This is a genomic window from Nocardioides jishulii, assembly GCF_006007965.1.
Taxonomy (GTDB): domain Bacteria; phylum Actinomycetota; class Actinomycetes; order Propionibacteriales; family Nocardioidaceae; genus Nocardioides; species Nocardioides jishulii.
The window spans coordinates 2,388,543-2,443,584 of sequence record NZ_CP040748.1; the positions used below are offsets into that span (position 1 = coordinate 2,388,543).

Here is a 55,042-nt window from a genome sequence, read left to right on the forward strand (position 1 = left end):
ACTGCTGACGAGGTGCTGGCCGCGTGCGTCGACGCCCTCGACCTCGACCGCGCTCCCGGAGACTCCCTCCTGGGTTCGCTGCGGCGCGGCCTGGACGACTCCGGCGTCCTGCTCGTGGTCGACGGGCTGGAGATGGACGACGGGTCATTGGGGCCGGTCTTCCAGGAGATCGTCGAGGCCACCACGCAGGCACGCATGGTCGTGACCTCCACCTCGCAGGCTGGCCAGCCCCGTGAGCGGGTGGTCCGTGTCGGGCCGCTCCCCGTCCCGGGGAAGGTCGGCCCCCTGGCGGGGCCGTCGCTGGAGGTCTTCGTCGAACGCGTCAGGGCCGCCGGTGGCCAGGTCGACCTCGTCGCCCACGAGGACGAGGTGCGCCGGCTCCTCCGTGCGACCGGAGGACTGCCCCTGCTCATCGAGCAGGTCGCCGTGCAGTGCGCACTCCTGGGCGTCACGGGGGTCGCGCCCCAGGCGACGTTGATCGAGGCGTTCCGCGGTTCCTACGACGTGCTCCCACCCGACGCCCAGCACTGCCTGCGGCGGCTCGCCCACCTCGACTCCCACGCCAGCATCGACGTGCTGGCGGCGGTCTGCGGCATCGACCTCGCCCAGGCACGCGACCTGGCGGCCCAGCTCGTGCGGCGCAACCTGCTCGAGGTCCACGCCGACGGGCGGTTCGCCCTCCTGGCCCCTGTCCGCGACTTCGTCCTGAGCCGGGCGGAGGAGGGCGACCGCCGCGACAGCCTCGCCGGACTCCACCGCTGGGCAGACGCCGTCGCCCCCGCCGAGGACAACGTCGGGGCGGCGGACGCCGTCTGGCTGACGGACTTCCCCGCGATGCGAGCCGCAGTCCTGACCGCGTGCGCCGATCCGGCCACCCGCGACCTCGGCTACTCGCTCGCCAACAGGATCTTCTCCTCCCTCTACACCTGCATGCGCGCCCGCGACGCCGTGGAGGTGCTCGAGGCTGCCCTGCGCAGCGGCGACGGCCCGGCCGCGATCGGCGCGCAGCTGGCCCGCCGGGCAGGGATCGCCGCCTCGGAGGTGCGGGGCACGTACGAAGGTCTGTGGCTGCTGGACCGGGCCGACGAGCACGCGCAGCAGGCACCCGACCCCACCCTGGAGCTGGCCCGCACGGCCGCGATCCGCGCCGAGATGCACCTCGACGCCGGCGACTTCAGCCGAGCGGAGGCCGAGGCCTGGCGCGCGCTCGACCTGGACGCCCGCGGCCACGGCGCGAACCGTCAGGCCATGCGTACGCTCGTCGACATCCACGTCTCGCGCGCGGAGTTCCCTGCCGCCTCCTCGCTGGCCAACCAGGTGATCCGCTCCCAGGGTGGGGAGAGCGAGCTGTGGATCAGCCTCTCGACGCGCGTGCTGATGGGACGCACCGCGCTGGAGCAGGGGCGGTTGGCCGAGGCGCAGGCCTTCGCCCGGACAGCCGCGGAGGAGTCGCGCCAGCTCGCCGAGGACCGGATCCGGCTGCTCGCCGAGACCCTCCTGCGCCAGATCGACCCGTCAGCCCCGATCACGACCACCGAGCGCACCGCGCTGCCCTGGTCGGTCCGCCTCCCGGTGCTGCTCCAGGACGCCCGTGACCTGCTGGAGAGCGGTGACGCGGCCAAGGCGAAGTGGTTGGCCGCCGACGTGGTCGCGCTGGCGGACAGCTCGCAGCTCGGTCGTGACGCCGTCGACGCACGGCTGATCCTGGCCTTCTCCCTCCTCGAGCTCGGCGACCTCACCCAGGCCGCCCAGACCTTCCGGACGGTACTCGAGCAGGCGGTGGCGATGCCCATGCCGCTGCGGGTCGCCGACGTCCTCGACGGCATGGCGCTGGTCGCCCAGGCCCAGGACCAGCGGGACGGGCGTACGCTCGCCAGCGCCGCCGCCGCGGTGCGCGAGCACCACAACGCCGCCCCGTGGGGCCTGCTCGCGGCACGCCGTCCGCTCTGCGCCCGGGTCGTGCCCCCGGGCTGGCTGGACGCCGGCCACCTGACCCCGCTCGGGCTGCGGTACGCGAAGGTGGCGCACCACCAGGCCGATGCCGAGGACACGGTGCTCGAGGCGCTCACCCGTGCCGAGCGCGAGATCGCCGACCGGGTGGCCGACGGGCTCACGAGTCGCCAGATCGCCGAGGAGCTCTTCGTCTCCCCCAGGACCGTCGACAGCCACCTGACGAACATCTACCGCAAGCTCGACATCAACAGCCGCGCACGCCTCGCTGCCATGGTGGCCGACACCCGCTGAAGCGCGTGAGGGCCCCGGACGGTGGAAGTCCCGCTCCGGGGGCCGCTGGGGCTCCCGGAGCGGGACGACGGTGGGGACTCAGGCGTAGTCGTGGAAGCCGCGCTTGGTCTTGCGACCCAGGCGACCTTCCGCGACGACCTGCTCCAGCATCGCGGCGGGAGCGAACCCGTCGTGCTTGAACTCGGCGTGCAGCTCCTTCTGGATGGCGAGTGAGACGTCGTTGCCCACGACGTCGAGGAGCTCGAACGGTCCGAGCGGCAGGTTGACGTGCTCCTTGACGGCCGCGTCGACGGTCTCCATGTCGGCCCGGCCGGACTCCACGGCCTTGACCGAGTCGTTGAGGTAGGGGAACAGCAGCGCGTTGACGATGAAGCCGGCGCGGTCTCCGCAGGAGACGGCCACCTTGCCGAGCTGGCCGCACAGCGCACGCGTGGTCTCGTCGACCTCGGACGAGGTGGCCTCGGTCGTGACCACCTCGACCAGCTTCATGACCGGGGCGGGGTTGAAGAAGTGCATGCCGATGACCCACTCCGGACGCGACGTGGTCCGGGCAAGGGTGGTGATCGGGAGCGACGAGGTGGTGGTGGCGAGGATCGCGCCCTGCTTGCAGATGCGGTCCAGGTCGGAGAAGAGCTCCGTCTTCACCGCGAGGTCCTCGGCGATCGCCTCGACGACCAGGTCGACGTCGGCGAGCGCCTCGCGCCCCGTGACGCCGGTGAGCCGACCGAGCACCTCGGACTTGGCCTCCTCGGTGCTCCGGCCCTTCGCGATCGCTCGGTCCAGCGACTTGGCGATGCCGGCGACGACGCCGTCGAGCTTCTCCTGGCTGCGGCCGACGAAGACCACGTCGAAGCCCGCCTTGGCGAAGACCTCGACGATGCCAGCAGCCATCGTGCCGGTGCCCACGACGCCGACGCTGCTGATCTCGTGGCGCAGCTGCGGCTCCGCCACGGCCTCGCCCTCGTCAGCGGCGGCCAGCGTGGTCGCCCCGGCCTGGACACGCTGCTCGAGGAGAGGAGCCGGCTTGTGCAGCTCGTCGCCGGTGGCGGCGTACTGGGCGGCCAGGAGATCCCGAGCCCTCTCCAGACCGAGCTCCTCGACCGCGGTCAGCGGGCCCACGGGATAGCCGCAGCCGAAGCGCATGGCGGCGTCGATGTCCTCGCGCGAGGCGTAGCCCTCGGCGTACATGCGGATCGCGTGGTTCAGGTACGGCAGGACCAGGTCGTGGGTCAGCTGCTCGGTGCCGGCTGCGGTCTCAGTCATGCACGCACCATGCCAGCATTACCCGGCGGTAACAAGGGGCGGAGAAACCATATATACGAGACGCACGCCACAATCGGCTGCGCGGCCGGATGCCGCGCCTGGGCCCGCTACGGGTAGATTGCTCGCCCGTGAGACTCGTCGTTGCCACGTGCCAGATCGACTACGCCGGACGCCTGTCGGCGCACCTCCCGATGGCCACCCGCGTCCTGATGCTGAAGTCGGACGGGTCGGTCCTCGTGCACAGCGACGGCGGCTCCTACAAGCCGCTCAACTGGATGTCACCGCCCTGCGTCCTGCGCGAGGGCACGTCCGACGACGGGCGCCCCGAGTGGACCGTGACCTCGAAGACCGACGACACCCTGCGCATCCTGATCGACGAGATCCACCACGACTCCTCGCACGACCTCGGCATCGACCCGGGGCTGCAGAAGGACGGCGTCGAGAAGCACCTCCAGGAGCTGCTGGCCGAGCACCCGGCCACCATCGCCGACGGCCTGACCCTCGTACGCCGCGAGTTCCCCACCGCCATCGGTCCCGTCGACCTGATGTGTCGCGACGCCTCCGGGCTCTCGGTGGCCGTCGAGATCAAGCGACGCGGCGAGATCGACGGGGTCGAGCAGCTCACCCGCTACCTGGAGCTCCTGAACCGCGACCCCCTGCTCACCACGAAGGGACCGGTACGCGGCATCTTCGCCGCCCAGCTCATCAAGCCGCAGGCACGGGTGCTGGCCGAGGACCGCGGGATCCAGTGCAAGGTCGTCGACTACGACGCGCTGCGCGGGATGGACGACGCGGAGCACCGACTCTTCTGAGCACGACACAGGGCACCGGCCAGGCCGGTGCCCTGTGTCGTTGTGTGGGTGAGAGGTCAGCGGATCGGGGCCGCCAGCGGCAGCGAGCGGTCGACCAGCTCCTTCACCTTCGAGCCGCACGTGGAGACCACTGCGGCGTCGGTGCACCAGTACGCAGCGGTGCGGGTGTTGGTGGCGAGGTCACGCGCCCACGACGAGCCGAAGTCACGCAGCCGCGCGGTCTGGGTGGAGTTCGGCGAGCACAGGGCGCCGGCGGTGCCGATGAAGTCGGTGTCCTCCCCCTCGACGTCGGTGTGGCAGCTGCCGCCGGTCGGCACACCCAGCACGTAGGACTTCCAGACCAGCTGGATGCCGACGTACGGGTTGGCGAGGTCCCGCAGGGCACCGAACGAGTTGTTGGCCAGGTTGGTGACGCTCGGGCGAGCGGCCACGGAGAGCACCGGACGCGTACCGCCCGCGGAGATGGCGGCCAGGTCCGCGCTGAATCCCTCGGCCGCGACGGGGTCGAAGAGGATCGCGCCGGCCAGCCGCTGGGGCGCGGTGCGCGAGAGGGCCGCGCCCACGGCACCGGCGAAGTGGCCACCTGCGGAGTGTCCGCCGACGATGATTCGCTGGGGCAGGGCGCGTCCGGGCGGGGTGATCGTCCCGGCGGTCAGGGCAGCAGCGAGGTCGCGACCCAGTACGGGGTTGCCCGCGGTCATGTCACCGTTGACGCAGAGCACCATCACCCCCTTCTCGGCCACGGCCTTCGAGGTGCCGCGCAGGTTGCCGCAGCCACGGGAGAAGCCATGGTTGAGGACCATGAGGGCGCTGGCGGTGCCCTGCGGCAGGTACCAGTCGGTGCTGTACGTCGAGCCGGCGATCGTGCGCTGGGTGTTCACGCACGTGCTGCTCGAGGAGCTGTAGTTCTTGCAGGCCTGGTCGGCTGCCTGGGCTGCCGGGGCCATCGGCACCAAGGCTGCCACCACGGCTGCAGCCGCCCCCGCGATGGCCGCCACTGACTTCTTCACGCTGGAACTGATCACTCGAACGCTCCCTGCTCTCCCCGTTCCGGATGGTGAAGCGAAAGGTAACGAGGCAGGTGACGACGTCCAGAGAGAATCTCAGGAACGCGGCGAGCGTTACCGGATCGAGTCCGGCGTTCCGCACCGCGGAACCCGAGAGGCCCTGGGGAGGGGAAACTGTTCCGCCACCCGGAACGGTGGCGGCTGACCGTTCCGGTCAGGCGGCCTTGTGCTTCTTCTTGCGCGAAGGGTCAGGCAGGTCGGCGACCTTGACCAGCGTGCGCTTGTGGACGGTGTAGCCGTCGGGGAGCGTGCCTTCCTTCAGCATGCGCAGGGGGCAGCGGCCACAGCGAGTCTTCGACTCGCAGCACTTCTTCTTGGGGAGCTTGGCGACGTCGCCCTTGCTCTTCTTCCCCTTGCCCATGTCCGTCACCGTAGCACGGCGTAAGGGTTGCCTAACCTGATTTCCCGGAGCCCGGATGACCGGCAGGGCCGGCGCTCAGCCAGCCCTGCCGCGTACGCGGATCAGTCGAGCCCGTTGGCGGCGCGGATCACGTCGACGACACCGTCCATGATCTCGGTCAGCCCGAAGTCCTTCGGCGTGTAGACCGCCGCGACTCCCTGCTCCACCAGCGCCTTGCCGTCCGAGTCAGGGATGATTCCGCCGACGATGACGGGGACGTCCTCGAGCCCGGCCTCCCGCAGCCCCTGGAGGACAGCGGGCACGAGCTCCATGTGGGAGCCGGAGAGGATCGAGAGGCCCACGCAGTGGACGTCCTCGGCGGCGGCAGCGGCGACGATCTGCTCCGGGGTCAGTCGGATGCCCTGGTAGATGACCTCGAAGCCGGCGTCGCGCGCTCGCACGGCCACCTGCTCGGCACCGTTGCTGTGGCCGTCGAGACCCGGCTTCCCGACGAGGAAGCGGAGACGGCCACCGAGCTCCTCCCCGGTCGCCTTCACACGCTCCCGGACCCGGGTGAGAGCTTCGCCGGCGTCAGCTGCACCCACCGAGCCCGAGACGCCGGTGGGCGCACGGAACTCGCCGAAGACGCCGCGCAGGGTGCCGGCCCACTCCCCCGTCGTCACCCCGGCCCGCGCCGCGGCGAGCGTGGCCTCCATGAGGTTCACGTCGGTCTTGGCGTCGGCGGCGAGACGCTCCAGCGCCTGGTCGACGGCGACCTGGTCACGCTGGGCCTTCCACGCCTCGAGGCCGGCCAGGGCGGACTTCTCGGCCTCCGGGTCCGCGGACTGGATCGCCGCGTCCAGGTCAGCGGTCAGCGGGGACGGCTCGGTGGACTCGAACTTGTTGACGCCGACGACGATCTCCTCGCCGGCCTCGATGCGGGCCCGGCGCGTCGCGTGGGCGGTGACGAGCTCGGACTTCATGTAGCCCGACTCGACCGCCGCGACGGCGCCGCCCATGGCCTGCACCTTGTCCATCTCGGCGCGAGCGGCCTCGACGAGCTCAGCGACCTTCTTCTCGACGACGTGGCTGCCGTCGAAGATGTCCGCGTACTCGAGCAGGTCGGACTCGTAGGCGAGCACCTGCTGGAGACGCAGCGACCACTGCTGGTCCCACGGGCGGGGCAGGCCGAGGGCCTCGTTCCAGGCGGGGAGCTGCACGGCACGGGCACGGGCGTTCTTGGAGAGGGTGACACCGAGCATCTCCAGCACGATGCGCTGCACGTTGTTCTCCGGCTGCGCTTCGGTGAGACCGAGCGAGTTGACCTGCACGCCGTAGCGGAAGCGGCGCATCTTCGGGTCCTGGACACCGTAGCGCTCGCGGGTGATCTCGTCCCACAGCTGGACGAACGCACGCATCTTGCACATCTCCTCGACGAAGCGGACGCCCGCGTTGACGAAGAAGGAGATGCGACCGACGACCTTCTCGAAGTCGTCGTCGGAGACCTGACCCGACGCCTTCACGCGGTCGAGCACCGCGATGGCGGTGGAGAGGGCGTACGCGAGCTCCTGCGCGGGCGTCGCTCCGGCCTCCTGCAGGTGGTAGCTGCAGATGTTGATCGGGTTCCACTTGGGGATCTGGTTGATCGTGTAGGCGATCATGTCGGCGGTCAGCCGCAGCGAGTGCTCGGGGCCGAAGACGTAGGTACCTCGCGAGAGGTACTCCTTGATGATGTCGTTCTGGGTCGTGCCAGCGAGCTGGGCAGCCACGTCGGCCGGGTCGAGGTCGGGGTTCTGCTCCTCGGCGGTGACCTGGTAGAGCGCCAGCAGCCACATGGCCGGAGCGTTGATCGTCATCGAGGTGTTCATCTCCGTCAGCGGGATGTCCTCGAAGAGACGTCGCATCTCGCCCAGGTGCGGCACCGGGACCCCGACCTTCCCGACCTCGCCGCGGCTCAGGGGCGAGTCCGGGTCGTAGCCAGTCTGGGTCGGCAGGTCGAACGCGACCGAGAGTCCGGTCTGCCCCTTGGCGAGGTTGTTGCGGTAGAGCGCGTTGGACGCGGCGGCCGTCGAGTGGCCGGCGTAGGTGCGCATCACCCACGGGCGGTCCTTGGCGGGCTGGGGCTCAGTCATGTGCAGATGCTATGCCGAGGCGGACGGACCGGGAACGAGGTCTCGGAGTGGGATATGCCACTTCGGGCACCGACGTGCGCCGACCTGTCACACGAGCGAGTCACGCAGCCGGGCAGACGGGTCACGCGGAGGCTGCGACACGCTCGACCTCCACGATCCTGGCAAGGCGCGAGAGGTGGAGCATCCGCCGCACGGAGGGACCGCACCCGCGAAGGCGCAGGTGCTCGCCCCGACGCGAGGCATGGTGGGTGGCCACGGCGAGGACGCGCAGGGCCGTGACGTCGACCGTGCGCACCTCGGAGAGGTCGACCACGACGTCCCCCTGCTGGGCGAACGTGTCATAGATGGCGTCGCGCACTGCGCCGGTGCTCCGGACGTCGAAGTCCCCCACCAGTCGCAGCGTGCTCCCGTTCGAGTAGATCTCCATGCCACTCAACTCCTTTTCCGGTGCCCGACCACCGGTTCCGGAGGCGTCCCCCGACGCCCCCAGTCGATCCGTCACCCCACCCCGTCGTGTGGTGCTCTCGACCTCTATGACGTCGTTCGTATCCCAAAGAGTTGCCCGAACCAAACATATATTCGGTACGGCGAGACGCACGCCCCGATTATCGGACGCGACTCCACGTAACCCGTCGGTAAAGAACTCTGCGCGCCCGGGCGACGCGGCTCGCCGACGCAAGGGGCCCATGTGACTGGTGCGACTGCCGCTGGCGCGCCTGTCCTCGTACGACCGCACCGGTCGCGACCGGGCCTCCCCCGCTACCCTCGGAGCCATGGTCAACCTCACCCGCATCTACACCCGCACCGGCGACGCCGGCAGGACCCGACTCGGCGACATGAGCGAGACGGCCAAGACCGACCTTCGCCTCGCCGCGTACGCCGACGTCGACGAGGCCAACGCGGCCATCGGCGTGGCCCTGGCGTGTGGTGGCCTCGAAGGACGCATCGACAAGGTGCTCACCCGCATCCAGAACGACCTCTTCGACGTGGGCGCTGACTTCTGCACCCCCGTGGTCCCCGACCCCGAGTACCCCCCGCTGCGCATCGAGCAGGAGTACGTCGACCGGCTCGAGGCGTGGTGCGACGAGTACAACGAAGAGCTGCCCAACCTGCGCTCGTTCATCCTCAACGGCGGGACCCCCGGCGCAGCCCACCTCCACGTCGCCCGCACGGTCGTACGCCGCGCAGAACGCTCCGCGTGGGCCGCGTGGGCCGAGCACGAGGCCACGATGAACATGCTGGCCATCACCTACCTGAACCGGCTCTCGGACCTGCTCTTCATCCTCGCCAGGATCGCCAACCGCGAGAACGGCGACGTGCTGTGGGTGCCGGGAGGCGAGCGCGACTGAGCGCGACCGCTCCCGGTCAGCGCAGGGGCTTGGCGTCCCAGTTGGTCCCGGGAGGGCCGGACTCCAGCCACGACTGGAACCCCATGAGGGAGGACTCGCTCATGGCGAGCTCGACGTCGCCGTTCGGCGTCTGGCAGACGACGACGACGTGCCCGGCGTAGAGGGAACCCTCCTCGGGCCCCTCGGGCTCACGCCTCGCCACGTAAGCGATCTCGTCACGGTTCCACACGCGCATGGGGCGCGGCGACAGCGAGAAGATCCGGAACCACTCCAGCGACTCGCCGGTGTAGCGGCCCACCCCCAGCACCCACCCTCGGCCCGGACGCTGGTCACGCACCCGGTGGCTGAGCTCGAAGGTCGCTCCGTCGCGCGAGATGGTGCGGCGACGCACGACGAGCCAGACGGCAACCACGACGAGGACGAGCAGGAGAAGGACCAGCAGGACGCCCAGGGCGTCCAGTGCGCCGAGCCACCCGTCGTGCATCCGTCCTCCTCCTAGGGCTCCGTGTTGGCACCGATGGAACCATGCTGCTGCGCACGAGTGTGCACCGGCCCTCAAATGCAGCAGGGTGAGCACCCGGTCACCCGGAGTGCTCACCCTGTGTGAAGCTGCTTCTCAGACGCTCACGAAGCCCGCTCGACGGCGCGGACACGAGCCTCCGCGCGACGAACTGCCTCGTCGGCCGCGTCATCGTTCTCGCCGGCTGCCTTGGCACGCTCGAGCTCGCGACGCGCCTTCTCCAGGTCGATCTCGTGCGACATCTCCGCACGCTCCGACAGGATCGACACGCGGTCGTTGGAGACCGACAGGAAACCGGCGTCGACCGCCGCGATCCAGGTCTCACCCTCAGCGGTCTGGATGTCGACGACACCCTCGATGATGACCGACAGGACCGGGGTGTGACCGGGCAGGACACCCATGTCACCCTCGGTGGTCCTGGCGATGACCATCCTCGCCTCCCCCGACCACACGAGGCGGTCGGCGGCGACGAGCTCCACCTGCAGCGTGCCAGCCATCAGAGGTTCTTCTGGATCTCGGCCCACTTGGCCTCGACGTCGTCGAGCCCGCCGCACATGAAGAAGGCCTGCTCGGCGACGTGGTCGTACTCACCGCTGGCGATCTTGTTGAACGCCTCGATGGTGTCGGCCAGCGGAACGGTCGAACCCTCGATGCCGGTGAACTGCTTGGCGACGTAGGTGTTCTGCGAGAGGAAGCGCTGGATGCGACGAGCGCGGTGAACGATCGTCTTGTCCTCCTCCGACAGCTCGTCGACGCCGAGGATGGCGATGATGTCCTGGAGCTCCTTGTTGCGCTGCAGGATCTGCTTCACGCGGATCGCGCAGTCGTAGTGCGCCTGACCGATGTACTGCGGGTCGAGGATGCGCGACGTCGACGTGAGCGGGTCCACGGCCGGGTAGATACCCAGCGAGGCGATGTCACGCGAGAGCTCCGTGGTGGCGTCCAGGTGCGCGAACGTCGTGGCGGGAGCCGGGTCGGTGTAGTCGTCAGCGGGGACGTAGATCGCCTGCATCGACGTGATCGAGTGACCACGCGTCGAGGTGATGCGCTCCTGGAGCTGACCCATCTCGTCGGCCAGGTTCGGCTGGTAACCCACGGCGGACGGCATGCGGCCGAGCAGCGTGGAGACCTCGGAACCGGCCTGCGTGAAGCGGAAGATGTTGTCGACGAAGAGGAGGACGTCCTGCTTCTGCACGTCACGGAAGTACTCCGCCATGGTCAGCGCGGAGAGGGCGACGCGCAGGCGGGTGCCCGGCGGCTCGTCCATCTGGCCGAAGACGAGGGCGACCTTGTCGAAGACGCCGGCCTCCTGCATCTCGACGATCAGGTCGTTGCCCTCACGGGTGCGCTCACCGACACCGGCGAACACCGACACACCACCGTGGTTCTTCGCCACGCGGGCGATCATCTCCTGGATGAGGACGGTCTTGCCGACGCCCGCACCACCGAAGAGGCCGATCTTTCCACCGGTCACGTAGGGGGTCAGGAGGTCGATGACCTTGATCCCGGTCTCGAACATCTGGGTCTTGGACTCCAGCTGGTCGAAGGCCGGAGCCTTGCGGTGGATGCCCCACCGCTCCTTGACGTCGAGCGTCTCGCCCTCTTCGAGGTTGAGGCACTCGCCGATGACGTTGAACACGCGGCCGAGGGTGGCGTCGCCGACCGGGACGCTGATCGAGGTGCCGGTGTCGCGCACCTGGGCACCGCGGACCATGCCGTCGGTCGAGCGCATCGAGATGGCACGAACCATGCCGTCACCGATGTGCTGGGAAACCTCGAGAACGATCGTCTCGGTCTCGCCGTTCAGCTCACGGTCGATCTCGAGGGCGTTGTAGATGGCCGGCATCGCGTCGGTCGGGAACTCGATGTCCACAACCGCGCCGATGACGCGGGAAATGCGTCCGACCCCACCGGCAGCGCCGGCAGTCTGGGTCTCTTCAACAGTGGCAGTCATTTCTCTCACTCACTCCCGGCGTTCGCGTCGGCAAGGGCATTGACGCCACCGACGATCTCGCTGATTTCCTGGGTAATGCCAGCCTGGCGAGCCTGGTTGGCGATTCGCTTGTACTTCTTGATGAGCTCGTCCGCGTTGTCCGTCGCGGACTTCATCGCCTTCTGGCGGGCAGCGAGCTCGGAAGCGGCTGCCTGCAGCAGGGCGAAGAAGATGCGGCTCTGGACGTACTTCGGAAGCAGTGCGTCGAGGACCTCGCTGGGCGAGGGCTCGAACTCGTAGAGCGGGAGGAGCTCGCCCTCGGCCGGAGCCTCGGTGCCCTCCACGACCTCAAGGGGCAGCAGGCGCACGGCCTGCGGCTCCTGCGACAGCATCGAGCGGAAGCGCGTGAAGACCACGTGCACCTCGTCGACACCCGTCTCGTCATCAGCCAGGAAGGCGTCGATCAGCGTCTCACCGATCTCAGCGGCCACGTCGTACGTGGGCTGGTCGGAGAAGCCGGTCCACGACCTGACCACGGCGCGATCACGGAACTTGAAGTAGGCCTCCGCCTTGCGTCCGGTGACGTAGAGGTCGACCTGCTTGCCCTCCTCCTTGAGCTTCTCGATGAGGCGCTCGGCCTCCTTGAGAGCGTTGGTGGAGTAGGCACCCGCCAGGCCACGGTCGCTGGTCACGACCAGGACCGCGGCACGGTTGGAGTCCGTGGGCTCGGTGGTCAGCGGGTGGTCCACGTTGGAGAACGTGGCCACCGCCGACACCGCTCGCGTCAGCTCACGGGCGTACGGCGCTGCCGCCTGTGCCCGCTGCTGCGCCTTGATGATGCGAGACGCAGCAATGAGCTCCATGGCGCGCGTGATCTTCTTCATCGACTCCGTCGACTTGATCCGCGCGCGGTACTCACGCAGCGATACGGCCATCGTCAGCCCCGCTTCTGCTTGACGATCTGCTCCTGCTCGACGTCCTCGTCCTCGAGGGCGACGTGGTCCTCACGGCCAGCCTTGATCGAGTGACCGTCCGAGGTCTCGAACTGGTCGAGGAAGGAGTCGTACGCCTTCACCAGGTCAGCCTCGGTGGCGTCCTCGAACTTCTGCGAGTCGCGGATGGCGGAGAGGATGCCGGCGTGCGAGCGACGCAGGAAGTCGAGGAACTCGGCCTCGAAGCGCAGCACGTCGTCGGTGGGGACGGCGTCCAGGCGGCCGGTGGTACCGGTCCACAGCGAGACGGTCATCTCCTCGACCGGGTAGGGCGAGTACTGCGGCTGCTTGAGCAGGGCCATCAGCTTCTGGCCACGGTCGAGCTGCTGACGCGACGCGGCGTCGAGGTCCGAGGCGAACATCGCGAACGCCTCCATGGCGCGGAACTGCGCCAGGTCGACCTTGAGCGAACCGGTGACGGCCTTGACGGCCTTCGTCATCGCGGCACCACCGACACGCGACACCGAGACACCCACGTCGATGGCGGGGCGCTGGTTGGCGGCGAACAGGTCGGACTGCAGGAAGATCTGTCCGTCGGTGATCGAGATGACGTTGGTCGGGATGAACGCCGAGACGTCGTTGGCCTTGGTCTCGATGATCGGGAGACCCGTCATCGAGCCAGCACCCATGTCGTCGGAGAGCTTCGCGCAACGCTCGAGCAGGCGGGAGTGCAGGTAGAAGACGTCACCCGGGTAGGCCTCGCGGCCCGGCGGGCGGCGCAGCAGCAGCGACACGGAGCGGTACGCTTCGGCCTGCTTGGTCAGGTCGTCGAACACGATGAGGACGTGCTTGCCGTCGTACATCCAGTGCTGGCCGATGGCCGAACCGGTGTAGGGCGCCAGGTACTTGAAGCCAGCCGAGTCGGACGCCGGGGAGGCGACGATGGTGGTGTACTCCAGGGCGCCGGCCTCGGCGAGGGCGCCACGCACGGAGGCGATGGTCGAGCCCTTCTGGCCGATGGCGACGTAGATGCAGCGGACCTGCTTGGCCGGGTCGCCCGACTCCCAGTTCTGCTTCTGGTTGATGATCGTGTCGATGGCGATGGTGGTCTTGCCGGTCGCACGGTCACCGATGATCAGCTGACGCTGACCCCGGCCGATCGGCGTCATGGCGTCGATGGCCTTGATGCCGGTGGCCAGCGGCTCGTGCACCGACTTGCGCTGCATCACGGTGGGAGCCTGGAGCTCCAGCGGGCGGCGGCCGTCGGTGGCGATCTCGCCGAGACCGTCGATCGGGGTGCCCAGCGGGTCGACCACGCGACCGAGGTAGCCCTCGCCCACGGGGACCGAGAGGATCTCGCCGGTGCGGCGCACGACCTGGCCCTCTTCGATCTTGTCGAAGTCACCCAGGACGACGACACCGATCTCGCGGGTGTCGAGGTTCAGGGCGATGCCCAGCGTGCCGTCCTCGAACTCGAGCAGCTCGTTAGCCATGGCGGACGGGAGTCCGGTGACACGGGCGATGCCGTCCGCGGCCTCGGCAACGGTGCCGACCTCTTCGCGGCTGGCAGTCTCGGGCTTGTAGTCCGACACGAAGCGCTGCAACGCGTCCCGGATCTCCTCCGGACGGATCGAAAGCTCCGTCATTTCCTCATCCTTACTTTCGTGTGCTCGAAGTTCTTGTGGGTTGACCCTGCTGAGCGGAGCTCAGACGGCCAGCTTGCGGCGTACGCCGTCGAGGCGGTTCGCGACGGTGCCGTCGATGACCTCGTGGCCGATCTCGACCTTGACGCCGCCGATGACGGCGGGGTCGATCACGACGTTGGCCTGGATCTCACGGTCGTACTCGCGTCCCAGGGCCGCAGTGATGCGGTCCAGGTCGGCGTCCGAGAGAGGCTTGGCGACGGTGACCGTCGCGACGGTCCTGCCGTTCGCCGCAGCGGCGGTCTGCTGGTAGCTGTCGAGCGCGACCGAGACCGTACGGTGCGTACCGGTCAGGGCCTGGTCGACCAGGGCGATGGTGGCGGGCAGGGTCTTGCCGGCGAGCAGACCGTGGACGAGCTCGCGCTTGTCCTTGGTGGAGCGGGCCGGGTCGGACAACGCCGAACGAAGGTCCGGGTTGGCCTGGAAGACCTGACCCACGGTGAACAGCTCGGCGGAGAGACGCGTGGCGTCGTCACCGGAGGACTTGACCGTGGCGACCACCCCCAGCTCCTCGAGGGCCCGAGGGAGGTCGCGCGGGAGGGTCCAACGGCGGACCACGGCGTCACCGAGCAAAGCGACGACGGGCGCCGACACCTTGCCGGTGAAGAGCTCCTTGACAAGGCCGGCCTTCGCCGCCGCGTCGACCGACACGTCGGTCGCGATTCGGCGAAGGGCCGGCTCGTCGCGAAGCACCTCAGCCACCGAGAACAGGTCAGCACCGACCTGTGCAGCGTCGTCGGCCTGATCCAGCGTGCCGTCGATGGCACGGGTCAGAGCGTCGAACGCCTCGGCAGAAGCACCACGGAAGTTCATCAGTTGGCGCCTTCCAGCTCGGCCAGGAAACGCTCGACGACACGGCTCGAACGAGCGTCGTCGTCGAGGCTCTCGCCGACGATGGAACCGGCCAGACCGGCGGCCAGGCCACCGACCTCGGCACGGAGCGAGGTGATCGCCTGCTGGCGCTCCGCCTCGATCTGGGCCTTGCCGGTCTCCAGGATGCGGTTGGCCTCCGCGGTGGCCTGCTCGCGCATCTCGACGACGATCGCGGCACCCTGCTCACGCGCTTCCTCGCGGATGCGAGCAGCCTCGTGACGGGCCTCGGAGAGCTGGCGGTCGAGCTCGGCGAGCTTGGCGTCGGCCTCGGCCTGCTTCGTCTCCGCAGCGGCCAGACCACCTTCGATGGCAGCCGTGCGCTCAGCGTACGTCTGCTCGAAGGCAGGCACGATGAACTTCTTCACCAGGATCACGAGGATCGTGAAGAAGAGCGCCGCGAGGAGGATCTCGATCGGGTGCGGGATGAGGGGGTTGAGTCCCTCGTCGCCCGCGGCCCGGATGACCTCAGTCTGCATGGGCAGGTCCTTCAGTTCGGATCAGTCGGATGTGGCAGCGTGACAGCGTCAGGCGCCGAGCACGAAGGCCAGGGCGATGCCGATGATGGCGAGCGCCTCGGCGAGGGCGAAGCCCAGGATCGCGATGGGCTGGAGGCGACCCTGCGACTCCGGCTGGCGAGCCACACCGTTGATGTAGGCCGCGAAGATCAGGCCGACGGCGAGGCCGGGGCCGATCGTCGCGACACCGTAACCGAGCATGTTGAGAGAGCCTTCCACGGCTTCTTCCTTTCGTAGTTCCCAAGGGCCTGGGAATGGGTGGTGTTCGGTTGGTTCAAGCAGGTCCGGTCAAGCCGGACCAGGTCTGTGGATCAGTGCTCGTCGGCGATGGCGCCGGCGATGTACATGGCGGTCAGCAGGACGAAGACGTAGGCCTGCAGGAACATGACCAGCATCTCGAGGACGCAGATCAGCATGAACATCACGAAGGAGACGAGGCCGGCGCCGATGTAGACGCCACCCATCTCGGCGATGAGGTACTCGCCACCGAGCGCGAAGAGCAGCAGCAGGATGTGACCCGCGAACATGTTGGCGAAGAGACGCAGCGCCAGCGTGACCGGACGGACCACGATGTTGGAGAAGAACTCCAGCGGGATCAGCAGGGCCAGGACGGGGCCGTGCACGCCTGCCGGCACGGTCTGGTGCTTCAGGTAGCCGATGAAGCCGTGCTTGGTGATGCCGACCCAGTTGTAGACGGCCCAGGCGATGATCGCGAGGGCGTACGCCACGCCGGAGCGTGACGTCGACGGCAGCTGGACCATGGGGATCAGCCCGAAGTAGTTGTTGACCAGGATGAAGAAGAACATCGAGACCAGGAACGGCACGAACCGCATGAAGTCGTGGCTGCCGATGTTGTCCCGGGCCAGGCTGTTACGCACCATGCCGTAGCCGGCCTCACCCATGTACTGCAGCTTCCCGGGGACCATGGCTCGCTTGCGCGAGGCGTAGTAGAAGAAGGCGAAGATCAGGACGACCGAGAGGGCCAGCTGAATCATCGGCTTCGTCACGCCCAGGTACATCGTCTGCCCGAGGAACTCGAACGTCGGGGCGGTCTCCTGGGTGTAGCCGACCGGGGGGAGGTTGAAGTCGCCCGGACCAGGAGGGGTGAACCCCTCGGTCGGAATCGCGGTCATCGCGATCGCACTCACGCTGTCTCCTGTGTCTGCCGCACTGTCAGGTCTTGTTCTCGTCGCTGTTCTCGTCGCTCGGCGGTGGCGTCACACTGAACGCCTTGTGGGTCATGTAGATGCCCAGCCCCGCTCCCGCGACGATGCCGATGGCCACCATGAAGTTGGTGCCCCACCACTGGTCGAGGCCCCATCCCGCCAGTCCGTAGACCGCCACGCCGGAGACCAGGTATCCGAACGCGCTCCAGGGGTCCTGGCGCGGCTTGTCGGACGGGGGTTCCTCGGCGCGACCGTGGGGTGAGTTCTTCTTGGCCATCGCGGGGCCGAGAATAGCAGTCCCGGATCCTCATCCCTCACTCACCTCCCGGGCTTGGGACTCCGAGGAGCGCGGGAGGTCGTACAGCGGGATGCGGGCACGGCTGGAGAGCCAGATCTGGGCGGCACTCCAGGTCATGCTGGCGATCACGACGCCCACGATGAGCCACACGGCGTCGGCCGCGCCGTCGCCGGAGCCGTCGAGCGCACCCGACCGGACGAGGAGCAGGAAGAAGGCGCCCATCAGCACGATCTGGAGCACGTAGGTCATCAGGGCGACCAGGAGCGACAGGGACGGCACGGCCCGCGCGGCAACGTGCACCACGTAGGTGCCGAAGGCCATCACCACCACCACCGGGAAGGCCCCAGCGGCGGCACCAGCCGCCGCGTCCGAGCCGCCGAGGAGGGCCCCCAGACCCGTCACGACGACGGCCACGCCCAGCGCCAGTGCCGTCACCCCAGCGAGGACACGCGCTCCCGGGTCACGGGGGCGTTCAGTCGACTCGGTCGTCATGGGGGCGGCCGTTCTGTGCAGGTCAGCGGGCGGTACGACGCCGGGGCGTCGCGCTCGTGAAAACTATCACAAAGTCGGTGCGGCGTCGGAATCCTCGGGCTCCCCCGGCAGGGGCGCACCCATGAGGTGGGGCGTGGGCATGCGTGGGAGCAGGAAGGTGAGGGCGATCACCAACGCCGTGGCGAGGACCATGACGACTGCGATCACCACGCCGCTGTAGAGGCTCACCAGGACGGCACCGAAGCTGATCAGCGCGGCCCACAACCACATGATGAAGACGGCACGCCGCTGGGAGTGCCCGATCTCCAGGAGCCGGTGGTGCAGGTGTTCCTTGTCGGGGGCGAAGGGCGAGCGACCGGCACGCGTGCGTCGTACGACGGCGAGCAGCAGGTCGGTCATCGGGACGATGAGCAGCGAGACGGGGAGCAGGAGCGGCAGCAGGACCGCCCACCCCGGACTGCTGCCCTCGGCGCCGAAGCTGATCTCGGAGCCGTCGAACTGTCCGGTGAGGGTCAGGGCGCTGGCCGACATGACGAGGCCGATCAGCATCGACCCCGAGTCACCCATGAAGAGCCTGGCCGGATGGAAGTTGTGCGGCAGGAACCCGGCGCAGGCACCCGCGAGCGCGGCACTGAGCAGGGCGCCGGTCGTCGCCAGCGTGACGCCGTTGAAGTCGGAGAGCTGGTAGCAGAAGAGGAAGAAGGCCGCGGCTCCGATGCCGACGACCCCGGAGGCGAGCCCGTCCAGTCCGTCGACCATGTTGACCGCGTTGACGGTCGTCACCACCAGCAGGACGGTCAGCAGGGCGCCCTCCTCGTTGGTCAGGATGAACTGCGAGTCCGCTCCGCCGGGGAAGAAGTAGAACTTCACCTCGAAGACGACCAGGAGACCGGCCGCGAGCACCTGTCCCCCGAGCTTCGTCAACGCGTTGATGTCGAAGATGTCGTCGAGCACCCCGACCGCGCAGATGAGCGCCCCGGCGATGAGCACGGAGCCGGCGTCACGGAAGACGAAGGGATCGCTCTGCGAGAGGAACGGCAGGTGCTGCGCCACGACGTACGCCGCGACGAGGCCCCCGAGCATGGCCACGCCACCCAGGTAGGGGATCGGTTCGGCGTGGACGTCGCGGTCGCGCACCGCCGCCACCGCACCGGTGCGGATCGCCAGCTCCCGCGCGATGACGGTCAGCAGGTAGGTGGTGGCCGCCGCGACGAGGAAGACCAGGAGGAACTCACGCATCAGGCCTGACCGTCGCCCTCGGCCTCTCCAGCGTCAGCAACAGGTCCAGCGTCAGCAACGGGTCCAGCGTCAGCGGCCGACTCGGCGTCGTCGAAGACGCCCTCGCCCGTCAGCGCCACCCCGAGCGGCTCGAGCACGGCGCGCAGCTGCTCCTGCGAGACGGCACCCATCCGCAGGACGCGGCACTCGTCGCCGGTGAGGTCGACGATCGTGGAGGGCACCATGCCAGGGGCGAGTCCGGCGTCGACGAAGACGGCGACGCTGTCACCGAGCATCTCCACGGCCTCGTCGACGTTGAGCGCCGCAGCGTCACCGGTGGTGTTCGCGGAGCTGACGGCCAGCGGGCCGGTCCGCTCGAGCACCGCGAGGGCGACCTCGTGGTCGGGCATGCGGACCGCGACCGTTCCGCGGGTCTCCCCCAGGTCCCACTTCAGGGAGGACTGCTGGTGGCACACGATCGTCAGCGGCCCGGGCCAGAACTCGGCCACGAGGGCCCGTCCCCACTCAGGGAGGTCGGTCGCCAGCGCGTCGAGGGTGACCGCGCTGCTGACCAGGACGGGCGGCGGCATGTCGCGGCCACGTCCCTTGGCGGCGAGCAACGCCTGCACGGCCTGGGGCTCGAAGGCGTCGGCCGCCAGGCCGTAGACGGTGTCAGTCGGGATGACGACGAGCTCGCCGCGATTCACGGCCAGGCTCGCTGCCTCGACGGCGGCATCACGCTCGGTCTCGGTGGTGGTGCTCAGTCGCATGGTGCTCATCGTGCCAGCCTCGCCGTCAGGAAGCGCGCGCGACCAGCCAAATCTTTGTGGTCCCGCACGTCGCTCCACCGTCCGGTGGCGACGAACACGCCCGGAGCGCTCTCCCCCTGCACGTCGGCGTGCTCGGCCCCGAGGACCCCGCCGGTGCGCAGCAGGCGCGCGCCGCGCTCCTCCAGGACGCGCATTGCCTCGAGCCCGTCCTCCCCGGAGAAGAGAGCCAGGTGCGGGTCGTGGTCGCGTGCCTCCACGGCGACCGACTCCCACGCCTCCAGCGGGATGTAGGGCGGGTTGCACACCAGGACGTCGACCGTCCCGGCCAGGTCGTCGAACGCGTGCGCCATGTCACCGCGTCGGAGGTCGACGCCGGTGCCGGCCAGGTTGCGCTCCGCCCAGGCGTGGGCGTGGGGGTCCATCTCGACGGCGTGCACCCGCGCGCCCGGGACCTCGTCTGCGACGGCCTTGGCGATCGCTCCTGACCCGGTGCACAGGTCGACCACGACGGGCTCCTCGATTCCCGCGCAGGACTCGATGGCCCAGCCGGCGAGGAGCTCGGTCTCGGGCCGGGGGACGAAGACGCCGGGACCGACGGCCAGCTCGACGTGGCGGAACCACGCGCGGCCCGTCAGGTGCTGCAACGGGATCCGCTGCGCCCTGCGCTCCACCAGGGCCTCGATCGCCGCGGCGTCTGCCTCGCTGACGTCGTCGACCAGGTCGAGGCGGCCCAGTCCGACCCCCAGGACGTGGGAGACCAAGAGGCTCACGTCGGCCTCCGGAGAGGCGACGCCGGCGTCGTCCAGCCGCGCCGCCCAGGCGCGACGACGTGTCTGCAGGGACACGGCTCAGTCCTCCAGCTCGGCCAGTCGGGCCTCGAGGTCGGCTGCGACGCAGGAGTCGATGACCGGCCCCAGGTCGCCGTCGAGGACCTGGTCGAGGTTGTAGGACTTGTAGCCCGTGCGGTGGTCGGAGATCCGGTTCTCGGGGTAGTTGTAGGTGCGGATCCGCTCCGACCTGTCGACCGTACGCACCTGGGATCGGCGCGCCTCGGAGGCCTCGGCGTCCGCGGCGTCCTGGGCCGCGGTGAGCAGCCGGGCCCGCAGGATGCGCATCGCCTGCTCCTTGTTCTGGAGCTGCGACTTCTCGTTCTGGCAGCTGACCACGATCCCTGTGGGGAGATGGGTGATCCGGACAGCTGAGTCGGTGGTGTTGACGCTCTGCCCGCCGGGGCCGGAGCTGCGGAACACGTCGATGCGCAGGTCGTTGTCGTCCACCGACACGTCGACCTGCTCGGCCTCGGGCATCACCAGGACGCCGGCTGCGGAGGTGTGCACGCGGCCCTGCGACTCGGTCACGGGGACCCGCTGCACGCGGTGCACGCCGCCCTCGAACTTGAGCAGGGCGTACGGCGCTCCCCCGGGCTCCACGGTGCCGCGCGCCTTCACGGCGACGGTGACCGACTTGAAGCCGCCGAGGTCGGAGACGTTGGAGTCGAGGATCTCCACCGACCACCCGGCGCGCTCGGCGTAGCGGGTGTACATGCGCAGGAGGTCGGCAGCGAAGAGCGCCGACTCCTCGCCGCCCTCCCCCGACTTGATCTCGAGCAGGGCGTCCTTGCGGTCGGCGGGGTCGCGCGGGACGAGGAGGTGTCGCAACCGCTCCTCGGCGACGGGGATGCGCGCCGCGAGGGCCTCCGCCTCCTCGGCGAAGTCGGGGTCGTCGGAGGCCAGCTCACGGGCGGCGGTCAGGTCGTCCTGGAGACCGGTCCACTCGCGCCACGCGACGATCACGGCCGACAGCTCGGCGTAGCGCTGGTTGAGCTGCTTGGCGAGCCGCTGGTCGGCGTGCGTCTCCGGGGCGGCCAGACGCTGCTCGAGATCGGCGTGCTCGGCGACCATGCCTTCGACGGCCTCGAACAAGGTTCAACTCCTGCTGTGACGAGCGACCCGAGGCGCGGCGTACGCCCCGGGGAAATGACCGACGCCGGCCACCCACCGAAGTGGGGACCGGCGTCGACGAGGCACTTACTTCTTGCCGTACCGGGCCTCGAAGCGGGCCACGCGGCCGCCGGTGTCGAGGATCTTCTGCTTGCCGGTGTAGAACGGGTGGCAGTTCGAGCAGACGTCGGCGTGGAGCTTGCCGGACGGCGCCGTGCTGCGGGTGGTGAACGAGGCGCCGCAGGTGCAGGTGACCGCGGTCTCCACGTACTCGGGGTGAATGTTCTTCTGCATGTCTTCCTCTCCTGGTCGCCGGGTCGCGCGTGCCTGGTGCAACGCGCGTGAGCCGGTACCAAGGATCGATTCTGCCACTGTGGTGGTCGGAGCCAGAAATCCGGACCGCACCGGGGCGGTCGACGGGTTCAGCGGTTGAGCAGCGTCTCGACGCGAGCGGCGAGCTCACGAGGGCTGAACGGCTTCGTGATGTAGTCGTCGGCGCCGGAGTCGAAGCCGGTCTCACGGTCGGACTCCTGCGCCCGCGCCGTCAGCAGGATGATGGGCAGGTCGGCGAGGCCGGGCTCCTCCCGGATGATCCGCACGGCCTCCAGCCCGGACATGCCGGGCATCATCACGTCGAGGACGGCCAGGTCCGGACGACGCCGGCGTGCCTCCTCGACGGCAGAGGTGCCGTCGGCCACCGCCACGACCTCGTGCCCGAGGGTGGAGAGCTTGAACTCGACCAGTTCGCGGATGTCCACGTCGTCGTCGGCAACGAGGATGTGCGCCATGAGTGTGAGTGACCCCTTCATCGTGGTGACGTGCCGTGAGCCTAGGTGCAGCGGGGCACTCCGGAGAGCGATTGAGGGAAGCGGGAGCCGTGAGGCTCCCGCTTTCCCCCAATTCAGGTACTGATCTGAGGCAGACCGAGGTCAGCCCTTGAGCAGAGCCTCAGGAGTGGACTGCTGGACCCGGTTGAGGAACTCGACGTTGTTCTGCGTCTTCCCCATCCGAGCGAGCACGGCCTCCAGCGCAACCAACGGTTCCACGTCCATCAGCGCCGTACGCAGCTTGAGCAGGATCTGCTGCTCCTGCTCGCCGAGCAGGTGCTCCTCGCGGCGGGTGGACGAGGCCACCACGTCGACCGGCGGGAAGATCCGCCGGCGGGCGAGCTCGCCGCGCAGCACCAGCTCCATGTTGGCCGTGCCGGCGAACTCCTCGAAGATCGCGTCGTCGGAGGACGACCCGGTCTCGACGATGGCCGTGGCCAAGATCGTCAGGGAGCCGCCGTCCTCGACGTTGCGGGCAGCCCCGAAGAGCTGCTTGGCGGGGTGCAGCGCCGCGGCGTCCACTCCCCCGTGCACGACCTTGCCGCTGGCCGGCGCGACCGTCTGGTAGGCGCGACCGAGGCTGGTCAGCGAGTCCATCAGCACCACCACGTCGTGCCCCAGCTCGACCAGGCGCTTGGCCCGCTCGACCGCGAGCTCGGCAATCAGGATGTGGTCACCGGCCGGGCGGTCGAACGTGGAGGCGATGACCTCACCCCGGATCGAGCGCTGGTAGTCGGTCACCTCCTCGGGCCGCTCGTCGATGAGCACGACCATGAGGTGGCACTCAGGGTTGTTGCGGCTCACCGAGCTCGCGATGGCCCCGACCACCTCGGTCTTGCCGGAGCGCGGCGGCGCGACGACCAGGCCGCGCTGGCCCTTGCCGATCGGCGCGGCGACGTCGACCACCCGACCGAGGAGGTTGGTGTCGTCGGTCTCCAGCCGGAGCCGCTCCTCCGGGTGGATCGGGGTGAACTCGCTGAACTCCGGGCGCTCCTTGGCGTTCTCGGGGTCCATCCCGTTGACGGAGTCGATGCGAACCATCGGGTTGAACTTCTCCCGACGCTCGCCCTCACGCGGGTGGCGGACCTGACCGACGAGGGCGTCTCCGCGACGCAGTCCGTACTTGCGGACCATCGAGAGCGACAGGTAGACGTCGTCGGGCCCCGGCAGGTAGCCGCTGGTGCGGACGAAGGCGTAGTTGTCGAGCACGTCGAGGATGCCCGCCGCCGGGACGAGCACGTCGTCCTCGAGGATCGTCGTGTCCGGCTCGGCGCGGCCCGGACGCCCGGTGCTGCGCTCGCGGCCCCGGCGACGGCGGCTGCGACGGCCCGTGCCGTCGTCGTCGTAGTCGTCGTCGTCGCGGTTCTGGTTCTGGTCCTGCTTGCCCTGCTGCTGACCCTTGGCCGGGCTCTGGCCGCCCTGGTCCTGCTTGCCCTGGTTCTGGTCCTGCTGGCCGGACCTGTCCTGGCCCTTGTCCTGGGTGCGCTCCTGGCTGCGGTCCTGACCCTTGCCCTGCTTGCCCGACTTGTCCTTCTTGGGCTGGTCCTGCTTCGCCTGGTCCTGCTTCGGCTGGTCCTGCTTCGGCTGGTCCTGCTTGGCCTGCTGCCCCTTGGCCGACTGGTCGGCCTTCTGGGCACGGGGCTGGTCACCCTGCTGGTCCTGCTGCTGACCCTGGCGGCTGCGCTCGCGCCGTCGCTCCCCACCCTGCGAGGGCTGCGCGCCGGCCTCGGCGGTCGCCTCGGCAGCGGCCTCCGGGGCTGCGTCACCCTGCGGCGACACCGACGCGTCGGCGGCACTGCGGGAGGCACGCGTGGCGCGCTCACCCCGCGTACGCTGCGTGGTGCGCACGGCCGGAGCCTGCGCCCCCTCGCCAGCGGCGGCGTCCGGCGACGTCTCCGGCTGGGCACTCCTCTGGGCGTGCGCGTCCTGGGTCGCCTTGATGGCCTCGATCAGCTGCGCCTTCTTCATGGAGGCGGCACCCTGGATGCCGATCCCCTGCGCGACTGCCTTCAGGTCGGCCAGCAGCATGGAGTTGATGCTGGTGGCCTTCTTCTTCGGCGCAGCAGCGCCGGTTTCGCCTGTCTCGCTCACGTGAGCCCTTCCCACGTTCGGTGCTGGCTCGAGGAGGCCAGCACGACTCTTGAACTTGCTCGCTTCGGCGGGCTGCTAACGCCCTGGATCCTGGCGAGAAGGTCACCCTCGATGGCAGACGCCAGAGTCGGGTGGATGCGCCGAGTGGCGCGTCGCCCACGCTACCACCAGGGATGGGCCTGCGCGTGAGACCGCGCTCACGGCCAAAGCACCACACCCGACGCGGTGCCGGCAGGCATCCACGTCGGGTGGGGGGCGTCGATCGTGAGTCGTTGATCAGTGCTGGAGGTGAGTGCTCGCTGCGATCACTCGACGCGGGCGCCGTGGCTGTCCACCGGCAGGTGGCGAGCCGTCCACCCCTGCGGGCAACGCTCCAGCAGCGCCGGCACCGAGGAGACGTCCGTCAGGGCGAGCACGGTGGGGCCGGCACCAGAGACCACGGCGGGGACGCCGGCGGCGCGCAGCTCGCGTACGAGCACGAGCGAGTCCGGCATCGCGGGCTCGCGGTAGTCCTGGTGCAGCTTGTCCTCGGTGGCCGTCAGCAACCACTCGGGGCGGGAGGTCAGGGCGGCGACCAGCAGGGCGGCACGACCGGCGTTGGCGGCGGCCTCGGCGTGCGGGACCGTCGCCGGCAGCAGGCCGCGGGCCACCTTCGTGGCCACCGGCTCGGTGGGCACGAACGCCACGGTGGTGACGCGGGGGTCGACCGGCACCTTGACCGAGAACCACCGCTCCCCGTCGTGACCGGCGATGGTGAAGCCGCCGTACATCGCCGGAGCGACGTTGTCGGGGTGGCCCTCCAGCCCGGCCGCGAGCCGGAAGATGGCGTCGTCGTCGAGGAGCAGCTGACCTCCGGCGACCATCGCCCGGGCCAGGACGAGGCCACCGACGATGGCGGCCGAGGACGACCCCATGCCGCGCGTGTGCGGGATGACGTTCTTGCAGACCAGTGAGAAGCCGGGCGGCTCCGACCCCATCGCACGGAAGCCCATCCGCATCGCGCGGACGACCAGGTGGGACTCGTCGCGCGGGACGTCGGCCGCGCCCTGGCCGCGTACGTCCACCTCGATGCCGCCCGAGGTCACCTCGGCGACGAGCTCGTCACGCGTGCCCAGCGCCAGGCCGAGCGCGTCGAACCCGGGCCCCAGGTTGGCGGACGTGGCGGGGACGGTGACGCGCACCGGCCCCTCGACGAACGTCGCCACCCTCAGGCCAGTCCGGCGGCCCGCGCGGCCTCGTCGACGTCGGCGTCGACCACGACGTCGACGAGCTGACCGAAGCCCTCGAGCGCGGTGGCGGTGTCCTTGAGACCGTGACCGGTGACCGTGATGACGATCTGCTTGCCGGAGAAGTCCTCACCCGCAGCCACAGCCTTGAGCAGGCCTGCGACACCAGCGGCGGAGGCCGGCTCGACGAAGACCCCGTCCTTCGACGCGAGCTGGGTCTGGGCGGCGAGGATCTCGTCGTCGCTGAGCGCGGTGAACGAGCCACCGGACTCCTCCTTCGCGGCGACCGCGAGGTCCCACGAAGCCGGGTTGCCGATGCGGATCGCGGTGGCCTTGGTCTCCGGGTCGGCGACCGGCGCACCGTTGACGAGCGGGGCGGCACCCTCGGCCTGGAAGCCGCGCATCACCGGGCGGCGGGTGGACTTGCCGAGCTTCGCGTACTCGCTGTAGCCCATCCAGTAGGCGGAGATGTTGCCCGCGTTGCCGACCGGGAGGAAGTGCAGCTCGGGGGCGTCGCCGAGGAAGTCGACGATCTCGAACGCCGCGGTCTTCTGACCCTGGAGGCGAGCCGGGTTGACCGAGTTGACCAGCGCGACCGGGTACTTCTCGCTCAGCTCGCGCGCCATGCGCAGGCAGTCGTCGAAGTTGCCGCGGACCATGATCACCTGACCGCCGTGCAGGATGGCCTGGGCCATCTTGCCCGCGGCGATCTTGCCCTCGGGGACGAGGACGAGGGGCTTGAGGCCGGCCTTGGCGGCGTACGCGGCCATGGACGCGGAGGTGTTGCCCGTCGAGGCGCAGACGCACGCCTTGGCGCCCTCGTGGACGGCGACCGACATCGCGGTCGTCATGCCGCGGTCCTTGAAGGAGCCGGTGGGGTTGTTGCCCTCGACCTTGAGCCACACCTCTGCGCCGGTCAGGCCGGAGAGCCAGCCCGAGTCGACGAGCGGGGTGCCGCCCTCGCGCAGCGTCACCGCCGGGGTGCCCTCGGGGATGTCGAGGAGGTGGCGGTACTCCTCGATCACGCCTCGCCACTGGTGCACGGTCATTCCGACTCTCCTTCCACGCGCATCACCGAGGTGACCTCGCGGACGATCTCCATGCCCCGCAACTGCTCGACGGTGGCACTCAGCTGGGCGTCCGTGGCCTGGTGCGAGACGACGACGAGCTGTGCGTCGGCGCCACGACCCTCCTGACGGACGATCTGGATCGAGACACCGTTGTCTGCGAACGCTTGGGCGACCGCCGCGAGCACGCCCGCGCGGTCCTGCACGTCGATGGCGACGTGGTAGCGGGTGACGGTCTCCCCCATCGGACGCACCGCGCGGTCCGCGTAGGCGGACTCACCGACACCAGTGGTGTCGTTCAGGCGGTTGCGGCCCACGGTGACGAGGTCGCCGAGGACGGCCGACGCGGTGGGCGAACCACCGGCGCCGGGACCGTAGAACATGAGCTGGCCGGCCGCCTCGGACTCCACGAAGACCGCGTTGTAGGCCTCGCGAACGCTCGCGAGGGGGTGGGAACGCGGGATCATCGCCGGGTGCACGCGCACCGCGACCTGGTCGTCGCGCAGCTCGGCGATGGCCAGCAGCTTGACCACGGCACCCATGTCTCGCGCGGACGCCACGTCGGCGGCCGAGACCTCGGAGATGCCCTCGCGGTACACGTCCTGCGCGGTCACCCGGGTGTGGAAGGCGAGGCTGGCCAGGATGGCGGCCTTGGCCGCGGCGTCGAAGCCCTCGACGTCGGCCGTCGGGTCGGCCTCGGCGTAGCCCAGGTCCTGGGCCTCCTCCAGCGCCTCGGCGAAGCCCGCGCCGGAGGTGTCCATCTTGTCGAGGATGAAGTTCGTGGTGCCGTTGACGATGCCGAGCACGCGGGTGACGCGGTCACCGGCGAGCGACTCGCGCAGCGGGCGCAGGATCGGGATCGCTCCCGCGACGGCGGCCTCGTAGTAGAGGTCGCGACCGGCCTTCGAGGCGGCCTCGAAGAGCGTCGGGCCGTCCTCGGCGAGCAGCGCCTTGTTGGCGGTCACGACGGAGGCGCCCGACTCCAGCGCCTTGAGGATCAGGGTGCGGGCGGGCTCGATGCCACCGATGACCTCGACCACGACGTCGACGTCCTCGCGGGTCACCAACGCCTCGGCGTCGGTCGTCAGGAGTCCGGCCGGCACATCCACCTCGCGCGGGGCGTCGAGGCGGCGCACGGAGACGCCGACCAGCTCCACCGGAGCCCCCACCCGTGCCTCGAGGTCGCCCGCCTGCTCGGTCAGGAGCCGGACCACCTGGGAGCCCACCGAGCCGCAGCCCAGGAGCGCCACCTTCAACGGCTTGTTGCTCATGATTCACCCATGTCGGTTGCCAACAGATCTTCCTCGGTCTCGCGGCGCACGATCACTCGTGACGCCCCGTTGCGCACGGCGACCACCGGGGGCCGCAGCGCGTGGTTGTAGTTCGACGCCATCGAGCGGCAGTACGCGCCCGTCGCCGGCACCGCGAGCAGGTCGCCGGCGGTCACGTCGGAGGGCAGGAACTCGTCCTTGACGACGACGTCGCCCGCCTCGCAGTGCTTGCCGACGACGCGCGCCAGCCGAGGCGGCGCCTCGGAGCTGCGGTTGGCGAGCGTGCAGGAGTAGTCGGCGTCGTAGAGCGCGGTGCGGATGTTGTCGCTCATCCCGCCGTCGACGCTGACGTAGAGCCGGGTGGCGCCGCCGTCGAGGGCCACGTCCTTGACGGTGCCCACCTCGTAGACCGTGCACATCGACGGTCCCACGATCGCGCGGCCCGGCTCGATGGAGAGGCGCGGGGCGGAGATGCCCAGCCCGCGGCACTCGTGGGCGACGATCGCGGCCATCTCCGCGGCGAGCCTCGCCGGGGTCGAGGGGTCGTCCTGGGTGGTGTAGGCGATGCCGAACCCTCCGCCGAGGTCCATCTCCGGCATCGTCACGCCCAGCTCACTCGCCACTCGGGCGTGCAGGGCCAGGACGCGGCGTGCCGCCACCTCGAAGCCTGAGGAGTCGAAGATCTGGCTGCCGATGTGGGAGTGGAGACCCAGCAGGGTGACGCCCGGGGCCTCGGAGAGACGGCGTACGGCCTCGAAGGCGTCGCCCGACGTGATCGAGAAGCCGAACTTCTGGTCCTCGTGGGCGGTCGCGATGTATTCGTGGGTGTGCGCCTCGACGCCCGCGGTGACGCGGACCATCACGCGTACGTCGGGCTCGCCGGCGCCGCTGCGGCGCTCGCCGAGCGCGGTGACGCGGGCGACCTCGTCGAAGGAGTCGACGATGATCCGCCCGACCCCCAGCTCGACGGCGCGCGCGATCTCCGCAGGCGTCTTGTTGTTGCCGTGGTAGCCCACCCGCGCCATGTCGACACCGGCACGCTGCGCGACGAGCAGCTCTCCGGAGCTGCACACGTCGAGGCAGAGGCCCTCCTCGGCGATCCACTTGGCGACGGCCACGCTCAGGAACGCCTTGCCCGCGTAGTAGACGTCGAAGTCGGCGAACGCGTCGCGGAAGGCGCGAGCGCGCGCCCGGAAGTCGTCCTCGTCCAGGACGTACGCCGGGGAGCCGTGCTCCGCGACGAGGTCCGTCAGCTTCACGCCGGCGACCTCGAGCACGCCGTCGACCTTGCGAGCGTGGTCCGACCACAGCTGCGGCACGAGCGCGTTGGGGTCGAGGGGCTCACGGAGCCATGTGGGTCCGCGCAGCGCGCCGGAGGCGTGGGCCCAGCCGGCCTCGTGGGTCGTGCTCACATCCGCTCCGGGGCGGAGACACCGAGCAGGTCGAGGCCGTTGGCCAGGACCGTACGGGTCGCGGCCACGAGCAGCAGGCGCGCTGCGTGCAGGGCGCCCGGCTCCTCGTCACCCATCGGCAGGACGCGGCAGCTGTCGTAGAACCGGTGGTAGGTGCCGGCGAGGTCCTCGAGGTAGCGGGCCACGCGGTGCGGCTCGCGGAGCTCGGCGGCGCTGGCGACGACGCGCGGGAACTCGGCCAGCGCGCGCAGGAGGTCGCCCTCCTTCTCGTGGGAGAGCAGGGAGGGGTCGAACTCCTCGCCGGCCGGGGCCAGCCCCAGGTCGGCGCCGTTGCGCAGGATCGAGCAGACGCGCGCGTGGGCGTACTGCACGTAGTAGACCGGGTTGTCGTTGCTCGCCTTGGCCCACAGGTCGAGGTCGAGGTCGATGTTGGAGTCGGAGCTGTAACGGGCCAGGGCGTAGCGCGCGGCGTCGACGCCGATCGCGCCCACGAGGTCGTCGATGGTGACGACGGTGCCGGCCCGCTTGGACATGCGCATCGGCTGGCCCTCACGCAGCAGGTTGACCATCTGGCCGATGAGGATCTCGAGGTTGGTGCCGGGGGTGTCGCCGAACGCGGCGCACATGGCCATCATCCGACCGACGTAGCCGTGGTGGTCGGCCCCGAGCATGATCAGGCACCGGTCGAAGCCACGCTCGCGCTTGTCGAGGTAGTAGGCGAGGTCGCCGGAGAGGTAGGCGCCCTGACCGTCGGACTTGATGATCACCCGGTCCTTGTCGTCACCGAACTTCTCGGTGGCCAGCCAGATGGCGCCGTCCTTCTCGTAGGTGTTGCCGAGCTCGGTGAGACGCGCGACCGCACGGTCGACGGCACCGGACTTGTGCAGCGCGTCCTCGTGGAAGTAGACGTCGAAGTCGACCCCGAAGTCGTGCAGGCTCTTCTTGATCTCGGCGAACATCATGTCGACGCCGACCGATCGGAAGATCTCCTGCGCGGTCTCCTCGTCGGCCTCGAGGGCGTCCGGGCGCTCGGCGACCACGGCGGCGGCGATGTCGTGGATGTACTGCCCGCCGTAGCCGTCCTCGGGCGTCGGCAGGCCCTTCGCGGCCGCCAGCAACGAGCCGCTGAACCGGTCGATCTGGCCACCGTGGTCGTTGAAGTAGTACTCCCGGGTGACGACGGCGCCGGTCTTGGTGAAGATCCGGCCCAGCGCGTCACCGACCGCGGCCCAGCGCACGCCACCGATGTGGATGGGGCCGGTCGGGTTGGCGGAGACGAACTCGAGGTTGATCTTCTCGCCGGCGAACGCGTCGGAGGCGCCGTACGCCTGACCCGCGGCGACGATGTCGGCGGCGACGCGGCCCTGGGCGCCGGCGGCCACCGTGATGTTGAGGAAGCCGGGTCCGGCGACCTCGACGGCGGCGATGCCCTCGGTGGCCTCCAGCCGCGCCTTCACGAGCTCGGCGAAGGCCCGCGGGTTGCTGCCGGCCTTCTTGGCGAGCTGGAGCGCGACGTTGGTGGCGTAGTCGCCGTGGCCCTTCTGTCGGGGTCGCTCCACCGTCACGTCGCTGGGCACGCCGTCGGGCAGCGTGATCGATCCGTCGGCCACCAGGCCGTTGAGGACGTCGACGATCAGGGAGGAGAGATGCTCGGGGGTCACCCGCCCAGCCTATCCGCGCCGCGAGGCGAACCCGTCATCGGTTTCATCCCTCGCGACGTGGGAGCGCTGGAGGGCGCGGGACACCTGCCCACGGGGTGGTTTCACAGGTCCCCCGCAACAGCGGTAGTGTTCGTCGCGCTACGGGCCCCCGTAGCTCAGGGGATAGAGCGCCGCCCTCCGGAGGCGGAAGCGTAGGTTCGAATCCTACCGGGGGTACTGACCACGCAGTGGTCGCAGAAGTCACGAAGGGCAGCGCCGCAGCGCTGCCCTTCGTCTCATTCCAAGCCGCCTTGGCGACCACCTCAGCACCGCGAGATCGTGGCGTCCTTGCGGGCGTCGTCGCCGTAGCGGCGGGCGGTCGCGACGTCGGGGAAGACCACGCTCGCGGCACCGGCCTGGCCGATGCTGCCCTTGATGACGCAGGTCGTGATCTTGTTGCTCTTCACCTGGGTGATGGCCTGCGCGATCCGGTAGAGCTCGGCCGGCGAGGCGTCGGTGTGGGTGTGCTTCAGCACGGCGGCGACGCCGCCCTCGATGAAGCCCGGCTCACGCTGCTTCTCCACGATCTTGGCGTGGATGCCGCGGATCACCCGCTGCTGGTTGGCGGAGCGTCCGAAGTCACCGTCGCGCAGGCCCTTGCGGATCCGTGAGAAGGCCATGGCGTCGTACCAGCTGAGCTTGATCTTGCCCGGCTGGAAGCCCTCCTTCTTCAGGTTCGCGTCGGCGAAGTAGTACGGGTTGTTGACGGTGATGGGACCGATCTCACGCACCATGCCCTCGACCCCCTCGAAGCGCGCGACCATGACGTAGTCGGGCTCGATCCCGATCAGCGCAGCCATGGTCCTGGCCTGGAGCTGGGGGCCACCGAAGGTCATGGCGGCATTGATCCGGTTGCGACCGTGACCGGGGATGTCGACGTAGGAGTCGCGGGCCACGCCGATCGCGGTCGCGGCTCCGGTCTTCGTGTTGATGCCGACCATCTGCAACGCGTCGGCCCGGGTGGCGATCTTGTTCTCCCACGGACGGGCGTCCGAGCCGATGGCGAGGATCCAGACGACGTCGGGGCTGAGGTCGACCCCCTTGGCACGCTCCACCTTCACGAAGGTGACCTCGGTGGGCGCGACCGTCGAGTCGGGCACCACGACGGCGAAGGTGGCGAGGACGGCCGTGAGTGCCGTCGTACGCGTCACCCGGCGCACCCAGCGACGGGTCCGGGTCGTGGGACGTTCGGTCGTGCTCATCGCTCACTCTCCGTCAGGTCGAAGCCGAAGATCTTCCAGCCGTTCTTGGTCGGGGTCAGGCTGAGCCGTCCCCGGACCTTGACGCGCTTCTCCACCTCGCCGGTGGTGTCGTAGTCGAGGACGACGCGGGCGGTCACGCCCTGCGGCTTCCCACCGGCCGCGAAGACGTCGTAGCGCACGACCCGACGGGTGGCGGTCACGGACTCGACGTCCTCACTGATCTCGGCGGCGGAGGTGAGGGCGCTCTGCTTCGTGGCCAGCGCGGCCGCCCCGGGCGTGAACCCGGACCAGGCCTCGTCGCCGATCACTCGGGGCCACTCCCCCGCCACGTGGGCCGCGTCGATCCAGCCGTCGACGACGGGACCGACCTCGGCCAGCAGCGCCCGGCGCTGCGGTGGGCGCAGGCGCCCGCGGACCTGGCCGACCCTGGCGGTCGTCTCGATGGCGGCGGCCCTGGCGTCGTCCCCGGTCGGCTCGTCCTGACCCTTGTCGTCCCCACCTCCCGAGCAGGCCGCGAGGCTACCCAGGAGTAGGGTCAAGCTCGTTGCGACAGCGCCTCGTCGCATCCAGTTCGACATTCGGTGCGCTCCTTCCGCTGGTGGCACGCGTGTGTCTCGCCACAGCCTGCCTGAAACCGACCCTGGAGCCCGCATTTGTCAACGGGTGGGTCTAGCCTTGACCGAGACTTACTTGCACATTCAGCGCGCATACCCGGAAGAGGCGAACCAAGCCGTGCCGCAGTCCCCCAGCTCTGACCAGCCTGCATCGACCAGCCCCAGCGCCGACTTCGGCGCCAATGAGTGGCTCGTCGAGGACATGTTCGAGCAGTACCAGAAGGACCCCAAGAGCGTCGACCCCGAGTGGGCCGAGTACTTCGCCGGACGTTCGGCCGAGAAGTCGGCCCAGAAGTCGGCGCAGGGGACCCCTGCTGCTGCAGCCGCTCCGACCAAGCCCCAGGCGGCCCCGGCCAAGGCTCCGGCCGCCCCCGCGAAGGCTCCGGCCCCGGTCGCCACCTCGCCGGCGACGGGCCCGACCCCGGTCGCCAAGCCGCGTCCGACCGCCGCGGCCGCCGAGCCGGCCAAGGGCACCGCCTCCCCGGTGGCCAAGGACCCGGCCCCGGCCGCCAAGTCGGAGGCGAAGGACGAGCCGACGTACACGACGCTGCGTGGCATCCCCGCCGCCACCGCCAAGAACATGGACCTGTCGCTGTCCGTGCCGACGGCGACCTCGGTGCGCAACGTGCCCGTCAAGCTGCTGTGGGACAACCGCACGGTCATCAACAACCACCTCAAGCGCGCCCGCGGCGGCAAGGTGAGCTTCACGCACCTCATCGGCTACGCGATCATCCGCGCCGTCCGTGAGTTCCCGGCGATGAACAACACCTACGCCGAGGTCAACGGCAAGCCGACCCTCGTCACCCCGGCGCACGTCAACTTCGGCCTCGCCATCGACCAGGTCAAGGCCGACGGCACGCGTCAGCTCGTCGCCCCGTCGATCAAGGGCTGCGAGACGATGGACTTCGCCGGCTTCTGGACGGCGTACGAGGAGATCGTCAAGAAGGCCCGCGACAACAAGCTGGGCATGGACGACTACTCCGGCACCACCATCTCCCTGACCAACGTGGGTGGCCTCGGCACGAGCCACTCCGTGCCGCGCCTCATGGCTGGTCAGGCCGCGATCTTCGGCGTCGGCTCGATGGAGTACCCGCCGGAGTTCCAGGGCGCCTCCGAGGAGACGCTGACCCGCAACGCGGTCAGCAAGATCCTGACGATCACCTCGACCTACGACCACCGCGTCATCCAGGGTGCCCAGTCGGGCGAGTTCCTGCGCCGGGTGCACCAGCTGCTCAACGGCGAGGACGGCTTCTACGACGAGATCTTCGCCTCGCTGCGCATCCCCTACCAGCCCATCCGCTGGAGCAAGGACATCGCGACCTCGCACGACGAGGACATCAGCAAGCAGGCCCGCATCCTGGAGCTGATCCACGCCTACCGCGTCCGCGGTCACCTGATGGCCGACACCGACCCGCTGGAGTACCGCCAGCGCACGCACCCCGACCTCGAGATCGAGTCGCACGGCCTGACGCTGTGGGACCTCGACCGCGAGTTCGCGACGGGTTCGTTCGGTGGCGAGGGCAAGCGCTTCATGAAGCTGCGCGACATCCTCGGCATCCTGCGCGACTCGTACTGCCGCACCATCGGCGTCGAGTACATGCACATCATGGACCCCGAGCAGCGCCGCTGGATCCAGGAGCGCATCGAGGTCCCCCACGAGAAGACCCCCCGTGAGGAGCAGCTGCGCATCCTGCTCAAGCTCAACCAGGCGGAGGCCTTCGAGACCTTCCTGCAGACGAAGTTCGTCGGCCAGAAGCGCTTCTCCCTCGAGGGTGGCGAGACCACCATCCCGCTGGTCGACGAGATCTGCGAGGCGGCCGCCGAGGGCGACCTCGACGAGGTCACCATCGGCATGGCGCACCGCGGTCGCCTGAACGTGCTCGCCAACATCGTGGGCAAGTCGTACTCGCAGATCTTCCGCGAGTTCGAGGGCAACATCGACCCGCGCACCGTCCAGGGCTCCGGCGACGTGAAGTACCACCTCGGCGCCGAGGGCGAGTTCGTCGCCGGCTCCGGCGACAAGATCAACGTCTCCGTGGCGGCGAACCCCTCGCACCTCGAAGCCGTCGACCCGGTCCTCGAGGGCATCGCCCGCGCCAAGCAGGACGTCCTCGACCGCGGCTCGGACTTCTTCCCGGTTCTCCCGCTCCTCATCCACGGTGACGCCGCCTTCGCGGGTCAGGGCGTGGTGGCCGAGACGCTCAACCTGTCCCAGCTGCGTGGCTACCGCACCGGCGGCACGATCCACGTGGTCGTCAACAACCAGGTCGGCTTCACCACCTCCCCCGGATCGTCGCGCTCGTCGCTCTACTGCACCGACGTGGCCCGCATGGTCCAGGCGCCGATCTTCCACGTGAACGGCGACGACCCCGAAGCCTGCATCCGCGTGGCTCGCCTGGCCTTCGAGTTCCGCCAGGAGTTCAACAAGGACGTCGTGATCGACCTCGTCTGCTACCGCCGCCGCGGTCACAACGAGGGCGACGACCCCAGCTACACCCAGCCGCTGATGTACGACCTCATCGAGCAGAAGCGCTCCGTGCGCAAGCTCTACACCGAGTCGCTCATCGGTCGCGGTGACATCACCGTGGAGGAGGCCGAGCAGGTGCTGCGCGACTACCAGCAGCAGCTGGAGCGTGTCTTCACCGAGGTGCGCGAGGCGTCCTCAACCCCGTCGGAGTGGACGACCGTCCCGGACTACCCGGAGAAGTCGGCCGGCGCCGCCACCACCGCGGTCAGCCCCGAGGTCATGAAGCGCATCTCGGACGCCTACCTGACCCCGCCGGAGGGCTTCACGGTCCACCCGAAGGTCATGCCGCAGCTGCAGCGTCGCGCCGCCGCGATCATCGACGGTCCGATCGACTGGGGCACCGGCGAGATCCTCGCCTTCGGTTCGCTGCTCATGGAGGGCCGCCCGGTCCGCCTGGCCGGCCAGGACTCGCGTCGCGGCACCTTCGTGCAGCGCTTCGCGACGATCATCGACCGCAAGAACGCCGACGAGTGGACCCCGCTGACCACCCTCAGCGAGGACCAGGCCAAGTTCTACGCCTACGACTCGCTCCTGAGCGAGTACGCAGCCCTCGGCTTCGAGTACGGCTACTCCGTCGCACGTCCCGACGCCCTGGTCCTGTGGGAGGCGCAGTTCGGTGACTTCGTCAACGGCGCGCAGACCGTCATCGACGAGTTCATCTCCTCGGGCGAGACCAAGTGGCGCCAGCAGTCCGGCGTCGTCCTCCTCCTGCCCCACGGCTACGAGGGTCAGGGACCGGACCACTCGTCCGCCCGCATCGAACGCTTCCTGGCGATGTGTGCCGAGGACGCCATGGTCGTGGCCCAGCCGTCGACCCCGGCCTCGCACTTCCACCTCCTGCGTACGCACTCGCTCGGCGAGGAGCACCGCCCACTGGTGGTCTTCACCCCGAAGTCGATGCTGAAGCGCAAGGAGGCTGCCTCGCAGCCCTCCGACTTCACCGAGGGCGTCTACCGCCCGTTCATCGGGGACGACGAGGCCGACGCGAGCAAGGTCGAGACCCTGCTCATGTGCTCGGGTCGCGTGACCTGGGACCTGGTCGTGGAGCGCAAGAAGCGCGAGAACGGCGAGACCTTCGCGATCGGCCGGGTGGAGCAGCTCTACCCGAACCCGGTCGAGGAGATCAAGGCCGAGCTCGCCAAGTACCCCAACCTCAAGACCGTGCGCTGGGTGCAGGACGAGCCCGAGAACAACGGTCCGTGGCCGCACTACGCCCTCAACGTGTGGAAGCAGCTGGGCATCGAGGTCGAGCCGGTCACGCGACCGGCCTCCGCCTCGCCGTCCGTCGGCACGCTGAAGCGCCACGTCGAGGAGCAGAAGTCGCTGATGGAGAAGGCCTTCGGTCCGCACCGAGGCTGAGACCTGACGAAGGATCGCACCATGTACTACACCGACCGCGGCATCGAGGAGCTCGAGAAGCGCCGGGGCGACGAGGAGGTCACTCTGGCCTGGCTCGCCGACCGGCTCCAGGAGTTCACCGATCTCCACCCCGAGTTCGAGGTGGCGGTCGAGCGGCTGGCCACGTGGTTGGCTCGTGAGGACGATCCCGAGGACTGAGCACCACCCCCCAGGGGCCGGACACCGCAAGGTGTCCGGCCCCTGTGGCTTTTCCACGCAACGGTGGGGCGTCGCAGGGCGGCACCATCTCGACGACGCCCCTTCCCGGCGGGGTGCCGAGCCGCTACCTTCGAGTAACTTCACGCCCAGACCAGGAGCAGGACACATGCCGAAGTTCCGTGCCCTTCCCGTGCTCAGCAGCCTCACCGCCGCCAGCCTCGCCCTCAGCGGCCGCCGCCTGCGCGAGCGGGCCTCACTGCTCCCCGTGCTCAACAGCCTCCCCGCCGCGGCCGACCCGGTGGGCACGGTGGACACCACCGGCTGGCGGGTGGTCTCCGCCACCGGGGTGGAACTGCACCCCGACACCCTCGCCGCTGCCGTCGCGTGGGCGCAGGAGCAGGGGCTCGACGCGGTGGACCTGGTCCCCGTCGACCTGACGGTCGCCCGCGCGCTCGACCTGTTGAGGCTGGTCGACCCCGCTTCCTACCGCAGCACCGCCACGGCCCAGGGACGCACCGCCGGACACGCTGTCGTGGTGCGCGCCGAGCTGGCCGAGCGCGCCGAGCTGCCCACCGGCCCGGTGCCCCCGCCCGCCATGGTCGAGGTCGCGCGACAGGTCAAGCGCTACGCTCCCCGCACCTGCGATCTCGTGGTGGCGCCGCGTGAGCGTGCGGTGGACCTCACGCCTGACGAGGAGCTGGCCGTGCAGCGCGCGGTCTTCGACCGCTACGGCACCGCGAACCTCGCCGCCCTGGGACTCCAGCTCGCGGTGCTGGGCAGCGGGCTGCTGGCCTCACGCCCGACCGGACTGGCGGCCCTGGCAGCGTACGAGGCTCAGCCGGCGGCGGTCTTCGCCGGGCAGCGCGGTCCGCTGGCACCGCGCGACCTCACCCGCACGGCCGGCACCCGCTGGGCACGTGAGACCGGCCGGCTCACCGCGCTGCTGCGCGCCGAGGCGCCACGGCCCACGTCGCTGGTGCAGAGCGACGCGTTGCGACCGGAGTACGCGGCAGAGATCGCCCTGGGGACCGAGCGCTTCCTCGAGCCTCGGGTCGACAAGTGCCGATGGTGTGGCTCGACCGAGCTCAGCACGCTGCTCACCACGCCTGACCTGATCCAGAACAAGCCCGGCACGTTCTCGCTCGACGAGTGCGGCTCCTGCGGGCACGTCTTCCAGAACCCGCGCCTCTCCCCCGAAGGCCTCGACTTCTACTACAAGGACTGTTACGACGGCTTCGGTGGCGAGGAGATGGAGCGCATCTTTGCCACCCAGTCGACCGACTACGAGGGTCGGGCCGCCATGGTCCGCGAGCACGACCCCGCCCCCGCCCGCTGGCTCGACGTCGGCAGCGGCCACGCGCACTTCTGCCTCGTGGCTCGAGAGCTGTTCCCCGACACCTCCTTCGAAGGCCTGGACCTGGGCGCGGCCATCGACGACGCCGCGCACCGGGGCTGGATCGACCGCTCATTTCGTGGGATGTTCCCCGACGTGGCCCCGGAGCTGGCCGGCCAGTTCGACGTGGTCAGCATGCACCACTACCTGGAGCACACCCGTGAGCCCGCCGAGGAGCTCGACGCCGCGGTCACGGCGTTGAAGCCCGGTGGACTGCTGATGATCGAGGTGCCCAACCCCGACTGCGCCCACGGCCGGGCCCTGGGCCGCTACTGGATGCCCTGGCTCCAGCCGCAGCACCAGCACTTCGTCTCGATGGACCGGCTCCAGGAGGCCCTCGAGGAACGCGGGTTCACCGTGCTGGAGCGCGAGACCACCCAGCCCACCCGCGGTCTCGACACGGTGGCCGCAGCGTGGCTCCTCGCCGGACACCTCGCGCCACGTCTCTGGATGCCCTGGCATCGTCGCCCCACGCACGCCGACCGCGCGGCGCGTCTGGCGGCCGTGACCACGGCCCTCGGCGCGGGAGTCGTCGCCGCCATCGGCACGGAGGTGGCAGGGGCGATCTCCGGCGACGTCACGGGCAGCGCGTTCCGCATGCTGGCCCGCCTCGACGGACCCGAGCGTCCCGTGCGGACGGCGTGACGACTGCGTCCACTCCACGGACGCCGTGCCCGGAGGGGTTTCGACCCGCTCCGGGCGAGTCATGCTCGTGGCACGAACGCTGCCGACGAAACCGGAGACCTGATGGGGACTCACGACTCCGACATGACCTTGGAGGGCCTGGCCGTGCCCGAGGGGCTCAGCTCCCTGCACGACTTGATCAAGCGCGGTCGGGCCGCCCATCCTCACGTGGACCCGGAGGCCTTCATGATGCTGGAGACCGCCGTCATCGAGATCGCCGGCAACGTCGTCGAGCACGGTCGCCCGCCCGGCGAGATCTGGTGGTCGGTCAGCCTGCGGGTGCACGACGACGCCCTCGAGGGGGTGCTGGCCGACGACGGTCAGCGCTACGAGGGAGACCTGAGCACAGTCATGCCCGACCCCCTGGCGGAGTCCGGACGCGGCCTTCCGCTCGCGCATGCCGTCCTCGACGAGCTGGACTACACACGCCAGCACGGCAAGAACGTCTGGACCATGCGGCGCCGGGTACGGACCTGAGGCGCGGGCACCGACCGCGGTGAATCGCTAGCGTGCCAGGCATGGCGACCAAGCTGGAGAACGTAGGCATCGCGGTGCGGGACATCGAGGAGACCATCGCGTTCTTCACCGACCTCGGGCTCACGGTCGTCGGGCGCGCCACCGTCAGCGGTGGGTGGGCGGACACGGCCGTGGGCCTCGACGACAACCATGCCAAGATCGCCATGCTGCCGACACCGCCCTCCATCAACCATGCCCTGAGCACCCGTCACCGCTTCGGCGGCTTCGGCGACCTCGCGATCGCCCGTTCGACGGCGGGGCGCACCCAGGCGTCGAGGCTCGCGGCGTCGGGCAGGTCCTCGGCCGCGACGAGCACGATGCCACCCATCGTCCGCGCCCCCATCGTGGCCAGCCGAGCACCTTGGGCCAGCGCGGACTCGACGCCCTCCTTGCCGACGTGGACCATGAGGTCGACGTCGCCGGTGCCGACGGCCATGTGGGTGTTGACGGTCCAGCACAACCCGCCGAACATGCTGATCTCGCGATAGCCGTCCTCGCCGGCCGCGGACACGACCGCCTCGCGGATGCGGCCGGCCAGCTCCTCGTCGTACGCCATCGGACGCCCTCTCCTCGTGCCCACCTGACGAGCGCCGCCCGAGGGGCTGGGCAGACCCGCACAGCACTGTTACGTTGCGATCATGCCCGGATTCCCGGCCGCCCGCGACCCCCGCGCCGGCCTGACGGGGAGCCCCAGTGCCCGGAACGCCAGGGCCCAGACCTGACGACCCGGAGGACGACGATGCGCACCGTCTCCTACTCGATGAACGCGTCGCTCGACGGCTTCGTGGAGGATGCCACTGGGGGCTTCGACTGGTCGATGCCGGACCCCGACGTCTTCCGGGCGCACATCGAGGAGATCCGCGGCGTCGGCGTCCACCTGCTCGGACGGCGCCTCCACGAGACGATGCTCTACTGGGAGACGGCCGACGCGAGCACCTTCGACTCCGACGAGCGGGAGTGGGCGACGTGGTGGAACGCGCTGCCGAAGGTCGTCTTCTCCCGCACGCTCACCGAGGTGCAGGGCATCAACACCCGGCTCGCGACTGGCACGCTGGCCGAGGAGGTCGCCCGCTGGCGCGACACACCGGGCGACGGCGACATCGCCATCGGTGGCGCCATCCTGGCGGCCGAGGCCGCCGACCTCGGGCTGATCGACGAGTACCGGGTGATGGTGCACCCCGTCCTGGTCGGTGGCGGGAAGCCCTACTTCGCGCGGAACCAGAGGCAGGTCGAGCTCGAGCTGCTCGACACCCGCACCTTCGCCAACGGGGTGGTCCGCCTTCGCCACCGCGTCCGGCGCTGAGGCGCCTCTCCCCCGGCCCGTCCCGGCAGCTCGAGTGACCCTCCCGAGGCGGCCCTGCCTGCGTCCGGCAGGCTGTGACCGTGACCGACGCTCGTGTACGTCCCTGGCTCCTCGAGGCACTCGCCCACGGCAGCGCCAGTCCGCTGGACGTGGCGCGGCTGACGTGGCAACGCCACGAGGCCGAGATCCGTTCCGCCGGCGACCTGCTCTACACGTGGCAGCTGGACCTGCAGGAGTGTGCCGCGGCGATGGCACGTGACGGCTCCCTCCTCGTGGACCCTGACGGACGGTGGGCCCTCACCGGCGTCACACCCTCGCCGGGACGCGACGCGTGGCGTGAGGACGAGATCGTGGTGGCCGTGGCGGCGTACGTCGCCCTGCTGCGCGCCGAGCACACCGGCCAGCCCCTGCGCACGAGCAGCGTCATCGCCGACGTGCTCGCCCGCACCGGTCGTACGTCGTCGCAGCTCGACGCCCTGATGGCCAACATCTCCGCGGTGGTGCAGGAGCACGGCTACGCACCCCTGTCGTCGTACCCGCCCCGGTCCAACGTGCCGCGCGGCGTACGTCCGGCAGTCGCTGCAGCGCTCGAGGCCTGACCTCAGACCGGTCGCAGCGGTTCGTGGGGGCCTTCCGGGAGGGTGACGGTGATCGGGGCTCCGGGCACGACCTCACCGCCGCGCTCGACCACCGACATCACTCCGGACTTGCGGATCACCCCAGGCGTGGCCGCGCCCGCGCTCCCCGTGGGTGGCGCGGGGTCACCCATGGGTGTCCCGTCAGCGCGAGCGAGCACGACCTTCAGCAACCCCGGCCGAAAGGTGTTGATCTGCGCGCACGGATTGCGCAGGCCGGTCAACCGCACCACGGGGCCGCCCAGGTCGAGCAGCGTCCCGGTCGGCAGCGCCAGCAGGTCGATCCCTGCCGTGGTGACGTTCTCGCCCAGGTCGCCGGGCGCGAGGTCGTGGCCGGCGGTGCGTGCCTCGTCGAAGAGCTCGGCGTGGATCAGGTGGACCTGGCGCAGGTTGGGCTGGTGGGGATCGCGCCGCACCCGCGAACGGTGCTGGACGAGCATCCCAGCGTGTGCGTCACCGAGCACGCCCATCCCCGCGACCAGGGTGATCGTCTCGACAGGTCTCTTGCTGAAGCGGTGGAGCCGGTCCCGGCAGACGGCGACGACTTGAGGGGTGACCACCTCGGCATCCTCTCGCACCACGGGTCGGTTGGCGAGGTCAGACCGGCTCCATCGGCGCGTGCGGGCCCTCCGGGAGGGTGACCCGGATCGGCGCCCCGGGCAGCACGTCCCCGCCCCGCTCGACCACCGACATCACGCCCGCCTTGCGGATCACCGGTGGCACTTCAGGCCGCGGTTCGTCGGGCACGGCCCGCCCCATCGGGGTCCCGTCCGCGCGTGCCAGCACCACCTTGAGCAGGCCCGGCTTGAAACGGTTGATCAGCACGCACGGGTTGCGCAGGCCGGTCAGCCGCAGCACCGGCCCTCCGAGGTCCAGCAGCGTGCTGACGGGCAACGTCAACAGGCCGATCCCTGCCGTGGTGACGTTCTCGCCCAGGTCGCCGGGGCCGATCTCGAAGCCCCGCTCCCGGGCCTCCTCGAAGAGCTCGGACTGGATCAGGTGGACCTGGCGCAGGTTGGGCTGGTTGGGGTCCTTGCGGGCGGCGTAGCGGTGCTGCACCAACGTCCCCGCGTGGGCGTCGCCCAGCACGCCGATCCCCGCGACGAGGGTGATCGAGTCGACGGGCACCTTGGAGAAACGGTGGGCCTGGTCGCGGCTGACGGCGACCACGTACGGGGCGGGCATGCTGACATCGTGCCGCCTGGGCTCAAGCGGCCCGCAGCCACGTACGACGCAGGGCGCCGCTCCCCGAGGGGAACGACGCCCTGCGTGACGCAGTTGTCCGGACTCAGATGACGCCCATGGCGAGCATCGCGTCAGCCACCTGGGTGAAGCCGGCGATGTTGGCGCCGGTCACGTAGTCACCGGGCACGTCGTACTCGTCGGCCGTGGTGAGCACCAGCTCGTGGATGCCCGACATGATGGCGTCGAGGCGCTCCTCGGTGTGCTCGAAGGACCAGCGGTCACGCGAGGCGTTCTGCTGCATCTCCAGGGCGCTGGTCGCCACACCACCGGCGTTGGCGGCCTTGCCGGGCGCGAAGAGCACGCCCGCGGACTGGAAGGCGGCCACGGCGGTCGGGGTGCACGGCATGTTGGCGCCCTCGGCCACCAGCTTGACGCCGTTGCCGATCAGGCCCTTCGCGCCGACCTCGTCGAGCTCGTTCTGGGTGGCGCAGGGAAGCGCGACGTCGCACGGCACGTCCCAGATCGAGCCACCGGAGACGAGGTTGACGTGGGCGCCGCGCGCGGCCGCGTAGTCGCCGACCCGGCCGCGGTCGACCTCCTTGACCTGACGCAGGAGCGCGAGGTCGATGCCCTGCTCGTCGACGACGTAGCCGGAGGAGTCGGAGACCGCGATGACGGTGCCGCCGAGCTGGTGGACCTTCTCCACGGCGTAGGTGGCGACGTTGCCGGAGCCCGACACGACGACCCGCTTGCCGTCGAACGAGTCGCCCTTGGCAGCGAGCATCTCGCGGGCGAAGAAGACGGTGCCGTAGCCAGTGGCCTCGGTACGCGCCTGCGAACCGCCCCAGCTCAGGCCCTTGCCGGTGAGCACGCCGGACTCGTAGCGGTTGGTGATGCGCTTGTACTGGCCGAAGAGGTAGCCGATCTCGCGACCGCCCACACCGATGTCACCGGCGGGGACGTCGGTGTACTCACCCAGGTGGCGGTAGAGCTCGGTCATGAACGACTGGCAGAAGCGCATGATCTCGGCGTCCGAGCGACCCTTGGGGTCGAAGTCGGAGCCACCCTTGCCGCCGCCGATCGGCATCCCGGTGAGGGCGTTCTTGAAGATCTGCTCGAAACCGAGGAACTTCACGATGCCGAGGTAGACGCTGGGGTGGAAGCGCAGCCCGCCCTTGTAGGGGCCGAGGGCGGAGTTGAACTCGACGCGGAAGCCACGGTTGATGTGCACGTGGTTGTTGTCGTCGGTCCACGGCACCCGGAAGATGATCTGGCGCTCGGGCTCGCAGATGCGCTCGATGATCGACGCCTCGACGAACTCGGGGCGCTTGGTGACGACGGGGCTCAGGCTCTCGAGGACCTCGTAGACGGCCTGGTGGAACTCCAGCTCCCCCTGGTTGCGACGAAGGACGTCGTCGTAGACGGGGGCCAGAGCGGGGTGCAAGGACTTCATGGGGATCTCTTTTGATGTGTCGCGCAGGGGGCTCCACGCGGAGGGCGGGATGGACAACTCAGGTCGGCGACGGTGACGTCCTGAGGGTGAGATCGGTCAGGGTGGTGTCGGCCGGAAGGTCGAGCACGTGGACGATGGATGAGGCGACGGACTCCGCGCTCATCCAGGCCTCGGGGCGGTACTCCTTGCCCTCCTGCGTGTGCACACGGGCTTGCATTGCGGTCCCCGTGCGGGAGGGGAAGACACTGGTGACGCGCAGGCCGTGGGGGGCCTCCTCGGTGCGCAGGGACTCGGCGAGCGCGCGCAGGCCGTGCTTGGAGGCTGCGTACGCCGACCAGTCCGGGTTGGCGGCCAGGCCCGAGGTGGAGTTCACGAAGACCACCGTGGACCCTCCCCCGCGCAACGCCGGGAGGAGACCGGCGGTCAGCATCGCGGGAGCGGTCAGGTTCACGTCCAGCTGGTGGCGCCACGCGTCGGGCTCGAGGTCCGCGACCCGGGCGAGGTCGACCACGCCGGCGCAGTGCACCAGCGAGTCCACGGAGCCCAGCTCGACGGCGAGTCGACGTCCGGTCTCCAGCACGGCAGGGGCGTCCGCCAGGTCGACGACCTCGTACCGGTGCTCGGCACCGAGCACTGCGCTGACCTCGTCGGCCCGTTGCGAGGAACGGACGAGCAGGACCAGCCTGTCTCCACGGTCGCTGAGGTGCTGCGCGAGTGCGGCTCCGATGCCAGCACCCGCGCCCGTCAGGACGTGGGTGCGAGTCATCGAGTGAAGACGATCTTTCCGAAGAGGTCACCCTCGGCCATGGCGGCGAAGCCCTCGCGGGCGTCCTCCATGGGAAGGGTGCGATCGACCAACGGACGGGTGCCGGTCGCGTCGAGCAGGCGTACGAGGGCGGCGAGCTCGTCACGCGTGCCCATCGTGGAACCGATGACCTGCAGCTGGAGGAAGAAGATGCGGGTGAGCTCGGCGTCGTCGAGCTGCGGTCCGGACGTGGTGCCCGAGATGACGATCTTGCCTCCGGGGCGCAGGGAGCGCACCGAGTGCGACCAGGTGGCGCGACCGACGGTCTCCATCACCGCGTCGACCTTGACGGGCAGCCTGGCGCCGGACTCGAACGCCTCGTGGGCACCGATCTCCAGCGCCCGAGCCCGCTTGGCCTCGTCACGCGAGGTGACCAGGACGGTCAGCCCGCCGGCGCGGGCGAGGGTGATGAGCGCAGTGGCGACGCCGCCGCCGGCGCCCTGCACGAGCACGGTGTCGCCAGGCTTGAGGTTGCCCTGGGTGAAGAGCATCCGGTAGGCGGTCAGCCACGCCGTCGGCAGGCAGGCCGCCTCGGCGAAGCTCATCGATGCCGGCTTCGCCACCACGTTGCGCGTGGGGACGACGACCTTGTCGGCGAACGTGCCCTGGTGGCGCTCGGAGAGCAGGGAGCGCTTCGGGTCCAGCGTCTCGTCGCCGGTCCAGTCAGGGCTGGAGACCACGGCGTGGACGACGACCTCGTTGCCGTCCTCGTCGAGGCCCGCCGCGTCGCACCCGAGGATCATCGGGAGCGCTTCCTCGCGCAGACCGACGCCCTGCAGCGACCACAGGTCGTGGTGGTTGAGCGAGGCCGCCTTCACCGTCACCGTCGTCCAGCCCTCGGGAGCGACCGGGTCAGGTCGCTCCCCGACCACCAGTCCGGCCAAGGGGTCGGCGGCGTCACGGGGCGCGAAGGACGAGGCGTAGACGGCGAACATGCGGTCAACCTTACTTGCGGGCAACCCCGTCACGCCGTGCAGCGTCCGCGACGGCCCGGGAGACGGCCGGGCCGACCCGCGGGTCGAAGGGGGACGGGATGATCATGTCCTCGGCCAGGGCGTCGCCCACGAGCTCGGCGAGCGCCTCGGCGGCGGCCAGCTTCATGCCCTCGGTGATCTTCGTGGCGTGCACGTCGAAGGCGCCGCGGAAGATGCCCGGGAAGCAGAGCACGTTGTTGATCTGGTTCGGGAAGTCCGACCGACCCGTCGCGACCACGCGGGCGTACTTGTGCGCCACGTCGGGGTGGACCTCGGGCGTGGGGTTGGCCAGGCCGAAGATGATCGCGTCGGGCGCCATGGTCGCCACGATCTCCTCGGGCACGGTGCCGCCCGAGACGCCGATGTAGACGTCGGCGCCGTCCATCGCGTCGGCGAGGGTGCCGCTGCGTCCGAAGTTGTCGGCGGTCTCACGAGCCAGCGCAGCCTTCACGTCGGTGAGGTCGCTGCGCTCGGAGTTGAGCACCCCACGGCGGTCGAGGACCGCGATGTCGCGGATGCCGGCGCCCAGCAGGATCCGGGCGACGGCCACGCCTGCGGCGCCGGCGCCCGAGACGACGACCCGGGTGGAGGACGGCGTACGTCCGGTGAGCTTGAGGGCGTTCTTCAGCGCGGCGAGCGCGACCACGGCGGTGCCGTGCTGGTCGTCGTGGAAGACCGGGATGTCGAGGCGTTCCTTGAGACGGTTCTCGATCTCGAAGCAGCGCGGTGCGGAGATGTCCTCGAGGTTGATCCCACCGAAGCTGGGCGCCAGGCGCGCCACCGTCTCGATGATCTCCTCGGTGTCGGTCGTGTCGAGGCAGATCGGCACGGCGTCGACGCCGCCGAACTGCTTGAAGAGCACGGCCTTGCCCTCCATCACCGGCATGGCGGCGGCAGGGCCGATGTCACCCAGGCCGAGGACCGCGGTGCCGTCGGTGATGACCGCGACCACGTTCGGGACCCACGTGTACTCCTGGGTCATCGAGGGGTCCGCGGCGATCGCCTCACAGACCCGGGCGACGCCCGGCGTGTAGGCGAGGGAGAGCTCCTCGGCCCCCTTGAGCGCTACGCGCGACACCGTCTCCAACTTGCCGCCTACGTGAAGGTCGAAGACCGGGTCACCGTGGAAGGGGTGGGGAGCGTTGTCGGGAGCGTGTGACATGCGTCGGATTCTGGCACGGCAAGGTGTCATGGCCTCACGTGGATCCCGCGCCGAGGCACGGGGTGACGCACCTCACTGTCATATATTCTCTACACTTTGTCAGTGGCTGCGGAAACGCGAGCGCGCAGTCGCCCGGGACGGGGCCACAGGCGCGCGACCGCCACGCCGAGCACGTCCTCGTGGGCCACCACGCCGCGGTGGCGCGAGTCGACGCCGACCTCGGGGGCGTCGCTCAACAACCACCATCCCGGGGCGCCGGTCCTCGTGGCGCGCGCCTCGACGGCTCGCTTCACCACCAACGTCCCGTCCGGGAACCTCGCCACCACGACGTCGCCGGGCCGCACCTCGCCCCCGTGGTGCACGAGGAGCCGGTCCCCCGGATCCAGGGCCGGACGCATGGATTCGCCCTCTACGCGCGCGAGCCCGACGCGCGAGGCACCCCTGAAAGCAAGTCGGCCCATGCGGGTAGTGTCGCATTCACCAGTTCAGGCTTGACGTACGACCGAGAGGAACGCCGATGTTCTCCCGCTTCATCGCCCCGACCGTCACCGTGTCCGCGCACTGCGACCTGCCGTGCGGCGTCTACGACCCCGCCCAGGCCCGCATCGAGGCCGAGTCGATCAAGGCGATCATCGCCAAGGTCGCCGACAACGACGACCCCGACTTCCGCACCCGCGCCGTCCTGATCAAGGAGGAGCGCTCGGAGCTCGTCAAGCACCACCTCTGGGTGCTGTGGACCGACTACTTCAAGGCTCCGCACTTCGAGAAGTACCCGCAGCTGCACACCCTCTTCAACGAGGCCACCAAGCTGGCCGGTGCCGGCGGCACGAAGGGCACGCTCGACGCGGCCGCTGCCGACGACCTGCTCTCGAAGATCGACCAGATCGCCGAGATCTTCTGGGAGACCAAGAAGGCCTGAGGCATCCAGCAGGTCTCTGACCTGCAAAGACGTCAGCTAGACGCCGCTCCAGTCCGCAGCCAGTCCGCGGAGCTGAGGGCGGCGTCTAGCGCATTTCGGGTGCGGTCCTCATCGCCCGGCACCAGGTGCGCATAGGTCCGCAGCGTGATGTTCGCGGACCCGTGGCCGAGGAGCTTCTGCACCTGAACGATGGACGCTCCCCCGGACAACGCCACCGATGCGCAATAGTGCCGCAGGTCGTGGCTTGTGAAGTCGACGCCAGCTCTGCTGGTTGCGTCCTTGAGAATCTGCTTCCACCGTCGGTACGACAAAGGCTTTCCGAACTCATCGAGGAGCAGGGGGCCGTCGCCGTTGTGCTCGAGTCGTGCGATCGCGTCCAGGACGACCTGACCGATGGGTACCACCCGGCTCACACTCGACTTGGTGGGGGCGATCTCGTTGGATTGGAGGCGTTGCTTGCTGACGTCGATGGTCCGGCGCAGATAGTCCACGTCGAACACGTTGAGCCCGAGCAGTTCCCCGATTCGCAGTCCAGAGCCCGCCAGGATCACCACGATGGGGCGCCATCGCTCATCCAGTTCGTCACAGACGGCCTGAATCTCATCCAGGGTGGGCGGGACCACCTCGGTGCGCGTTCCGGGCGGGAGAGCGACGTCTATGCACGGCGAGAAGGCAATGAGCCGGTCTCGCACGGCCGACGAGAACACGCGAGCAAGCACGTCATAGATGTTGCGGATGGTGCCGGGCGCTAGACCCTTGTCGACCAGACGCTTGACGAACGCCTCAACGTGCATCGGGCGGACGGCCTTGATGGGGTACTCCCCCAGTTCCGGCAGGACATGGACGCGTAGCGCGTTGTCGATGATCTGGAGCGTGCCGGCTCTGTTGACGCGGTTGCTCTCCCACGCGGCGGCGTAGTCAGCGACCTTGACGAGGCCCGCCCGAGGGTCGACATAGGTTCCCGCTACCTGCGATGCGGTGACCTCGTCGAGCCATCGTTGGGCGTCGACCTTCCGCGGGAAATGACGCGCATGCTCCTTGCCGGCCTCATCGCGGTAGCGGGCGCGCCACTTGCCGTTGTCACGCTTCTGGATGCTAGCCATCGGTCGGATCCGCATCCGCATTGTGGATGACGTAATCCACGCTGCGCTCGATAAGCGCCTTGTCTGTGCGACGTTCGGCTTCTATCTCTCCGAGTGCGCCCTGGACGACCTTCACGGGGTCGACCTGAAGCAGTGTGGCAGCGTCGTTGAGAAGGGAGTCTTCGACGTGAACTTCAGTCCTCTCAATCCCGTCGAGCGTGAACTGCAACGCCATCTTCTTCCTAATGAGGGACAGCGCCGCCTCATGGAGCACTTCCCAAGCCGCCTCGACGTCGCCCGTGTGTCGCATCAACACCGCCGACCAGTCCATCACCGACTCCTCGGCGACCAACGTTTCGACTCCGACCTCCAAAGCGTTTGCGACAGCCTTCACCTCTCGCAACTTGAGGGAACGCTGACCCTTCTCGATCTTCACGACGGTCTGCTGTCGGAATGGAACCCCCCGTTCGGCCACCCTGGCTGCGAGGTCCGTTTGCGTTAGGTCTCGCGCCTTGCGCAACTTCTCCAAGTTTTTCCCCACTTGGGCATCGAAGCGGTCGACGGACCCTGCGGATTTCGGTTGATCAGTCATGGTGGGCACGGTACACCGTTTAGGAGTGCTTGCCAAACCCCAAACGGGTGTGTACAGTGGTGTAGACCGACTACACCAGATTGAGGTAATCATGAATCCGCACCTACTGCGTCTGCCCGAAGTGTCCGAAATGACCGGCATTCCCGCGGCCACGCTCCGCTTCTGGCGACACCAAGGAACCGGCCCTAGGTCCACGAAGCTCGGGCGGCGCGTTGTCTACCGAGAAGCCGATGTCATCGCCTGGATCGACGAACAGTTCGAGAAGGCCAGTGCCTAGAACGGCCACCCCTCCCCCGGCGATCCCGCTCGCCCGCAACGCCTCACCGCCGCACGCCCTCCGATGGCCCGTCGAAGACGTGCGATTCGCCCGAAGCCGCCTGCATGCCCACGGCTTCGACGACCAGCAGGCCACCGACTACCTCGACTACCTCGCGATGGTGCGCGGAGTCCGCAGCATCAAGCGCTATCTGTCCGCGGCCAGCGCCACAAACCTTGAGTTGATCCGGGCACGACCCGACGAGGTTCTGGGCGAACTTCGCGCCCACGCACGACATGAAAACAAGTGAGCCGTCCGGTGCTGGAACACCGAACGGCTCTTCGAAGCCCCGCCCAGCCGTTGAAGCACGGAAGGAGTCTCCATGAGGAGAGTACCCCCCATCCCACCTAACCCACGCGCATCCACCAAGGAACGCCCCGAGGCCCCATGGCCCGGGGCGTTCCCCATTTCTCACCGCCGCCTTACAGCTTGTCCGTGCGGCCACTCCCCCGGCGAAGAACCATGCCTGGCAGAGCGGCCCGCGCCCAGCGACACGCAAATGTGCTGTGGCGCCTTCGACCTTGCGGCCCTGCGTCAGGGTCGCGGGTGCCCGCGTCACGATCGGCGGGTGGTCGCGTGATCGACCAGACCCCCGCCGAGAAGGCGGCTGAGGATGCCGAGTTCGCGCGTCGCGTCGCGTCGTGGCGTGACGAGTGGAAACACCTGGCTGACGGCTGGGTACATCCCGCGAACCGACGCAGGGAGGCCGCATGAGCGCCCCCGTCATCACGGTCACCTTCGAAGGCCCGCATGCCGCCACCGTGGCCGGCTGGCGTGGCCGTGAGCTCCTCGAGCACATGACCGGCCGCATCCCACTCTGGATGCCCCTGAGGCGCGGTTGGTACACGCGACCCCGGACCGCGCGTGACCTCATCGCAGAGGCAGAGCGGAGAGGCTGGCGAGTCGAGATCGGGCAACCCGACGAGCACGCCGCAGCGCACGCCAGAGGTGTGCTGTGGTGAGGCGACGGGAGGAAGGGTCCTGGGCGAGGCACCATCAAGGCCCCTATCTCGACCACGCCGCCAACCCGAAGTTCTCATACGCCCTACGGGTGGCGTTCCTGGCCTACGCCACCCACAAGGCAAACGGTCACGCCACGTTCAAGCAAGGCGAAATCGGCACGGCACTAGGCCGATTCGATGAGGACGGCACATTCGTGCCCCTCGACCGTCGAGCGGTCTGGCGAGCGATCCAGGAAGCCATCGACTTCGACCTCCTTGCCCCAGACAGCAAGACCCTGTGCCTTGTGGTGCCGGGGCACCGCATCTCCGGCGGGTTGGGTGACGAGCACGCCCCGTGCAGACGCCATCCCAAGCGGCAGTCAGCTACTCGCTCACTGCGAGCCGTGTCCTGACGAAACGACTACGCCGCACGTAGTCACTTCGCCCGAAACGTCTGCGCCAAACGTAGTCGTTTCGCACCAAACGACTACGCCCAACGTAGTCGTTTCAGGCTCACGCCCTCTCTTCTTCTCCCTCTACCCGCACCCGACAGACCACCCCAACCAAAGGCAACCCAATGACCACACCAACCCTGCTGATCTGCCCCGCGCACGACTGCCCCGCCTACATCACCCCCGACCCCCGCCACGTCGCCAACCTCACCGCCTGCGGCACCTGGCACTGCAACGACCACCGACCGAACGAGGCCCCGTGAGCCCTGACATCAACCGACGCGCCACGACCAAGAATCTCGACTCCGACAACGCAGCCGAAATGGCCGTCGACCTCGTGATCGGGCTGTCCAAAGTGATCGCCGACCCAGCAGGCGTCCACCGAATCCTGCACCGCTGGCGCGATCGACTCGGCAACGACTTCAACACCATCGCAGTCATTGCCCTGCGCGACGTCTTCGCGGAGTACCTACACCCCACCCCCACAGACCAGGTGCCCGCCGACTCCTGGCACTTCGACAACCAAGGGACAACCGACCGTGAGTGACCACGAAGAGCGTCGCCAGTTCATCAGAAATCTGCTGGGACGTCAGCGCTCCGCCCCCGAGACCGACACGACCGTCGCGCCCCCAAACGAGGCAAACGGCAACGTAGCGGCCCGCGAGGGACACCACCCCAATGCCGGTCCAGACCCTGCCGAAGAGCGCCGGCGGTTCCTGCACACCCTCCTCAACCTCGACCACTGAACGACCCCACCCCTCTAACAAGGAGACCAACCATGACCTTCACCGCCACAGCCGCAACCCAGCAGATTCGCCAGACCTTCCGACTGATGAACCTCGACCTCCCCAAGCGACTCGCCGCCGACCTCACCGAGGCGGAAGAAAGCACGCGCATCACCCTCGCCCCCGGCGACGCGGGGGAAGTCGCCCGCGCTGCCCTAGCCGCGCAGGCTGAAGGGCGCGATCCGGCTGAAGATACCGACGTCCGGACCGCCATCACGCGAGTGCACCTCACCCAACTCAGCGTCGCGATCGACCACACACTCCAGACGGCACGCGACAAGGCAATGCGCGACGCCCTGACCAAGCACGCCCCCGCGATCATCGAAGCGATGCGCCCCCTTGTGGAGGCCGCCGACGCCTCCCTCAACAAGGCGCGCGAAGCACTCGGACGTGACGACCTGCAACTGACCCGCACCACCGTCGCCTCCACCCTGTCCGCCCAGCAGCTGACGCCCTGGGCCATGGCCCGCGACGCACGCGCTGACATCGAGCGTGTGGAGCAGGCATGGACCCAGCTCGCCGCGGTCATGGGGGTTGCGAACGTCAACGATCACACGAGGGTGCTCATCGTGGCCGACACCCTTAACCCCAGTGCCGTCGCAACGTACGACCGCCACACGTTCGGCGTCCCCGCCCACATCTCTAGCGCCACTGGCGCCGTCGACGCTGGGTTGCCCTTGTCGCTGGCGACCTTCGAGCAGTTCGCGGAGCGAGTAGCCGAAGCCGAGGAGAACCGACAGGCGGACGCCGAGCGAGCGCAAGGTGCCTTCGAGCGGGCACGCTCACACGTCTTCAACGTCAGCTAGACGAAGCGGCGCCGATCGCACAGTCGCTGGGGCACCCCACCCCACCCCACCCACCCCCACGCCGCCACTCGTCGTCCTAGGCGGCCCTCTATCTACGCCGAATTTCCACACGCCCCAGGAGGCCCCCGTGGACGTACTACAAGCCGCTCAGAGCGGCGATCGACGTGCTCTGCTTGAAGCGTTACGTGACCACGTAGCGACCGTCATCGCAGAAGGTTGCGCGCCCCGTGACCTTGCTGCGCTCTCTAAGCGCCTCTTGGACATTGATGCCGAGCTTGAGGCCGCGAAGGCGGTTGATGACAGGGACGCACCGGACCCCTACGCAACGGAGCCGTTTGACCCCAACGACATCTGACCCAACTTCACAAATCCGCGCACCAGACCTCGCACATCCGTGTGGGGTCTTTCTGATCTCAGGTCGAAGGAGCAACGAATGACCACGATGACGGCCTTGCAGATCGAACGGCTCGCCCCAAAAAGGGCGATTCCTAGCCTCTACGCCCGTCGCAGCGGATGGCGCCTGACGGGGGGCCTTTGGCACGACACTCTCGGGGTGAAACTGGCCCATGTCGACCTCGTGCCGGGCTCGCCCACGTTCGGCCACTACGACCCCGCCGAGTGCCGCCCGGACCGTTATCCGACCCCGCATGCCGCCCACGGCATGCATGCGCCTGACCCACGTTGCAGCTGTGGCTACCACGTTGTGCCGGAACTGCCCGACCTGCTGGCCTGGCCTGACTACCCGCACCGTGACACCGCAGCGAGCACGTTGGCCCGCGGTCTCGCAGGCTACGCCGATGAGGTGGTCCCGTTCTGGTGCGTAGTGACAGTTACCGCCTGGGGACGCATGGAACCTGCTGCTCCGGGCGCCGGTGACCCACCGGGCACCTTCCGCGCTGAGTTCTTGGCGTTGACCGGGGCATTGATCCTCGACGAGACCGCCCCGCCCGGCGTTGCACCGCTCTTGACCAGTGCGGGCCTGTCTGTGGAGCGTGCCGATCTTGACGCGTTGGCAGGGGCCGCGTGATGTTCACCTACTGCACAGAGGGGCACCGGCATTGGGGGCGTCTCGGGGCCGCAGGGCTACTGCTGGCTGATCGGGGCCGTGTCCTGCTCCAGCTGCGTTCCCGTGGTGTCCACCAGGGCGGTACCTGGTCTATCCCGTGCGGCGCCCGCGAGCGCGGTGAGACGTTCGACGAGGCGGCGCTACGCGAAGCCCGCGAGGAGTGCGGAATAGACCCCACGGGGCTGCGGCCCCTGAACTCTCACGTTTCAGTGTGCGGGGGCTGGCCGTTCGTCACTTTCGTCGCCGCACCGATCCGCCCGCTCGACCTGCGAGCCAACCAGGAGACCGCCCGGGTGGCATGGGTGCCCCTCGACGACGTGGCGGGACTCGACCTACATCCCGGGTTCGCCCGGACCTGGCATGACCGACTAGAGGAGTTGACCCGATGACTGTTGAGTGGACGGCGAGTGAGCGACAAATAGCCCTGGCGGCTGAGGAGTTCGAGGGGGAGGAACGGCGCCTCATCGACACATTTCTGCACAATCGGCGCCGGGCGCGGTTCGAGGCAGAGCCGGTCACCGTCGATGACCTGCGGCGGCTGACCGAGATCCCAGAGGAGGACCGCAAGCCCTACGGCACCGTTAGGGAAGGCTGGCGGTTCGGTCATCTGTCCAGGTCTGGTGCCATCGTCTCCCCGTGGTCCCCCTCGCTGGAGTGGCCCCGAGAGGGAGTGCGCGCCGTGTGCACCCCTACGTCAGAGAGGGCCGCCCCAGATGATGGGCGCGTGTTCCACGGGCACCACGACGCCGCGCCCGTACAACTGTGCTCGTGCGGGGTCTACTACGCCAAGTCCCTTGCCTACCTTGTGCACCACTACGGCGGGATGTGGCCCGACGTGTTCTACCAGGTGCAGGCGTGGGGCGGGGATGAGCTCTCGCCCGAGGACCGGCACGAGACTGCCGGGGAACGGCG

61 protein-coding genes, 1 tRNA gene and 1 pseudogene (2 of these 63 only partly in view) are annotated in these 55,042 nt (G+C 69.3%); 23 read left to right on the forward strand and 40 right to left on the reverse strand.

All coding sequences use genetic code 11. The features are described from left to right. Positions 1 to 2,244, forward strand: the 3' portion of a protein-coding gene (locus tag FCL41_RS11280) for a LuxR family transcriptional regulator (RefSeq protein ID WP_138868061.1). The gene continues 57 nt to the left of window position 1, outside the view; 2,244 of the gene's 2,301 nt are visible here — the last part of the coding sequence; the start codon falls outside the window, past its left edge; its stop codon occupies positions 2,242 to 2,244. A gap of 78 nt (positions 2,245 to 2,322) precedes the next feature. Here the strand turns inward: FCL41_RS11280 and FCL41_RS11285 are convergent, their stop codons facing one another. After that, positions 2,323 to 3,507, reverse strand: a complete 1,185-nt coding sequence (locus FCL41_RS11285) for a 3-hydroxyacyl-CoA dehydrogenase NAD-binding domain-containing protein (protein ID WP_137067006.1) — start codon at positions 3,505 to 3,507, stop codon at positions 2,323 to 2,325. Between the two features lie 128 nt (positions 3,508 to 3,635). Here FCL41_RS11285 and nucS point away from each other — a divergent pair, with 128 nt between their 5' ends. Then, positions 3,636 to 4,319, forward strand: coding sequence for an endonuclease NucS (gene nucS, locus FCL41_RS11290; RefSeq protein ID WP_175422350.1), 684 nt, complete (start codon positions 3,636 to 3,638; stop codon positions 4,317 to 4,319). A gap of 56 nt (positions 4,320 to 4,375) precedes the next feature. Here the strand turns inward: nucS and FCL41_RS11295 are convergent, their stop codons facing one another. The 4 genes from FCL41_RS11295 to FCL41_RS11310 form a co-directional block, all read right to left on the reverse strand. Further along, on the reverse strand, positions 4,376 to 5,329 hold the full coding sequence (locus FCL41_RS11295) for an alpha/beta hydrolase fold domain-containing protein (protein ID WP_137067008.1): 954 nt from the start codon (positions 5,327 to 5,329) through the stop codon (positions 4,376 to 4,378). A 211-nt stretch (positions 5,330 to 5,540) separates the two neighbouring features. After that, the gene (locus tag FCL41_RS11300; protein ID WP_137067009.1) at positions 5,541 to 5,747 is read right to left on the reverse strand and encodes a hypothetical protein; all 207 of its coding nucleotides are present in this window, start codon (positions 5,745 to 5,747) and stop codon (positions 5,541 to 5,543) included. A 101-nt stretch (positions 5,748 to 5,848) separates the two neighbouring features. After that, on the reverse strand, positions 5,849 to 7,858 hold the full coding sequence (locus FCL41_RS11305; RefSeq protein WP_137067010.1) for a protein meaA: 2,010 nt from the start codon (positions 7,856 to 7,858) through the stop codon (positions 5,849 to 5,851). Positions 7,859 to 7,979: 121 nt separating this feature from the next. Continuing rightward, a complete protein-coding gene (locus tag FCL41_RS11310; protein ID WP_137067011.1) occupies positions 7,980 to 8,285 on the reverse strand; it encodes an STAS domain-containing protein in 306 nt (101 codons plus the stop codon). 346 nt (positions 8,286 to 8,631) lie between these two features. Between FCL41_RS11310 and FCL41_RS11315 the strand changes: the two genes are divergently transcribed. Continuing rightward, positions 8,632 to 9,207, forward strand: a complete 576-nt coding sequence (locus FCL41_RS11315) for a cob(I)yrinic acid a,c-diamide adenosyltransferase (protein WP_137067254.1) — start codon at positions 8,632 to 8,634, stop codon at positions 9,205 to 9,207. 16 nt (positions 9,208 to 9,223) lie between these two features. On the opposite strand, the gene FCL41_RS11320 is transcribed toward FCL41_RS11315, so the two are convergent. The 23 genes from FCL41_RS11320 to argS form a co-directional block, all read right to left on the reverse strand. Further along, positions 9,224 to 9,691, reverse strand: coding sequence for a DUF2550 domain-containing protein (locus FCL41_RS11320; protein ID WP_170970332.1), 468 nt, complete (start codon positions 9,689 to 9,691; stop codon positions 9,224 to 9,226). A 140-nt stretch (positions 9,692 to 9,831) separates the two neighbouring features. After that, positions 9,832 to 10,224: a F0F1 ATP synthase subunit epsilon gene (locus FCL41_RS11325; RefSeq protein ID WP_137067012.1), complete on the reverse strand. Its 393-nt coding sequence runs from the start codon at positions 10,222 to 10,224 to the stop codon at positions 9,832 to 9,834. Continuing rightward, positions 10,224 to 11,681, reverse strand: a complete 1,458-nt coding sequence (gene atpD / locus FCL41_RS11330; protein WP_137067013.1) for a F0F1 ATP synthase subunit beta — start codon at positions 11,679 to 11,681, stop codon at positions 10,224 to 10,226. Before atpD ends, FCL41_RS11325 begins: the two co-directional genes overlap by 1 nt. A gap of 5 nt (positions 11,682 to 11,686) precedes the next feature. Beyond that, the gene (locus tag FCL41_RS11335; RefSeq protein WP_137067014.1) at positions 11,687 to 12,595 is read right to left on the reverse strand and encodes a F0F1 ATP synthase subunit gamma; all 909 of its coding nucleotides are present in this window, start codon (positions 12,593 to 12,595) and stop codon (positions 11,687 to 11,689) included. Positions 12,596 to 12,597: 2 nt separating this feature from the next. Further along, positions 12,598 to 14,238, reverse strand: a complete 1,641-nt coding sequence (gene atpA / locus FCL41_RS11340) for a F0F1 ATP synthase subunit alpha (protein ID WP_137067015.1) — start codon at positions 14,236 to 14,238, stop codon at positions 12,598 to 12,600. Positions 14,239 to 14,298: 60 nt separating this feature from the next. Further along, positions 14,299 to 15,108, reverse strand: a complete 810-nt coding sequence (locus FCL41_RS11345) for a F0F1 ATP synthase subunit delta (RefSeq protein WP_137067016.1) — start codon at positions 15,106 to 15,108, stop codon at positions 14,299 to 14,301. After that, complete coding sequence (locus FCL41_RS11350) at positions 15,108 to 15,644, reverse strand: F0F1 ATP synthase subunit B (RefSeq protein ID WP_137067017.1); 537 nt, start codon at positions 15,642 to 15,644, stop codon at positions 15,108 to 15,110. Before FCL41_RS11350 ends, FCL41_RS11345 begins: the two co-directional genes overlap by 1 nt. 48 nt (positions 15,645 to 15,692) lie before the next feature. Then, positions 15,693 to 15,902 (reverse strand): ATP synthase F0 subunit C, encoded by a 210-nt coding sequence (locus tag FCL41_RS11355; RefSeq protein WP_275106499.1) that lies wholly within the window; start codon positions 15,900 to 15,902, stop codon positions 15,693 to 15,695. A gap of 92 nt (positions 15,903 to 15,994) precedes the next feature. Next, positions 15,995 to 16,831 carry a F0F1 ATP synthase subunit A gene (gene atpB / locus FCL41_RS11360; protein WP_239021625.1) on the reverse strand — a complete coding sequence of 279 codons (837 nt, stop codon included), beginning with the start codon at positions 16,829 to 16,831 and terminating at the stop codon, positions 15,995 to 15,997. A 25-nt stretch (positions 16,832 to 16,856) separates the two neighbouring features. Next, complete coding sequence (locus FCL41_RS11365; protein WP_137067018.1) at positions 16,857 to 17,126, reverse strand: AtpZ/AtpI family protein; 270 nt, start codon at positions 17,124 to 17,126, stop codon at positions 16,857 to 16,859. A gap of 30 nt (positions 17,127 to 17,156) precedes the next feature. Further along, on the reverse strand, positions 17,157 to 17,582 hold the full coding sequence (locus FCL41_RS11370) for a hypothetical protein (protein ID WP_137067019.1): 426 nt from the start codon (positions 17,580 to 17,582) through the stop codon (positions 17,157 to 17,159). A 123-nt stretch (positions 17,583 to 17,705) separates the two neighbouring features. After that, entirely contained in the window at positions 17,706 to 18,878 is a 1,173-nt protein-coding gene (locus FCL41_RS11375) for an MraY family glycosyltransferase (protein ID WP_137067020.1), read from the reverse strand. After that, the gene (locus FCL41_RS11380) at positions 18,878 to 19,636 is read right to left on the reverse strand and encodes an L-threonylcarbamoyladenylate synthase (RefSeq protein WP_137067021.1); all 759 of its coding nucleotides are present in this window, start codon (positions 19,634 to 19,636) and stop codon (positions 18,878 to 18,880) included. Before FCL41_RS11380 ends, FCL41_RS11375 begins: the two co-directional genes overlap by 1 nt. After that, positions 19,633 to 20,472 carry a peptide chain release factor N(5)-glutamine methyltransferase gene (gene prmC, locus FCL41_RS11385; protein WP_212723195.1) on the reverse strand — a complete coding sequence of 280 codons (840 nt, stop codon included), beginning with the start codon at positions 20,470 to 20,472 and terminating at the stop codon, positions 19,633 to 19,635. Before prmC ends, FCL41_RS11380 begins: the two co-directional genes overlap by 4 nt. A 3-nt stretch (positions 20,473 to 20,475) precedes the next feature. Continuing rightward, the gene (gene prfA, locus FCL41_RS11390; protein WP_137067022.1) at positions 20,476 to 21,549 is read right to left on the reverse strand and encodes a peptide chain release factor 1; all 1,074 of its coding nucleotides are present in this window, start codon (positions 21,547 to 21,549) and stop codon (positions 20,476 to 20,478) included. 105 nt (positions 21,550 to 21,654) lie between these two features. Continuing rightward, complete coding sequence (gene rpmE, locus FCL41_RS11395; protein ID WP_137067023.1) at positions 21,655 to 21,861, reverse strand: 50S ribosomal protein L31; 207 nt, start codon at positions 21,859 to 21,861, stop codon at positions 21,655 to 21,657. 128 nt (positions 21,862 to 21,989) lie between these two features. After that, positions 21,990 to 22,355 carry a response regulator transcription factor gene (locus tag FCL41_RS11400; protein ID WP_137067024.1) on the reverse strand — a complete coding sequence of 122 codons (366 nt, stop codon included), beginning with the start codon at positions 22,353 to 22,355 and terminating at the stop codon, positions 21,990 to 21,992. Positions 22,356 to 22,496: 141 nt separating this feature from the next. Next, positions 22,497 to 24,485 (reverse strand): transcription termination factor Rho, encoded by a 1,989-nt coding sequence (gene rho / locus FCL41_RS11405; protein WP_137067025.1) that lies wholly within the window; start codon positions 24,483 to 24,485, stop codon positions 22,497 to 22,499. Positions 24,486 to 24,790: 305 nt separating this feature from the next. After that, entirely contained in the window at positions 24,791 to 25,690 is a 900-nt protein-coding gene (thrB, locus tag FCL41_RS11410) for a homoserine kinase (RefSeq protein ID WP_137067026.1), read from the reverse strand. Between the two features lie 2 nt (positions 25,691 to 25,692). Beyond that, positions 25,693 to 26,760 (reverse strand): threonine synthase, encoded by a 1,068-nt coding sequence (gene thrC / locus FCL41_RS11415; protein WP_137067027.1) that lies wholly within the window; start codon positions 26,758 to 26,760, stop codon positions 25,693 to 25,695. After that, complete coding sequence (locus FCL41_RS11420; RefSeq protein WP_137067028.1) at positions 26,757 to 28,049, reverse strand: homoserine dehydrogenase; 1,293 nt, start codon at positions 28,047 to 28,049, stop codon at positions 26,757 to 26,759. The genes thrC and FCL41_RS11420 overlap by 4 nt, the downstream gene beginning before the upstream one ends. Then, on the reverse strand, positions 28,046 to 29,461 hold the full coding sequence (gene lysA, locus FCL41_RS11425; protein WP_137067029.1) for a diaminopimelate decarboxylase: 1,416 nt from the start codon (positions 29,459 to 29,461) through the stop codon (positions 28,046 to 28,048). The genes FCL41_RS11420 and lysA overlap by 4 nt, the downstream gene beginning before the upstream one ends. Then, positions 29,458 to 31,122, reverse strand: a complete 1,665-nt coding sequence (argS, locus tag FCL41_RS11430; RefSeq protein ID WP_137067030.1) for an arginine--tRNA ligase — start codon at positions 31,120 to 31,122, stop codon at positions 29,458 to 29,460. Before argS ends, lysA begins: the two co-directional genes overlap by 4 nt. A gap of 144 nt (positions 31,123 to 31,266) precedes the next feature. Here argS and FCL41_RS11435 point away from each other — a divergent pair. Next, positions 31,267 to 31,338: transfer RNA gene (locus tag FCL41_RS11435), tRNA-Arg, on the forward strand. Between the two features lie 86 nt (positions 31,339 to 31,424). On the opposite strand, the gene FCL41_RS11440 is transcribed toward FCL41_RS11435, so the two are convergent. Both FCL41_RS11440 and FCL41_RS11445 read right to left on the reverse strand, forming a co-directional pair. Beyond that, positions 31,425 to 32,363 (reverse strand): LCP family protein, encoded by a 939-nt coding sequence (locus FCL41_RS11440; protein WP_137067031.1) that lies wholly within the window; start codon positions 32,361 to 32,363, stop codon positions 31,425 to 31,427. Then, positions 32,360 to 32,902: a hypothetical protein gene (locus FCL41_RS11445; protein WP_137067032.1), complete on the reverse strand. Its 543-nt coding sequence runs from the start codon at positions 32,900 to 32,902 to the stop codon at positions 32,360 to 32,362. Before FCL41_RS11445 ends, FCL41_RS11440 begins: the two co-directional genes overlap by 4 nt. 193 nt (positions 32,903 to 33,095) lie before the next feature. On the opposite strand from FCL41_RS11445, the gene FCL41_RS11450 reads away from it, so the two are divergent. The 5 genes and pseudogenes from FCL41_RS11450 to FCL41_RS17730 form a co-directional block, all read left to right on the forward strand. After that, the gene (locus FCL41_RS11450) at positions 33,096 to 36,863 is read left to right on the forward strand and encodes a multifunctional oxoglutarate decarboxylase/oxoglutarate dehydrogenase thiamine pyrophosphate-binding subunit/dihydrolipoyllysine-residue succinyltransferase subunit (RefSeq protein ID WP_137067033.1); all 3,768 of its coding nucleotides are present in this window, start codon (positions 33,096 to 33,098) and stop codon (positions 36,861 to 36,863) included. A 21-nt stretch (positions 36,864 to 36,884) separates the two neighbouring features. Next, positions 36,885 to 37,061 carry a DUF6104 family protein gene (locus tag FCL41_RS17105; RefSeq protein ID WP_170970333.1) on the forward strand — a complete coding sequence of 59 codons (177 nt, stop codon included), beginning with the start codon at positions 36,885 to 36,887 and terminating at the stop codon, positions 37,059 to 37,061. Positions 37,062 to 37,227: 166 nt separating this feature from the next. Then, entirely contained in the window at positions 37,228 to 39,099 is a 1,872-nt protein-coding gene (locus FCL41_RS11455; RefSeq protein WP_137067034.1) for a class I SAM-dependent methyltransferase, read from the forward strand. A gap of 102 nt (positions 39,100 to 39,201) precedes the next feature. Further along, positions 39,202 to 39,615, forward strand: coding sequence for an ATP-binding protein (locus FCL41_RS11460; protein ID WP_137067035.1), 414 nt, complete (start codon positions 39,202 to 39,204; stop codon positions 39,613 to 39,615). A 41-nt stretch (positions 39,616 to 39,656) separates the two neighbouring features. Next, positions 39,657 to 39,842 (forward strand): annotated as a pseudogene (locus FCL41_RS17730) (VOC family protein); the annotation flags it as partial. Positions 39,843 to 39,862: 20 nt separating this feature from the next. On the opposite strand, the gene FCL41_RS11470 reads toward FCL41_RS17730, so the two are convergent. After that, a complete protein-coding gene (locus tag FCL41_RS11470; RefSeq protein ID WP_137067036.1) occupies positions 39,863 to 40,210 on the reverse strand; it encodes a TfoX/Sxy family protein in 348 nt (115 codons plus the stop codon). Positions 40,211 to 40,393: 183 nt separating this feature from the next. Here FCL41_RS11470 and FCL41_RS11475 point away from each other — a divergent pair, with 183 nt between their 5' ends. Next, the gene (locus FCL41_RS11475; RefSeq protein WP_137067037.1) at positions 40,394 to 40,957 is read left to right on the forward strand and encodes a dihydrofolate reductase family protein; all 564 of its coding nucleotides are present in this window, start codon (positions 40,394 to 40,396) and stop codon (positions 40,955 to 40,957) included. 80 nt (positions 40,958 to 41,037) lie between these two features. Then, a complete protein-coding gene (locus FCL41_RS11480) occupies positions 41,038 to 41,556 on the forward strand; it encodes a hypothetical protein (RefSeq protein ID WP_137067038.1) in 519 nt (172 codons plus the stop codon). Between the two features lie 2 nt (positions 41,557 to 41,558). Here the strand turns inward: FCL41_RS11480 and FCL41_RS11485 are convergent, their stop codons facing one another. The 7 genes from FCL41_RS11485 to FCL41_RS11515 all read right to left on the reverse strand — a co-directional run bounded on the left by FCL41_RS11485 (position 41,559) and on the right by FCL41_RS11515 (position 47,632). Next, a complete protein-coding gene (locus tag FCL41_RS11485) occupies positions 41,559 to 42,152 on the reverse strand; it encodes an MOSC domain-containing protein (protein ID WP_170970334.1) in 594 nt (197 codons plus the stop codon). A gap of 37 nt (positions 42,153 to 42,189) precedes the next feature. Continuing rightward, positions 42,190 to 42,777, reverse strand: coding sequence for an MOSC domain-containing protein (locus FCL41_RS11490; protein WP_137067040.1), 588 nt, complete (start codon positions 42,775 to 42,777; stop codon positions 42,190 to 42,192). Between the two features lie 103 nt (positions 42,778 to 42,880). Beyond that, the gene (gene gdhA, locus FCL41_RS11495) at positions 42,881 to 44,230 is read right to left on the reverse strand and encodes an NADP-specific glutamate dehydrogenase (RefSeq protein WP_137067041.1); all 1,350 of its coding nucleotides are present in this window, start codon (positions 44,228 to 44,230) and stop codon (positions 42,881 to 42,883) included. 58 nt (positions 44,231 to 44,288) lie between these two features. Next, complete coding sequence (locus FCL41_RS11500) at positions 44,289 to 44,996, reverse strand: SDR family oxidoreductase (RefSeq protein ID WP_137067042.1); 708 nt, start codon at positions 44,994 to 44,996, stop codon at positions 44,289 to 44,291. After that, positions 44,993 to 45,970 carry a zinc-binding dehydrogenase gene (locus FCL41_RS11505; RefSeq protein WP_137067043.1) on the reverse strand — a complete coding sequence of 326 codons (978 nt, stop codon included), beginning with the start codon at positions 45,968 to 45,970 and terminating at the stop codon, positions 44,993 to 44,995. The genes FCL41_RS11500 and FCL41_RS11505 overlap by 4 nt, the downstream gene beginning before the upstream one ends. A 10-nt stretch (positions 45,971 to 45,980) precedes the next feature. Next, a complete protein-coding gene (locus FCL41_RS11510) occupies positions 45,981 to 47,171 on the reverse strand; it encodes an NAD(P)-dependent malic enzyme (protein WP_137067044.1) in 1,191 nt (396 codons plus the stop codon). Between the two features lie 89 nt (positions 47,172 to 47,260). Further along, complete coding sequence (locus FCL41_RS11515) at positions 47,261 to 47,632, reverse strand: S24/S26 family peptidase (RefSeq protein WP_137067045.1); 372 nt, start codon at positions 47,630 to 47,632, stop codon at positions 47,261 to 47,263. A 56-nt stretch (positions 47,633 to 47,688) separates the two neighbouring features. On the opposite strand from FCL41_RS11515, the gene sodN reads away from it, so the two are divergent. Then, on the forward strand, positions 47,689 to 48,090 hold the full coding sequence (sodN, locus tag FCL41_RS11520) for a superoxide dismutase, Ni (protein WP_137067046.1): 402 nt from the start codon (positions 47,689 to 47,691) through the stop codon (positions 48,088 to 48,090). Positions 48,091 to 48,122: 32 nt separating this feature from the next. Here sodN and FCL41_RS11525 read toward each other — a convergent pair whose 3' ends face one another. Together FCL41_RS11525 and FCL41_RS11530 are read right to left on the reverse strand one after the other, a co-directional pair. Then, on the reverse strand, positions 48,123 to 49,193 hold the full coding sequence (locus FCL41_RS11525) for a tyrosine-type recombinase/integrase (RefSeq protein ID WP_137067047.1): 1,071 nt from the start codon (positions 49,191 to 49,193) through the stop codon (positions 48,123 to 48,125). Continuing rightward, positions 49,186 to 49,764: a helix-turn-helix domain-containing protein gene (locus FCL41_RS11530; RefSeq protein WP_170970335.1), complete on the reverse strand. Its 579-nt coding sequence runs from the start codon at positions 49,762 to 49,764 to the stop codon at positions 49,186 to 49,188. The genes FCL41_RS11525 and FCL41_RS11530 overlap by 8 nt, the downstream gene beginning before the upstream one ends. A 91-nt stretch (positions 49,765 to 49,855) precedes the next feature. Between FCL41_RS11530 and FCL41_RS11535 the strand changes: the two genes are divergently transcribed. The 11 genes from FCL41_RS11535 to FCL41_RS11580 form a co-directional block, all read left to right on the forward strand. Then, positions 49,856 to 50,041: a helix-turn-helix transcriptional regulator gene (locus FCL41_RS11535; RefSeq protein WP_137067049.1), complete on the forward strand. Its 186-nt coding sequence runs from the start codon at positions 49,856 to 49,858 to the stop codon at positions 50,039 to 50,041. Between the two features lie 79 nt (positions 50,042 to 50,120). Next, the gene (locus FCL41_RS11540; protein ID WP_138868063.1) at positions 50,121 to 50,330 is read left to right on the forward strand and encodes a hypothetical protein; all 210 of its coding nucleotides are present in this window, start codon (positions 50,121 to 50,123) and stop codon (positions 50,328 to 50,330) included. Between the two features lie 460 nt (positions 50,331 to 50,790). Further along, positions 50,791 to 51,042, forward strand: coding sequence for a hypothetical protein (locus FCL41_RS11545; RefSeq protein ID WP_137067051.1), 252 nt, complete (start codon positions 50,791 to 50,793; stop codon positions 51,040 to 51,042). An 89-nt stretch (positions 51,043 to 51,131) separates the two neighbouring features. After that, entirely contained in the window at positions 51,132 to 51,434 is a 303-nt protein-coding gene (locus tag FCL41_RS11550; protein WP_137067052.1) for a hypothetical protein, read from the forward strand. Positions 51,435 to 51,598: 164 nt separating this feature from the next. After that, positions 51,599 to 51,736 (forward strand): hypothetical protein, encoded by a 138-nt coding sequence (locus tag FCL41_RS17110; RefSeq protein ID WP_170970336.1) that lies wholly within the window; start codon positions 51,599 to 51,601, stop codon positions 51,734 to 51,736. Beyond that, positions 51,733 to 52,020 (forward strand): hypothetical protein, encoded by a 288-nt coding sequence (locus FCL41_RS11555; protein WP_137067053.1) that lies wholly within the window; start codon positions 51,733 to 51,735, stop codon positions 52,018 to 52,020. Before FCL41_RS17110 ends, FCL41_RS11555 begins: the two co-directional genes overlap by 4 nt. Then, positions 52,013 to 52,219 carry a hypothetical protein gene (locus FCL41_RS11560; RefSeq protein ID WP_137067054.1) on the forward strand — a complete coding sequence of 69 codons (207 nt, stop codon included), beginning with the start codon at positions 52,013 to 52,015 and terminating at the stop codon, positions 52,217 to 52,219. The genes FCL41_RS11555 and FCL41_RS11560 overlap by 8 nt, the downstream gene beginning before the upstream one ends. 32 nt (positions 52,220 to 52,251) lie before the next feature. Next, entirely contained in the window at positions 52,252 to 53,064 is an 813-nt protein-coding gene (locus tag FCL41_RS11565) for a hypothetical protein (RefSeq protein WP_137067055.1), read from the forward strand. 433 nt (positions 53,065 to 53,497) lie between these two features. After that, positions 53,498 to 54,091, forward strand: coding sequence for a hypothetical protein (locus FCL41_RS11570; RefSeq protein ID WP_137067056.1), 594 nt, complete (start codon positions 53,498 to 53,500; stop codon positions 54,089 to 54,091). Continuing rightward, a complete protein-coding gene (locus tag FCL41_RS17820) occupies positions 54,091 to 54,519 on the forward strand; it encodes an NUDIX domain-containing protein (protein WP_137067258.1) in 429 nt (142 codons plus the stop codon). The genes FCL41_RS11570 and FCL41_RS17820 overlap by 1 nt, the downstream gene beginning before the upstream one ends. Further along, on the forward strand, positions 54,516 to 55,042 hold the 5' portion of the coding sequence (locus FCL41_RS11580) for a hypothetical protein (protein ID WP_137067057.1). The gene runs 220 nt beyond the window's last position; only the first 527 of its 747 coding nucleotides appear in the window; the start codon lies at positions 54,516 to 54,518; the stop codon falls past the right edge of the window. The genes FCL41_RS17820 and FCL41_RS11580 overlap by 4 nt, the downstream gene beginning before the upstream one ends.

Bases quoted from the DNA above. Each gene is read 5' to 3' on its own strand.
- FCL41_RS11335 (WP_137067014.1), bottom strand. From the start codon at position 12,595: ATGGCCGTATCGCTGCGTGAGTACCGCGCGCGGATCAAGTCGACGGAG.
- FCL41_RS11500 (WP_137067042.1), bottom strand. From the start codon at position 44,996: ATGACTCGCACCCACGTCCTGACGGGCGCGGGTGCTGGCATCGGAGCC.
- FCL41_RS11400 (WP_137067024.1), bottom strand. From the start codon at position 22,355: ATGGCGCACATCCTCGTTGCCGACGACGACGTGGACATCCGCGAACTG.
- sodN (WP_137067046.1), top strand. From the start codon at position 47,689: ATGTTCTCCCGCTTCATCGCCCCGACCGTCACCGTGTCCGCGCACTGC.
- FCL41_RS17820 (WP_137067258.1), top strand. From the start codon at position 54,091: ATGTTCACCTACTGCACAGAGGGGCACCGGCATTGGGGGCGTCTCGGG.
- FCL41_RS11315 (WP_137067254.1), top strand. From the start codon at position 8,632: ATGGTCAACCTCACCCGCATCTACACCCGCACCGGCGACGCCGGCAGG.
- FCL41_RS11505 (WP_137067043.1), bottom strand. From the start codon at position 45,970: ATGTTCGCCGTCTACGCCTCGTCCTTCGCGCCCCGTGACGCCGCCGAC.
- FCL41_RS11545 (WP_137067051.1), top strand. From the start codon at position 50,791: ATGAGCGCCCCCGTCATCACGGTCACCTTCGAAGGCCCGCATGCCGCC.
- gdhA (WP_137067041.1), bottom strand. From the start codon at position 44,230: ATGAAGTCCTTGCACCCCGCTCTGGCCCCCGTCTACGACGACGTCCTT.
- FCL41_RS11365 (WP_137067018.1), bottom strand. From the start codon at position 17,126: ATGGCCAAGAAGAACTCACCCCACGGTCGCGCCGAGGAACCCCCGTCC.
- atpA (WP_137067015.1), bottom strand. From the start codon at position 14,238: ATGACGGAGCTTTCGATCCGTCCGGAGGAGATCCGGGACGCGTTGCAG.
- FCL41_RS11310 (WP_137067011.1), bottom strand. From the start codon at position 8,285: ATGGAGATCTACTCGAACGGGAGCACGCTGCGACTGGTGGGGGACTTC.
- rpmE (WP_137067023.1), bottom strand. From the start codon at position 21,861: ATGCAGAAGAACATTCACCCCGAGTACGTGGAGACCGCGGTCACCTGC.
- FCL41_RS11345 (WP_137067016.1), bottom strand. From the start codon at position 15,108: ATGAACTTCCGTGGTGCTTCTGCCGAGGCGTTCGACGCTCTGACCCGT.
- FCL41_RS11440 (WP_137067031.1), bottom strand. From the start codon at position 32,363: ATGAGCACGACCGAACGTCCCACGACCCGGACCCGTCGCTGGGTGCGC.
- FCL41_RS11470 (WP_137067036.1), bottom strand. From the start codon at position 40,210: ATGGCGTACGACGAGGAGCTGGCCGGCCGCATCCGCGAGGCGGTCGTG.
- FCL41_RS11535 (WP_137067049.1), top strand. From the start codon at position 49,856: ATGAATCCGCACCTACTGCGTCTGCCCGAAGTGTCCGAAATGACCGGC.
- thrC (WP_137067027.1), bottom strand. From the start codon at position 26,760: ATGACCGTGCACCAGTGGCGAGGCGTGATCGAGGAGTACCGCCACCTC.
- FCL41_RS11565 (WP_137067055.1), top strand. From the start codon at position 52,252: ATGACCTTCACCGCCACAGCCGCAACCCAGCAGATTCGCCAGACCTTC.
- FCL41_RS11455 (WP_137067034.1), top strand. From the start codon at position 37,228: ATGCCGAAGTTCCGTGCCCTTCCCGTGCTCAGCAGCCTCACCGCCGCC.
- FCL41_RS11515 (WP_137067045.1), bottom strand. From the start codon at position 47,632: ATGGGCCGACTTGCTTTCAGGGGTGCCTCGCGCGTCGGGCTCGCGCGC.
- atpD (WP_137067013.1), bottom strand. From the start codon at position 11,681: ATGACTGCCACTGTTGAAGAGACCCAGACTGCCGGCGCTGCCGGTGGG.
- FCL41_RS11375 (WP_137067020.1), bottom strand. From the start codon at position 18,878: ATGCGTGAGTTCCTCCTGGTCTTCCTCGTCGCGGCGGCCACCACCTAC.
- FCL41_RS11350 (WP_137067017.1), bottom strand. From the start codon at position 15,644: ATGCAGACTGAGGTCATCCGGGCCGCGGGCGACGAGGGACTCAACCCC.
- FCL41_RS11510 (WP_137067044.1), bottom strand. From the start codon at position 47,171: ATGTCACACGCTCCCGACAACGCTCCCCACCCCTTCCACGGTGACCCG.
- FCL41_RS11530 (WP_170970335.1), bottom strand. From the start codon at position 49,764: ATGACTGATCAACCGAAATCCGCAGGGTCCGTCGACCGCTTCGATGCC.
- FCL41_RS11420 (WP_137067028.1), bottom strand. From the start codon at position 28,049: ATGAGCAACAAGCCGTTGAAGGTGGCGCTCCTGGGCTGCGGCTCGGTG.
- FCL41_RS11285 (WP_137067006.1), bottom strand. From the start codon at position 3,507: ATGACTGAGACCGCAGCCGGCACCGAGCAGCTGACCCACGACCTGGTC.
- FCL41_RS11570 (WP_137067056.1), top strand. From the start codon at position 53,498: ATGACCACGATGACGGCCTTGCAGATCGAACGGCTCGCCCCAAAAAGG.
- FCL41_RS11325 (WP_137067012.1), bottom strand. From the start codon at position 10,224: ATGGCTGGCACGCTGCAGGTGGAGCTCGTCGCCGCCGACCGCCTCGTG.
- FCL41_RS11305 (WP_137067010.1), bottom strand. From the start codon at position 7,858: ATGACTGAGCCCCAGCCCGCCAAGGACCGCCCGTGGGTGATGCGCACC.
- FCL41_RS11380 (WP_137067021.1), bottom strand. From the start codon at position 19,636: ATGAGCACCATGCGACTGAGCACCACCACCGAGACCGAGCGTGATGCC.
- FCL41_RS11490 (WP_137067040.1), bottom strand. From the start codon at position 42,777: ATGCCCGCCCCGTACGTGGTCGCCGTCAGCCGCGACCAGGCCCACCGT.
- FCL41_RS17110 (WP_170970336.1), top strand. From the start codon at position 51,599: ATGACCACACCAACCCTGCTGATCTGCCCCGCGCACGACTGCCCCGCC.
- FCL41_RS17105 (WP_170970333.1), top strand. From the start codon at position 36,885: ATGTACTACACCGACCGCGGCATCGAGGAGCTCGAGAAGCGCCGGGGC.
- FCL41_RS11525 (WP_137067047.1), bottom strand. From the start codon at position 49,193: ATGGCTAGCATCCAGAAGCGTGACAACGGCAAGTGGCGCGCCCGCTAC.
- FCL41_RS11460 (WP_137067035.1), top strand. From the start codon at position 39,202: ATGGGGACTCACGACTCCGACATGACCTTGGAGGGCCTGGCCGTGCCC.
- FCL41_RS11320 (WP_170970332.1), bottom strand. From the start codon at position 9,691: ATGCACGACGGGTGGCTCGGCGCACTGGACGCCCTGGGCGTCCTGCTG.
- FCL41_RS11300 (WP_137067009.1), bottom strand. From the start codon at position 5,747: ATGGGCAAGGGGAAGAAGAGCAAGGGCGACGTCGCCAAGCTCCCCAAG.
- FCL41_RS11475 (WP_137067037.1), top strand. From the start codon at position 40,394: ATGCGCACCGTCTCCTACTCGATGAACGCGTCGCTCGACGGCTTCGTG.